This window comes from Nostoc spongiaeforme FACHB-130, from assembly GCF_014698475.1.
Lineage (GTDB): Bacteria > Cyanobacteriota > Cyanobacteriia > Cyanobacteriales > Nostocaceae > Nostoc_B > Nostoc_B spongiaeforme.
The window spans coordinates 1-57,671 of sequence record NZ_JACJTB010000018.1 but is presented as its reverse complement, the minus strand read 5'-3'; the positions used below and the strand labels follow the sequence as shown (position 1 = coordinate 57,671).

49 protein-coding genes and 1 tRNA gene (1 of these 50 running past the window's edge) are annotated in these 57,671 nt (G+C 41.1%); 25 read left to right on the top strand and 25 right to left on the bottom strand.

The annotated features are described in order from the left end of the window. Together H6G74_RS15120 and H6G74_RS30945 are read right to left on the bottom strand one after the other, a co-directional pair. Positions 1-303: the 5' end (the start) of a hypothetical protein gene (locus H6G74_RS15120; RefSeq protein ID WP_190968454.1), read on the bottom strand. The gene continues 702 nt to the left of window position 1, outside the view; only the first 303 of its 1,005 coding nucleotides appear in the window; it begins with the start codon at positions 301-303; its stop codon lies off the left edge, out of view. 11 nt (positions 304-314) lie between these two features. Continuing rightward, positions 315-560: a hypothetical protein gene (locus H6G74_RS30945; protein ID WP_206756988.1), complete on the bottom strand. Its 246-nt coding sequence runs from the start codon at positions 558-560 to the stop codon at positions 315-317. A 287-nt stretch (positions 561-847) separates the two neighbouring features. Between H6G74_RS30945 and H6G74_RS15115 the strand changes: the two genes are divergently transcribed. Then, positions 848-1,054: a hypothetical protein gene (locus H6G74_RS15115; protein ID WP_062297813.1), complete on the top strand. Its 207-nt coding sequence runs from the start codon at positions 848-850 to the stop codon at positions 1,052-1,054. A 241-nt stretch (positions 1,055-1,295) separates the two neighbouring features. Here the strand turns inward: H6G74_RS15115 and H6G74_RS15110 are convergent, their stop codons facing one another. After that, positions 1,296-1,937, bottom strand: coding sequence for a transaldolase family protein (locus tag H6G74_RS15110; RefSeq protein WP_190968453.1), 642 nt, complete (start codon positions 1,935-1,937; stop codon positions 1,296-1,298). Positions 1,938-2,437: 500 nt separating this feature from the next. On the opposite strand from H6G74_RS15110, the gene H6G74_RS15105 reads away from it, so the two are divergent. Beyond that, a complete protein-coding gene (locus H6G74_RS15105; RefSeq protein WP_190968452.1) occupies positions 2,438-3,073 on the top strand; it encodes a carbonic anhydrase in 636 nt (211 codons plus the stop codon). A 77-nt stretch (positions 3,074-3,150) separates the two neighbouring features. Here H6G74_RS15105 and H6G74_RS15100 read toward each other — a convergent pair whose 3' ends face one another. Further along, positions 3,151-4,230 (bottom strand): WD40 repeat domain-containing protein, encoded by a 1,080-nt coding sequence (locus H6G74_RS15100; protein WP_190968451.1) that lies wholly within the window; start codon positions 4,228-4,230, stop codon positions 3,151-3,153. Positions 4,231-4,457: 227 nt separating this feature from the next. Here H6G74_RS15100 and H6G74_RS15095 point away from each other — a divergent pair, with 227 nt between their 5' ends. Further along, the gene (locus H6G74_RS15095; RefSeq protein ID WP_190968450.1) at positions 4,458-4,868 is read left to right on the top strand and encodes a hypothetical protein; all 411 of its coding nucleotides are present in this window, start codon (positions 4,458-4,460) and stop codon (positions 4,866-4,868) included. Between the two features lie 241 nt (positions 4,869-5,109). Here H6G74_RS15095 and H6G74_RS15090 read toward each other — a convergent pair whose 3' ends face one another. The 3 genes from H6G74_RS15090 to H6G74_RS15080 form a co-directional block, all read right to left on the bottom strand. Further along, the gene (locus H6G74_RS15090) at positions 5,110-6,846 is read right to left on the bottom strand and encodes a diflavin flavoprotein (protein ID WP_190968449.1); all 1,737 of its coding nucleotides are present in this window, start codon (positions 6,844-6,846) and stop codon (positions 5,110-5,112) included. A 118-nt stretch (positions 6,847-6,964) separates the two neighbouring features. Continuing rightward, the gene (locus tag H6G74_RS15085) at positions 6,965-7,459 is read right to left on the bottom strand and encodes a phosphate-starvation-inducible PsiE family protein (RefSeq protein WP_190968448.1); all 495 of its coding nucleotides are present in this window, start codon (positions 7,457-7,459) and stop codon (positions 6,965-6,967) included. Positions 7,460-7,576: 117 nt separating this feature from the next. Further along, positions 7,577-9,307 carry a diflavin flavoprotein gene (locus tag H6G74_RS15080; protein ID WP_190968447.1) on the bottom strand — a complete coding sequence of 577 codons (1,731 nt, stop codon included), beginning with the start codon at positions 9,305-9,307 and terminating at the stop codon, positions 7,577-7,579. A 411-nt stretch (positions 9,308-9,718) separates the two neighbouring features. Between H6G74_RS15080 and H6G74_RS15075 the strand changes: the two genes are divergently transcribed. Next, positions 9,719-10,645: a 1-aminocyclopropane-1-carboxylate deaminase/D-cysteine desulfhydrase gene (locus H6G74_RS15075; protein ID WP_190968446.1), complete on the top strand. Its 927-nt coding sequence runs from the start codon at positions 9,719-9,721 to the stop codon at positions 10,643-10,645. 30 nt (positions 10,646-10,675) lie between these two features. Here H6G74_RS15075 and H6G74_RS15070 read toward each other — a convergent pair whose 3' ends face one another. After that, a complete protein-coding gene (locus H6G74_RS15070) occupies positions 10,676-11,221 on the bottom strand; it encodes an NADPH-dependent FMN reductase (RefSeq protein WP_190968445.1) in 546 nt (181 codons plus the stop codon). A 261-nt stretch (positions 11,222-11,482) separates the two neighbouring features. Beyond that, the gene (locus tag H6G74_RS15065) at positions 11,483-11,758 is read right to left on the bottom strand and encodes a hypothetical protein (RefSeq protein WP_190968444.1); all 276 of its coding nucleotides are present in this window, start codon (positions 11,756-11,758) and stop codon (positions 11,483-11,485) included. Between the two features lie 141 nt (positions 11,759-11,899). On the opposite strand from H6G74_RS15065, the gene ftsH reads away from it, so the two are divergent. Next, positions 11,900-13,861: an ATP-dependent zinc metalloprotease FtsH gene (gene ftsH, locus H6G74_RS15060; protein ID WP_390849951.1), complete on the top strand. Its 1,962-nt coding sequence runs from the start codon at positions 11,900-11,902 to the stop codon at positions 13,859-13,861. A gap of 103 nt (positions 13,862-13,964) precedes the next feature. Further along, positions 13,965-14,531, top strand: coding sequence for a Uma2 family endonuclease (locus H6G74_RS15055; RefSeq protein ID WP_190968443.1), 567 nt, complete (start codon positions 13,965-13,967; stop codon positions 14,529-14,531). A gap of 601 nt (positions 14,532-15,132) precedes the next feature. Here the strand turns inward: H6G74_RS15055 and H6G74_RS15050 are convergent. Further along, complete coding sequence (locus H6G74_RS15050) at positions 15,133-16,164, bottom strand: VOC family protein (RefSeq protein ID WP_190968442.1); 1,032 nt, start codon at positions 16,162-16,164, stop codon at positions 15,133-15,135. 242 nt (positions 16,165-16,406) lie between these two features. After that, positions 16,407-18,629 (bottom strand): CHASE2 domain-containing protein, encoded by a 2,223-nt coding sequence (locus H6G74_RS15045; RefSeq protein ID WP_190968441.1) that lies wholly within the window; start codon positions 18,627-18,629, stop codon positions 16,407-16,409. Positions 18,630-18,840: 211 nt separating this feature from the next. Here H6G74_RS15045 and H6G74_RS15040 point away from each other — a divergent pair, with 211 nt between their 5' ends. Both H6G74_RS15040 and H6G74_RS15035 read left to right on the top strand, forming a co-directional pair. Continuing rightward, positions 18,841-19,227 (top strand): nuclear transport factor 2 family protein, encoded by a 387-nt coding sequence (locus H6G74_RS15040; protein WP_190968440.1) that lies wholly within the window; start codon positions 18,841-18,843, stop codon positions 19,225-19,227. A 78-nt stretch (positions 19,228-19,305) separates the two neighbouring features. Further along, positions 19,306-20,331 carry a S66 peptidase family protein gene (locus H6G74_RS15035; RefSeq protein ID WP_190968439.1) on the top strand — a complete coding sequence of 342 codons (1,026 nt, stop codon included), beginning with the start codon at positions 19,306-19,308 and terminating at the stop codon, positions 20,329-20,331. A 161-nt stretch (positions 20,332-20,492) separates the two neighbouring features. Here the strand turns inward: H6G74_RS15035 and H6G74_RS15030 are convergent, their stop codons facing one another. Further along, entirely contained in the window at positions 20,493-21,821 is a 1,329-nt protein-coding gene (locus H6G74_RS15030) for a GTPase family protein (RefSeq protein WP_190968438.1), read from the bottom strand. 485 nt (positions 21,822-22,306) lie between these two features. On the opposite strand from H6G74_RS15030, the gene H6G74_RS15025 reads away from it, so the two are divergent. The 4 genes from H6G74_RS15025 to H6G74_RS15010 all read left to right on the top strand — a co-directional run bounded on the left by H6G74_RS15025 (position 22,307) and on the right by H6G74_RS15010 (position 24,728). Beyond that, on the top strand, positions 22,307-23,164 hold the full coding sequence (locus H6G74_RS15025; protein ID WP_190968481.1) for a metal ABC transporter permease: 858 nt from the start codon (positions 22,307-22,309) through the stop codon (positions 23,162-23,164). 77 nt (positions 23,165-23,241) lie between these two features. Then, a tRNA-Phe gene (locus H6G74_RS15020) sits at positions 23,242-23,314 on the top strand. Between the two features lie 220 nt (positions 23,315-23,534). Continuing rightward, complete coding sequence (locus H6G74_RS31210) at positions 23,535-23,684, top strand: hypothetical protein (protein WP_242051237.1); 150 nt, start codon at positions 23,535-23,537, stop codon at positions 23,682-23,684. Positions 23,685-24,203: 519 nt separating this feature from the next. After that, on the top strand, positions 24,204-24,728 hold the full coding sequence (locus H6G74_RS15010) for a DUF2808 domain-containing protein (protein ID WP_190968437.1): 525 nt from the start codon (positions 24,204-24,206) through the stop codon (positions 24,726-24,728). 67 nt (positions 24,729-24,795) lie between these two features. On the opposite strand, the gene H6G74_RS15005 is transcribed toward H6G74_RS15010, so the two are convergent. Beyond that, positions 24,796-25,746 (bottom strand): D-2-hydroxyacid dehydrogenase, encoded by a 951-nt coding sequence (locus tag H6G74_RS15005; protein WP_190968436.1) that lies wholly within the window; start codon positions 25,744-25,746, stop codon positions 24,796-24,798. A gap of 549 nt (positions 25,747-26,295) precedes the next feature. Between H6G74_RS15005 and H6G74_RS15000 the strand changes: the two genes are divergently transcribed. The 6 genes from H6G74_RS15000 to H6G74_RS14975 all read left to right on the top strand — a co-directional run bounded on the left by H6G74_RS15000 (position 26,296) and on the right by H6G74_RS14975 (position 31,935). Next, entirely contained in the window at positions 26,296-27,405 is a 1,110-nt protein-coding gene (locus H6G74_RS15000; protein WP_190968435.1) for a sulfonate ABC transporter substrate-binding protein, read from the top strand. 11 nt (positions 27,406-27,416) lie between these two features. Further along, on the top strand, positions 27,417-28,238 hold the full coding sequence (locus tag H6G74_RS14995) for an NADPH-dependent oxidoreductase (RefSeq protein ID WP_190968434.1): 822 nt from the start codon (positions 27,417-27,419) through the stop codon (positions 28,236-28,238). Between the two features lie 83 nt (positions 28,239-28,321). Next, positions 28,322-28,744: a beta-lactamase hydrolase domain-containing protein gene (locus tag H6G74_RS14990; protein ID WP_190968433.1), complete on the top strand. Its 423-nt coding sequence runs from the start codon at positions 28,322-28,324 to the stop codon at positions 28,742-28,744. A gap of 198 nt (positions 28,745-28,942) precedes the next feature. After that, on the top strand, positions 28,943-29,797 hold the full coding sequence (locus H6G74_RS14985) for an ABC transporter ATP-binding protein (RefSeq protein ID WP_190968432.1): 855 nt from the start codon (positions 28,943-28,945) through the stop codon (positions 29,795-29,797). After that, positions 29,754-30,608 carry an ABC transporter permease gene (locus H6G74_RS14980; RefSeq protein ID WP_190968431.1) on the top strand — a complete coding sequence of 285 codons (855 nt, stop codon included), beginning with the start codon at positions 29,754-29,756 and terminating at the stop codon, positions 30,606-30,608. The genes H6G74_RS14985 and H6G74_RS14980 overlap by 44 nt, the downstream gene beginning before the upstream one ends. Before the next feature lie 49 nt (positions 30,609-30,657). Continuing rightward, a complete protein-coding gene (locus H6G74_RS14975; protein WP_190968430.1) occupies positions 30,658-31,935 on the top strand; it encodes an MFS transporter in 1,278 nt (425 codons plus the stop codon). Positions 31,936-31,996: 61 nt separating this feature from the next. Here the strand turns inward: H6G74_RS14975 and H6G74_RS14970 are convergent, their stop codons facing one another. The 6 genes from H6G74_RS14970 to H6G74_RS14945 all read right to left on the bottom strand — a co-directional run bounded on the left by H6G74_RS14970 (position 31,997) and on the right by H6G74_RS14945 (position 39,867). Then, positions 31,997-33,064, bottom strand: a complete 1,068-nt coding sequence (locus H6G74_RS14970) for an aliphatic sulfonate ABC transporter substrate-binding protein (protein ID WP_190968429.1) — start codon at positions 33,062-33,064, stop codon at positions 31,997-31,999. A gap of 109 nt (positions 33,065-33,173) precedes the next feature. Further along, positions 33,174-34,997 (bottom strand): ABC transporter ATP-binding protein, encoded by a 1,824-nt coding sequence (locus tag H6G74_RS14965; RefSeq protein WP_190968428.1) that lies wholly within the window; start codon positions 34,995-34,997, stop codon positions 33,174-33,176. A gap of 23 nt (positions 34,998-35,020) precedes the next feature. Next, positions 35,021-36,019: an aldo/keto reductase gene (locus tag H6G74_RS14960; RefSeq protein WP_190968427.1), complete on the bottom strand. Its 999-nt coding sequence runs from the start codon at positions 36,017-36,019 to the stop codon at positions 35,021-35,023. Positions 36,020-36,098: 79 nt separating this feature from the next. Continuing rightward, positions 36,099-36,752 (bottom strand): carboxylesterase family protein, encoded by a 654-nt coding sequence (locus tag H6G74_RS14955; RefSeq protein WP_190968426.1) that lies wholly within the window; start codon positions 36,750-36,752, stop codon positions 36,099-36,101. Between the two features lie 86 nt (positions 36,753-36,838). Continuing rightward, positions 36,839-38,377: an amidohydrolase family protein gene (locus H6G74_RS14950; RefSeq protein ID WP_190968425.1), complete on the bottom strand. Its 1,539-nt coding sequence runs from the start codon at positions 38,375-38,377 to the stop codon at positions 36,839-36,841. 125 nt (positions 38,378-38,502) lie between these two features. Then, positions 38,503-39,867 (bottom strand): LLM class flavin-dependent oxidoreductase, encoded by a 1,365-nt coding sequence (locus H6G74_RS14945; RefSeq protein ID WP_190968424.1) that lies wholly within the window; start codon positions 39,865-39,867, stop codon positions 38,503-38,505. A gap of 1,062 nt (positions 39,868-40,929) precedes the next feature. On the opposite strand from H6G74_RS14945, the gene H6G74_RS14940 reads away from it, so the two are divergent. The 6 genes from H6G74_RS14940 to H6G74_RS14915 all read left to right on the top strand — a co-directional run bounded on the left by H6G74_RS14940 (position 40,930) and on the right by H6G74_RS14915 (position 47,447). Then, a complete protein-coding gene (locus H6G74_RS14940; protein ID WP_190968423.1) occupies positions 40,930-42,528 on the top strand; it encodes an iron uptake porin in 1,599 nt (532 codons plus the stop codon). 286 nt (positions 42,529-42,814) lie between these two features. Beyond that, positions 42,815-43,639 carry an ABC transporter permease subunit gene (locus H6G74_RS14935; protein ID WP_190968422.1) on the top strand — a complete coding sequence of 275 codons (825 nt, stop codon included), beginning with the start codon at positions 42,815-42,817 and terminating at the stop codon, positions 43,637-43,639. A gap of 121 nt (positions 43,640-43,760) precedes the next feature. Beyond that, positions 43,761-44,528, top strand: a complete 768-nt coding sequence (locus H6G74_RS14930; RefSeq protein ID WP_190968421.1) for an ATP-binding cassette domain-containing protein — start codon at positions 43,761-43,763, stop codon at positions 44,526-44,528. 150 nt (positions 44,529-44,678) lie between these two features. Then, positions 44,679-45,593: a TauD/TfdA dioxygenase family protein gene (locus H6G74_RS14925; protein ID WP_190968420.1), complete on the top strand. Its 915-nt coding sequence runs from the start codon at positions 44,679-44,681 to the stop codon at positions 45,591-45,593. Between the two features lie 215 nt (positions 45,594-45,808). Beyond that, on the top strand, positions 45,809-46,417 hold the full coding sequence (locus H6G74_RS14920; RefSeq protein ID WP_190968419.1) for a thioredoxin family protein: 609 nt from the start codon (positions 45,809-45,811) through the stop codon (positions 46,415-46,417). A 280-nt stretch (positions 46,418-46,697) separates the two neighbouring features. Continuing rightward, positions 46,698-47,447: an SDR family oxidoreductase gene (locus tag H6G74_RS14915; RefSeq protein WP_190968418.1), complete on the top strand. Its 750-nt coding sequence runs from the start codon at positions 46,698-46,700 to the stop codon at positions 47,445-47,447. A gap of 81 nt (positions 47,448-47,528) precedes the next feature. Here the strand turns inward: H6G74_RS14915 and H6G74_RS14910 are convergent, their stop codons facing one another. The 6 genes from H6G74_RS14910 to H6G74_RS14885 all read right to left on the bottom strand — a co-directional run bounded on the left by H6G74_RS14910 (position 47,529) and on the right by H6G74_RS14885 (position 54,659). Next, positions 47,529-48,200 (bottom strand): glutathione S-transferase family protein, encoded by a 672-nt coding sequence (locus tag H6G74_RS14910; RefSeq protein WP_190968417.1) that lies wholly within the window; start codon positions 48,198-48,200, stop codon positions 47,529-47,531. Positions 48,201-48,445: 245 nt separating this feature from the next. Continuing rightward, positions 48,446-49,711 (bottom strand): MFS transporter, encoded by a 1,266-nt coding sequence (locus H6G74_RS14905; RefSeq protein WP_190968416.1) that lies wholly within the window; start codon positions 49,709-49,711, stop codon positions 48,446-48,448. Positions 49,712-49,887: 176 nt separating this feature from the next. Beyond that, on the bottom strand, positions 49,888-51,501 hold the full coding sequence (locus H6G74_RS14900; protein WP_190968415.1) for an FAD-dependent oxidoreductase: 1,614 nt from the start codon (positions 51,499-51,501) through the stop codon (positions 49,888-49,890). Positions 51,502-51,578: 77 nt separating this feature from the next. Continuing rightward, positions 51,579-52,685, bottom strand: coding sequence for an ABC transporter substrate-binding protein (locus H6G74_RS14895; protein ID WP_242051236.1), 1,107 nt, complete (start codon positions 52,683-52,685; stop codon positions 51,579-51,581). Next, positions 52,636-53,034, bottom strand: coding sequence for a 4Fe-4S binding protein (locus H6G74_RS14890; protein WP_190968414.1), 399 nt, complete (start codon positions 53,032-53,034; stop codon positions 52,636-52,638). Before H6G74_RS14890 ends, H6G74_RS14895 begins: the two co-directional genes overlap by 50 nt. Next, positions 53,031-54,659 carry an FAD-dependent oxidoreductase gene (locus H6G74_RS14885; protein ID WP_190968413.1) on the bottom strand — a complete coding sequence of 543 codons (1,629 nt, stop codon included), beginning with the start codon at positions 54,657-54,659 and terminating at the stop codon, positions 53,031-53,033. The genes H6G74_RS14890 and H6G74_RS14885 overlap by 4 nt, the downstream gene beginning before the upstream one ends. A gap of 959 nt (positions 54,660-55,618) precedes the next feature. On the opposite strand from H6G74_RS14885, the gene H6G74_RS14880 reads away from it, so the two are divergent. After that, positions 55,619-57,451 carry a vanadium-dependent haloperoxidase gene (locus H6G74_RS14880; protein ID WP_190968412.1) on the top strand — a complete coding sequence of 611 codons (1,833 nt, stop codon included), beginning with the start codon at positions 55,619-55,621 and terminating at the stop codon, positions 57,449-57,451. Positions 57,452-57,671 lie beyond the last annotated feature (220 nt).

Sequence of the window (57,671 nt, the reverse complement as noted above, 5' to 3'; positions counted from 1 at the left end):
TTGTGGTGAATCTGGATGCGCCTCTAATTCGCCATTAGATTTCTGCGCCGAAGGAGATAAAAGTAAATCTTCTTTAGAGGCCGAAAGCATTTCGTTCACAACTTCAACTGTCAGTAGCTTGTTGTTAGCTTCTGAGAGTGAAGACCAGCTAGATAACAAACCTTCGACATTATCAAGTTGCGATCGCGCCTGATTGTATAAAGTGCCATATTCTTCAACCAATCGCGCATAGTAGTCTCGTAACTCTAACAAAGGCGTGATTAATGATTGTGGGGGTGGTTCCAATTGCAATTGCGGTTTCATAAAGCGTTACATCAACCCAGAGTGGTGTCACTTGTGTAAGTCATTGGCCTTGGTTTGGCTTTTTGAGATGGCTGCGGAGATTTGCGTGGCGCTTGTGGGGGACGGCAGCTTTCGCAATATAAAGGACGAGGGCCATAAGTCTCGCGTTTAGTTGTCTGATTACATTCTTTGCAGACAAAGTGAAAGACTCTGGTGTGAATTAGTCTTTTATGCGCTCTAACAGTGTATTCCTGCACGTCTATATATTTACTTGCCATAGTCCAGAAGCATGAATTTCAATTCTATCAATATAGCTATTCAAGCAAATGAAATTGAATCAGTGTGTGTTGATTTGTAAGTTTTATTCAAATCAATGATTAATTGTCAAACCTGAAGTTGCAAATATTGCATCAAGGTAACTCAACACTCACCAATTTACTCTCTTCAGACAGAGACATCCGTATTCATCTAACTTCGATTTAAGTCTTCTGATAGTGTTTGATGTCTAGTTAGTCAGTTTAGGTTGGGAGTGTGAATCTAGAATATCACTGTGGAGAAAATAGTTATGCCTAGCGGTCATGCAAGTCATAAAGGCACTGGAGATAAACCCAATACTAATGCTGAAGGCCGTATGGATATGGCTGCTGATAAAACTGTAAATCCAGAAGATGAGTTATTAGAAGGAGCAACCACAAATACCACCAGAACCCAAGAATTTGTGGATTATCCTCCAGCTATTCAACGTCCAGATGAGGAAACACAAAAGGAATAGAAATTACATCTGTTAAGGCTGGGTGTAGGGGTGTAAATGTCAGGACTTCTGCACAAAGGTTGTTTGTTAAGAATGGGTGTAGGGGTTTAAGGGTATAGGGGTGTAAATGTCAGGACTGACGCACCAAGCTTGTCTGTTAAGAATGGGTGTGAGGGTTTTTTCACACCTACACCCTACTTATATCTCTACTACCTTTTCCCCCTTGCCTCATTTCCAGCAAGTTCGTAAAACACCTACACTTTTACGCCTGCAAAATCCCCCGTCCATTTTCGGCAAATTCATCAATGGTTTGCACTGACAGTTCGTGATTTGTCATCGACTGCAACATTGCTAAGGGTAAGGTGAGATGGTGAGCGCCAGCTTGTAGGGATGCGACGGCTTCTTGGGGAGATTTGATGCTGGCTGCCATAATTTCCGTGCTGCTTCCCTTTAAAACACTGGCCATTTCCTGGACTAATGCGACTCCATCACCTAATAGTCTAGTCGCTCGATTGACGTAGGCGATCGCATATTTTGCCCCAGCTTCTTGAGAGACTGCGGCTTGTGCTGCACTGTATATAGCTGTGACTGCACAGGGAATTTCTGGTGCTAATTCCGCCACGACCTGAAAGCCAACTAACGACGCAGGAATTTTTAAGACTGTTTGCTGTCCAATTAACTTAAAGGCGGCTCTGCCTTCTGCTACCATTTCTTCAAATTCAGCAGCCATCAATTGATAAAATACTGGCCCTGTGGTTAATTCTGCCAGTTGTTTTAACGTCGTCTCAACAGGTAACGGGCTTTTGGCTAATAATGTTGGGTTAGTAGTGATGCCTTTTACCCAACCTAACTTTTTAGCAGCTTGTGCTTCTGCTGCGATCGCTGAGTCCAAAAATAAGGTCACTGAATTTATTTTCCTTAAAGTCCCATCGCTGGCATCATACCAATTTTAGCTTTATAATTTCAGTCTTTTTGGGATGATTATAATTCCAAAGTCATAATTCTGGAAAAATCAACCTAAATTAACTGATTTATGACTGCTAATTTTATATAAATTATAGATTTATTACCATTTTATCAAATTTTGTATATTAAATACAAAAAATCTTAAAAATCAGAATGTTTTTATGTTTTGTTAATTGATTATTTACCTTGATATTGCTATTTAAGAAATATAGCAGTCTGTTTGGGAGATAAAAACAAACCTACTCTCTATTCCCTAGCTTTCATCAGTAGTTGATAAATCAAACAGGATTGCTATGTCATTGATGAATAAGGAAATGCGATCGCTACACCTCAAATTACAATCTGTTGAGAGAGTGAAATCGTATTAGTTGGCACAAAACTAATAGAAATTACGCAATGAGACGACAAATCAAAAACCTAATCTTCGAGGTTTAGAAGATGATTCCTCACACCATTGAAGAAATATTGCGAAACAATCGAATTTGGGCTGCCCAAAAAAAAGCTCAAGATGGTACTTACTTTGAAGAATTAGCATCGGGACAAAAACCACCTTATCTCTACATTGGGTGTTCCGACAGTCGTATAGCCTTAACTAAATTTACCGGCACAGAGCCAGGAGAATTGTTTGTCCATCGTAACATTGCCAATCAAGTTTGCCTCACAGATATGAACTTCTTGTCAATTTTAGACTACGCAATTTCTCATCTTGAGGTGAAATATATTATCGTGGCTGGTCACTATGGATGCGGAGGTATTAAAGCCGCATTAGAAGGTAGAACAACTGGAATAATTGATAATTGGGTAAATCCAATTCGAGAGATTTATTTGCAGAAACAAGAAGAAATTGATGCGTTACCCACACAACAAGAACGCTGGAATCGTTTAGCAGAATTAAATGTAGCAATGCAAATTAAAAATCTCTACCAAACTTCGATTATGCGTCAGGCTTTGCAACAAGGCAAAGCACCAGAAGTCCACGGATGGGTAATAGATATCAGCACAGGTTTAATCAAAGATTTGCATGTTTTCACCAAACAATGGCACATACGCAAATTAGCTTTGATGGGAATTTGAATAGAACATAGCAGAAGGCAGGAGGCAGGAGGAAAAGTTTTACTATTCCTGGCACTCAAGCTTTGAAATTGTCCAGATTAAGGTTTGATTTGCCAAACTTTAACAGATTTATCACCACTACCACTATATAAAGTTTGACCATCACTATTCAAGGCAAGTCCATAAATGCCACCGCCATGTCCAATCAACTCCAAGACTGATTTTCCAGTGATGATATCACGCACTATAACTGATCTACCTAAACCGCCAGTAATAAATGTCTTGCTATCGGGACTGATAACTAAGGCATCAATACTTGTACCCAGAGAAAAATTATGAATTAACTTTCCTGTGTTCAAGTTCCAAGCTTTGAAACTTTTACCATCTGTAGTCCTAACTCCAGCAGATTGAAAACTATCGTCATAGCCACCACTCAGCAGCATTTTTCCATCATTACTAACAGCAAGAGTAATTGGAGATGATGCTTTTTCCGAACCAGTAATCAGGTCTTCTTTTTTTGGTAGTGGTGGAGTAAAACTGCGTAGTTGTTTACCTGTTAGCATATTCCAAACTCGAATTTTACCACCGTTTTCACCGCCACTATAGAGAGTTTTACCGTCACGACTAATTGCAAGTGCTGTTGTTTCTACTTTCAAGATGCGATCAATTTTGCGAGTTTTGAGATTCCGAAATTTGATGGTTGTATCACCACTACCACTAATTAAAGTTTGTCCATCTGGGGTCAATAACATTGCTCTCACCCCTGTTTTTTCGCCAATTGTGCGAATTTGCTCGCCTGTTTGCGTATTCCAAAATTTGATAGTGTTATCGAAACTAGTACTAATCACAGTTTGAGCGTCTGGAGTAATTACTATTGATTTAATCCGCTCTTTATGTCCAGTTAAAGTCCGAAGCAATACACCTGTATTTGGATTCCAAAGCTTGATTGTTTTATCATCACTACCACTAGCAAGAAGTTGACCATTGGGTGCAAGAGCTAATGCACGAACAGGTTCAGTGTGTCCTGATAAAGTTAATTTCAAACGCTGCGGTTTATCAGCCTTTGTAGCAACAGAAGGTGTATCTGCTACAACTTGCAGGCTTGGAAGCATACTCAAGGGTATAGGTAAGTAAAAGCCAAGTAATGTTAAAGTTTTAAATACAAAAGGCAGTCGCATAGTGATACAGTAATCCTATTCGATTATTACTTTAATATTTAAAGTATAGGAAAATACCTGTATTTATATGAATCATTTCATATTTATGTAACACTTATTTTTCACAAAATTTGGGGGTTTAAATCCCCGGCTTCTATCAAGCTGCAAGTGTTGTGGCGGGGTTTAAATCCTCGTTACAACAAGTAATTGCGAATTGGTTTAACATTACTGTCTTCAATTTCTATACTATGAAAAACGATCAATGGCAGACACTCAAACAAAAACTGACTGATGAAGCCGACTTATCCGATATCTGGGTATTTTATATGGATAATTTTGCCGATCATCCAGAATTTACTGACTTGGGTGAGCCTGCTTATAATCAATACCTCGATAATGTTATTAGCAAAACTTGTCAGCAAATGTTTGGCAGAGAAATTAAGATTACTGACCTTTTCTTAATTTATATTGCTGAACATCATTTATTTCATGGAGCTTTCTTTGTGGAACGGCGAATTGGAGGTGTGATTTATTTCGAGGATATCAAAGTAGGGTTAATTGCAGTATCGGCAGATTATCCGCCTACTGATATGGTTAAATATTCTCGTTTTTCTGAAGTACTGCAATTGCCAAAACCTAATCGTAATGATCTCAATTAAATAGAACCCTCAGACTAAAAGTCTGGGGCTAAATAAACAAAGCCTAGCACTTCGACCCTTCGACAAGCTTAGGGACAACTTGCATAGACTAATACCAATTCTATGTGAGGCTGCATTTAATTTATCTTGTCTTTCTTTGTGTTCTTTGCGACCTACCCTGCGGGAAGCCGCTACCGCGTCTATGTGGTTCGTTCTTTAATTCAGTGCATCTTCATACAGAATTGGTATAGTTAGGTTTTGATTAATAAAAACTACCAGATTTGCGATGTTCAATTGCGGTCATGCCATCATTGGTTAACATTTCGCCTTTATCTACAACAGCATAAATCAACCATCGATCGCCGCATTCTATTTGATTTTGGACTGTGCATTCTAAATAGGCTAATGCGTCATCAAGAATCAAACAACCATTAGTAGCAGTTTGGGTAGAAAGATTCGCAAATGGGTTATCACCGGAAGTACTTTGGCGGGAAAAATAGCGGCGCACATTTCTACCTTCTTTGAGAATATTCAACACAAATTTATCACCGGGATGACGCATTAAATCAGCATTTTGTTCTGGAGAAATTGCAATCATAATTCCAGGTGGATTAAAGGTGGCTTGTGATACCCAAGAAGTTAAAATTCCTTTGTGACTGTTTTGGTCACGAGTTGTTACCACACACAAAGACCCAACTATTCTCCCGACGGCTTGTTCTGTGCGGTCTACTTGTGCTTCTGTAACGGCTTGGCGGGGAACACGCAGTTTTTTGGTTTTTTTCAAGGTTTGAGCAAAGGTAGCACCTGCATCTTTACACTGTTGCAGAGTCTCAACTGTGGGACTAAAGCGCACTCTAATGGTTTCAAAACCTAAGCGATAATTTGCATCTGTGAGTTTGCTTTCTAGTAAATCAATGGCTTCACCACTCCAGCCGTAGGAACCAAAGACACCTGCTAACTTGGTTTTAGCGGCTGTTGATAAAATTATCCCCAAGGCTGTTTGAATTTGGGTGGGTGCATGACCGCCTAAAGTGGGGGAACCGATAATAAAGCCGTCGCAGGCTTCGATAATGCGAGTAATTTCGGCTGTGTCTACTAGTTCGCAGTCAATTGATTCTACATTAATGCCGTTTTGAATTAATCCTTGAGCGATCGCATTCGCTACAATTGCCGTATTACCATAAGCGGAAGCATATAATAAGGCGACGCTAAATTCCTGGGATTTCTGCCCTTGACACCATTGGCGATAATCATAAGTAAACCGACTCAAACTATAACGCACAACCGGGCCATGTGCTGGTGCATAATATCTTGCACCTAATGTTGCCAATTTATCTAAAGCAACTTCGACTTGTTTAGCTTGGGGTGCATGAAGACATTCAAAATAATAACGTCGTTCTGCGTCTAATTTTTTCCAGTCTTCGTCAAAAAGCTTATCTTCGCAGATATGTGCGCCAAAAAATTTGTCTGTATATAGAATTTTACTTGCAGAATCATAAGTACAGAGTCCATCTGCCCAACGGGGAGTGGGTACAGTCACGAATGACAACAAATGGCCTTGTCCCAAATCTAAAGTATCTTCTGAACGTACTGCTTGAATGTGTGACTCTAATTCGGGAAAGGTGGATTTTAAAGCATTAACCGCCGGACGAGAACAAATTATTGTCGCTTGTGGTGCATGAGACAGTAAGACTTTCAGTGTGGTGCGGCGGTTGGGGTTGACGTGGTTAAGAATGATGTAATCTAGGGTTGCTAAATCTAGATGTTGTGTTAATTCGTGAATGTAGATTTCAGTAAACGATTCACCAGGCGGGTCAATTACAGCTTTTTTATCAGCTTGAATTAAATAAGAGTTGGCTGTAGTGCCTTTTTGGCGGGAATATTCAACCTCAAATTTTAGTCTGTCCCATGTGCGCGATCGCAAAATAATTGTATTTTGTCCAATTTCAGCAACCTGGACATCTCTCGGACGGCTGGGTGTGATAGTAGCAATAGACATAGTAACCTCTTAAATAAGTCTGAAGTGTGAAGTTTTAAAAGTATAAAGTGTGAGGTATGAAGCAAAAATTTTTATGCTTTAGTTTTCATTTCATACTTCATACTTCATACTTCCTAATTCATTGTTGATTTTGACGATTTTTTCTGTAGCGTTGGGATATTTGTTGTTCTGGGTCAATACCTTCAAAAGTTGGTGGTAGCCAAACTCTTAAAATCAAGAGAATTCCTAGCACTAATAAAAATGCACAAGCTGCTAAAACCTGAGTCCAATTAGTTTCCAGTACACCTTTAACAATTACTTCGCGTAAAGCAGAAACAATCGAAACTTCTACCGCCACACCAATAGATATGCGTTGTTCTTGTAAGTAAATAATCAGCAGTCGGAACAACTCAACTAAAATCAACAAAAACAAAATATCAGCAGTCACAACTTGGAAATTTAGCGGAGGAAGTAGGGAGAGAAACATATCTCTCACCTGAATTGCCATGAAGCTAAATAAGCCAATACATAATGAAATTACAATCACATCTTGAATCATTTCCAAGCTGCGAACAACACGAACTCTATTAATTTCGTAGGCGGTAATTGGACTATCATCAACAGGCTTATACATGGCTTTTTATGTGAATATAGACTGCGTAATTAATTAAGTAAAAAGGTAAAATTAAGTCTTTTGTTTTGACTCATTACTATTCGCTTTTGACTTTTACCTTTTTACTTGTGACTTGATTTAGTAGTGATTACCAACTTTGCGGTGATGAACGGCGGTGAGTCCGTTGATGTTTGCGACTCTTCCAGTTTGGACGGTGCTATAAATCACCCAATGATCGCCACAATCCATGCGACTGGTGATTTCACATTCTATGTAAGCTAAAGCGTCAGCCAGAATTGGACAACCATTAGCAGCAGCATAGGTTTTCACGCCAGCAAAGCGATCGCCACCAGGAGGGAAACGCTTGAGGAAGTGTTTCATATAGCCTTGGTACTTCCCTTCTTCCAGGACGTTTAACACAAAGCGATCGCCTACGTGCATTAATGATTCAATGGCGCGTTCTTTCGCCACAGCAATGGCTACACCAAACGGACTGGCGCTGGCTTGTGTCACCCAAGAAGCAAACATGGCGCTTTGAATTTCTGCTTTTTTAGCGGTGATGATATATAAGCCTGTGCTAATGCGCCCAAGAGCTTTTTCTAAATCAGTGTTGATGGATTTGATTTGTTTGATGGCGCGATCGCGGTTTAACCAAAGTCCGATATCTGTTCCCGCTTCATCACACAATTGTTCTGTCACTCTGGTGGGAGTTTCTTTAATTAAAATTGGTGGAAAAGCTTCCGTTAAACCAATTTCTTGAAACTTATTCCGCAACGGATACACTGGTTCATCTTCTCCACCACCCGACTCAAATAAACCAATTGCTTGTTTATAATGAGCCGCAGCTAATATCGTACTCAATGCTGTTTGAGCAAGCGTAGCAGATTGGGGTGGCATTCCGATGACTAAACCCGCAGCTTGTGAGACTAATTCCCGAATTTCTTGCGGTTCAGTACTATTCAGAGGAATTAATTCTACGACTACTCCAGTTCTGGTAATGCCATGTGCAATGTAACGTGCGATCGTCTCACTGTAACCGTAATCTTCTGTGTAGAATATAGCAACAAATTGCTCAGTTTTAGTTTGTTCTAAACTCCAATTTTGATAGCGGTCTAGCCATTCAGTAATGTGATGCTTTAATAATGGCCCATGTCCTGTGGCGACTGTGGCTATTTCTAATTTTTCAATACGTTTTAATGCTGCCAAAACTGAGCGAGCATTTGGCCCCATTAAGCAATCATAGTAATAATGAAAATCTTCTTCAATGATGGCTAAATTTTCATCAAAGGTATGGTCATCACAGTAGTGCATTCCAAACACATCACAGGTAAAGAGAGTACCTGTTTTGTGGTCGTAAGTAAATATTGTATCTGGCCAATGCAGGTTAGGCGCTGAAATAAATTCTAATTCATGACCATTACCTAAATCTAAGCGATCGCCACTTTTTACCGTAATCGATTTAAATGGCTGGTGAACCATATTTTCTAAAAATTGAATCGCCACCTTGGCACCCACAACAGTAATATCTGGTACTAATTGCAAGATATCTTTAACTAGTCCACTATGATCGGGTTCTGTGTGACTGATAACTAAATAATCTATTTTTGTTGGCTCAATTAATCCTGTTAATATGTCTAGATACAGTTCCTCAAATTTGCGATGAGAAGTATCAACTAAAGCAATTTTTTCACCTTGAATTAAAAAAGAATTATATGTCGTTCCGTTGCGTAAACCAAACTCAACATCAAAACGCTCTCTGTCCCAATCAAGGCAACGAATTGCAGTAGTTTGAGTGGCTATTTTAATAGTTTGGATAGTTAAACGTGATGGATTAGCAAGAATTGAAGTATTTTCTGTAAGTGCAACCATTGGGTTTCTCCAAAAATCAATTTATCTGGAGTGAATCTGCTTACTATTATGTTGGACTGTTATCTTCAATTAGTAAAATGCCAATTTCTAAAGACACTCATTAGTAAGTTTTATTCATGACTCAATTTGGTTTACCATTGATTTATATCAATGTGTACCATTAGTTTTGAATGATAAAATACCCGACTTCTGATAGAAGTAAGGTATTTAATATAGGAATCCGATTCGATTTATGAAAAAATCTCAGTATGTGTAGTGGACTATCTAGACTAAAATATTACATTATAAAGTATAAAATTAACCGCAGATGGACGCGGATGAACGCGGATAAAATAGGTTTTTAATGCAACATTTTAGCCTTGCCACGCCAGTACATTTCAGAAATCAAATATTAGTCCTATAGCATTAAAAATGACCTCAATATTTCTGCCTCCACCGACACAACAAATTCATAGCGACATCATCGAAAGTGCTGGTGTGGAAATATCGGTACTGCGTCTTGATATGATGCACCCTTGGGTTAACGGTAATAAGTGGTATAAGCTGAAATACAATTTGTTAGAAGCAAAAAAAAGAAATTTCACCACATTGTTAACATTTGGCGGTGCTTATTCTAATCACATTTTTGCCACCGCCGCCGCAGGTAAGTTATTTGGTTTGCAGACCATCGGTGTAATTCGTGGTGAAGAAACGCTACCACTAAATCCGACGTTGAGTTTTGCGGTAGAACAGGGGATGCAGCTTGTCTACATAAGTCGCACTGTTTACAAACAACGCAATTCTCCAGAATTACAAGCAGAACTTCAAGAACGTTACGGTGAGGTGTTTATTATTCCTGAAGGTGGATGTAATTTAAATGGTGTGCTGGGCTGTACAGAAATTCTCCAACAAGCAGAAAATTTTGATATTATTTGCGTTGCTTGTGGAACGGGTACTACTTTTGCGGGGATTTTACTTTCTCTCACTCCACAGCAAAAAGGAATTGCTTTTCCGGTTCTCAAAAATGGTGGATTTCTGCAACAAGAAATCGAAACGCTATTGCAGAATTATCTGGCGGCTGATTTACCTATATCAAATAAATCTTTGTGTGCGCGGGAATTAATTTGTCATTATCACTTTGGTGGTTATGCCAAAGTTAACGATGAATTACTAAAGTTTAGCCAGCACTTTCAGCAAATCTACGGTATACCTTTAGATTATGTATACACCGCCAAGATGTTTTATGGGGTGATGGATTTATTACAGCAGGGTTTTTTTAGTAAGGGCGATCGCATTTTACTAATTCACACTGGCGGTTTACAAGGCAATTTAGGTATACAAAAAAGATTGAGCCAGTAGGGTGGGCAAATTTTTGCCCACCCGACAAATTTAATTGATGCCTTTGAGTTTGCGAGTGCTATCAACTAAACTTTGAGCAAATTCGTCAAATCTTTGGGAAAGTTTTTCATCTAATAATTTACCTTCTGGGTTAAAAGCACCCCAGGCTTGGCCGATGGCGATTTGTTCTGGAATCACCCAACCATGTACCCAGCGCACAATTAAGCGTAAATCATTGAGGGCGTTGCTATTAGATTGACCTCCCAAAACGCTAATAAGTCCTGTGACTTTCCCCGATAGTTCTTCAAAACTCATTAAATCGAGGGCGTTTTTTAATACGCCACTCACGCCGCCGTGATACTCTGGTGTTGCCAAAATCAATCCATCGGCACCACTGACAGTATCACGCAAGCGTTTAACATCAGGATAACCGGGATATTCTTTTTCACCGTTGCAAAATGGTAGCTGTAGTTGCCGTATATCCAAAATTTCTACATCTGCACCTATGGCTTGTAATCTTTGGGCTGCAACTTCTAAAGCCAACTGTGTGTAAGAGTTAGGTCTTAAACTACCACCAATGCCAACAATTTTCACCATAATTTCCTCATCCATTACAAATTAAGAAGTCTGAAGTCTGAAATGAAGAAAGAGTTATAGGCTTTCAGCAATTTATATAGGCTGCTATATTCCCGACTTCTTTAAGAAGAGTCGGGGATCTGACCACTCCCACTTCTTTCAATTAATGAGATGAACTACTTGTACAAAATTACGATTGCAACTCATAGTCATTACGACTATGCTTATCTTAGCGAGTTATGGTTTTGTAGTCAAATTTGTCGCAGCAGTAGAGATGAGAAGTCACAAAAAACTGTACTCAAGCAAATAGTCAGTCAAGCTTGCTTCACCCCCCACACCTCCCACACCCCCCACACTCCCCACACCTCCCACACTCCCCACACCTCCCACACCCCCCACACCTCCCACACCTCCCACACCTCCCACACCTCCCACACTCCCCACACCTCCCACACCTCCCACACCCCCCACACCTCCCCACACCTCCCACACTCCCCACACTCCCCACAGACCAGGAGTATAATTTCTCCCACTAAAATAAAATTCCTTGAGTAGCATAGGTAAAGAGAGTAGGGAATAGTTTGGTGTAGAAGTTAGACTAGATAAAAAACCGTGATTTCCAGTTATTACAATTTTTGCTAGAAAAAGAGGCATAAAATCAGCGCGAAGCTCATGCCAGCAAAAAAAGGGTTAAATGATATGAAAAATTTTAGGAGACAGGCATTGATGCAACAGCGATCGCCCATAATCAAACCAACTAAGGCCAACTCAGAGTTAGGCAAAACCCGCCAAAAGCGAACAAAAAAATCTGTGGCTTGGTCTGGGGCGTTAATCGCCAGTTTAATGATGTTGCCAAATATTGTGGGCGGTACGCCAGCCCTGGCACAAAGAGCTGATCGCGAAATTAGTTATGGCGAGTTGATTAAAAGAACCGAAAAAGGCGAAGTTAGAAAAGTTGAGTTAGATGAAACCGAACAAACCGCCAAAGTATATTTACAAGGGCAGAAGCCAGATACACCACCGCTACAAGTCAGACTTTTAAATCAAAATACAGAGTTAATTAATAAACTCAAAGCCAAAAACGTCGAGTTTGGGGAAGTTTCTTCTGCTAACAGTCGGGCTGCTGTTGGGTTGTTAATCAATTTGATGTGGATTTTGCCACTGGTAGCATTAATGTTACTGTTTTTGCGTCGCTCCACCAATGCTTCTAACCAAGCGATGAACTTTGGCAAATCCAGAGCGCGGTTCCAAATGGAAGCCAAAACAGGGGTAAAATTTGACGATGTGGCAGGTGTAGAAGAAGCCAAAGAAGAATTACAAGAAGTTGTCACCTTTTTGAAGCAGCCAGAAAGATTTACGGCTGTCGGCGCACGGATTCCCAAAGGTGTGTTGTTAGTCGGGCCGCCAGGTACAGGTAAAACATTACTGGCAAAAGCGATCGCTGGTGAAGCAGGCGTGCCATTTTTTAGCATTTCCGGTTCGGAATTTGTGGAAATGTTTGTTGGTGTCGGTGCTTCTCGTGTGCGTGACTTGTTTAAAAAAGCCAAGGAAAATGCCCCTTGTTTGATATTTATTGATGAAATTGACGCGGTAGGTAGACAACGGGGTGCGGGTATTGGCGGTGGGAACGATGAGAGGGAACAAACCCTCAACCAATTACTGACCGAAATGGATGGTTTTGAAGGTAATACAGGCATCATTATTATTGCTGCTACCAACCGTCCCGATGTTTTAGACGCAGCCTTATTACGTCCCGGACGCTTTGACAGACAAGTAATTGTCGATGCGCCAGATTTAAAAGGGCGATTGGAAATCTTGCAAGTTCATGCTCGAAATAAGAAAATTGATGAGAGTGTATCATTAGAAGCGATCGCACGGCGGACACCAGGTTTTACAGGTGCAGATTTAGCCAACTTACTCAACGAAGCCGCCATTTTCACCGCCAGAAGACGCAAAGATGCCATCACCATCTTAGAAATTAATGATGCAGTTGACCGCGTAGTAGCGGGGATGGAAGGTACACCCTTAGTAGATAGCAAAGTCAAACGCTTAATTGCTTATCACGAAATTGGTTACGCCATCGTCGGAACCTTGCTCAAAGACCATGACCCAGTACAAAAAGTCTCTTTGATTCCGCGCGGACAGTCACGGGGTTTAACTTGGTTCACCCCCGACGAAGAACATTTTCTCATGTCGCGATCGCAGCTATTAGCCAGAATTACCGCCAGATTGGCAGGAAGAGCCGCCGAAGAAGTAATTTTTGGTTTACCAGAAGTTACTGGTGGAATGCGCGAAAACCGCAAATTAGAATTAGCCACAGCCATAGCGCGGCAGATGGTCACACAGTATGGTATGTCCGAAATTGGGCAATTTTGCTTAGAAGCGCCCAATAGTGAGGTATTTTTAGGGCGTGATTGGATGAACAAATCCGAATATTCCGAAGAAATTGCCTCCCAAATTGATCGCAAAGTACGGGAAATTGTCAATCAATCCTATGACACCGCAAAACGCCTGATTCAAGAAAACCGCACATTAGTTGACCATTTAGTAGAGATTTTGATTGAACAAGAGACCATTGAAGGAGAACAATTCCGTCAAATTGTCGCTGAATATCAAAGTCAACCAGTAGCTGATGGGGCGACAGTGGCTGTACCTAATTAACATTTTGCGGCAGAATGCACCAATTTGTAGAGATGTTGTGATGCAACGTCTCTACATTGTTATTTTGATTATGATTTAAATAATTATCTGCTGGAAAATTTTGATGAACAGCACACCAGCCAGTCAAGTGCGATGGACAATAGCAGATTTAGCACTCTTTGAGAGCGATCGCAATCATCGCTATGAAATCATTGATGGGGAATTATTTGTGACAAGAGCGCCGCACTGGAAGCATCAAGCAATTTGTATTAACATCGGCACAGTGCTGAAGCTTTGGTCAGAGGAGAGTGGACTGGGAGAAGTAGCAATTACTCCAGGGATTATTTTTGCAGATGCAGATAATGTGATTCCTGATGTAGTTTGGGCAAGTCATGAGCGCCTAGCGACAGTTTTAGATGAAGCTGGACATTTGACAGGCGCACCAGAATTGGTAGTGGAGGTGTTGTCTGATGGCGACAAGAATGAGAAACGCGATCGCCAAGCAAAACTCAAATTATATTCAGTACAGGGAGTCTTAGAATATTGGATTTTTGACCGGCGGGAGCAGAAAGTGGAAGTATACCGACGAGAACAGGGAGTTTTAAAACTTGTTGCCACTTTATACAGTCAAGATGAATTAACTAGTCCTTTGTTACCAGGATTTAGCTGTATTATCAGTAAACTGTTTTAGCTTTGAGAGGCTACTTGTAAAATAAACATTAAATAAGTAGAAAGACGTAAATAAATATAATATTTTCCGTCATTGCAAGCGGCGCAATCCCATAATATCGTGTCCGGTAAAAGACTTATCATAAAGACCGCAGGGGGCAGGGAGCAGGGAGAAGGGGGAGAAAGAGTTTTGTCCTTCTGCACAGATGTGTTGAATCATAACTGATTTGCCGGACATGATATCAACTGTCACCCGCTATAAAAAATCCCCTGGTTTTTACTGTTGTCACCAGAGGAAGAATTAATATTGCTCTAATTTAGGATGTTTTTCTTGTTATTAGCATAGCAATATTGCCTAGTTTTAAGTTGCCAAAATGGCAGAAAAAAACACTTTTTTTACAAAGCATACTTTAGAATTCATCGTAATTTTAAAAACCATCTAAAACTCATATTTGATTTATAAAAAAATCAGTACACCCAAATCAGCCGTCTTTCCTACTCCCTACTCCCCATTCCCTACTCCCTGCTTACACAACTAGATTCAGGAATCAAACCGTATTCCTATATTTGATTTATAAAAAAAATCAGTACACTTAAGATAAGGCTTCTTTCCTACTTCCTGTCTACACAGTCTCTACTAAATTCCAGAAATAGCCATCTGGTGCGGTGAACGAAAAACTTTTTTCTCGAAACTCATTTTCGATGATGTTCGTAAAATTTAGCACTTGACTGGATTTGATGCGATCGCAATATTCCTCGATGCACTGCACACGGTAAGTATACAATGACATCCCTAAACTTCCTGGTTGGGCGGCTTCAAACCTTGATTCTACGTTCATCGCTTCGGGAAAGCGAATTATGTAAAGTCTTCCACTCCGCGCCGCCATTAAGTCAGTTTGGGAAGAACGAGGATCATCAAAGGTTGTGACGATAAATTTTTCCCCCGGCTTGAGGTCAAATAAATCTCGACCTGCGGGTGAAGAATCATAGCTAGTTTCCACATCATCTCGCACACGCAACAAACCTAAAACTTCCTCATAAAACTTCAGGCTAGTTTTGCTATCGTCTTGAACAATAATCCCTATATGGGTAAATTGACTGGTTTTAAATACCGATGCTTCGTTGATATGTCCGTAATTTGGGATGGTGTAACCAAATCGTTGAAACAAAACTTGTCGAGTTAAGGGTTGCAGTAGTAACATTTCTCGCACCCCAACAGTTTGGTCGATAAAAGGGCGGCTTTTGCGTTCCTTGTTGTAAATTACTTCCCAGTAGGGAATGCTATAGCGCACTGAAAAACCAGCAGCTTTGGCTTCTTCGGCATGATTTAAAATTGTTAAAATATCAGAAGTGAGGGTAGTTGCCCAACGATTTCCCTTAGTTTTCATGGATGCTAACCCCAAACCTTGATTAGTGGGATTTTGCCAAACCATCAACCGAATTAACCCATGATCTGCATTTTGATGATATAGGCGAATGGAACGCAAAGCAGAATTTACACCATATAATTGATAAGCTATCGCCGCAGGTAATTGACCAACTTGCCCAATCCGATAACCAAATTGTTCCCAATATTGAATGGCAAAAATTGGGTCGGGAACACCAATACATACTTCATAAATACCTGTTATTTTAGGTTCTTTTTCTAGAGTCATAGTGAATTTAATTTAGATATAACCAAATAATATTAATTCAAAAATAAGGTGGTGGAACAGGATTTTTTTATTTCGCGCAGAGACGCAGAGGCGCAAAGGCACAAAGAGAGTTATAAGTTAATCGTCATTTAAATTGCACCATGTTAATGGTAATAAAAGCTGCAAAACCTCTCCCTTGCACCCTGCTCCCTGCACCCCTGCGGCCTCAATGTGCAAATTAAATGTTTAACAGCTGACAAGGTTTATTTGTCGGTAATTTGATTTAAGTCTTGGAGGACTGCGGCGGCTGATTGGTAGCGATCGCTAAAATGATAGCGTACCATTTTATCTAAAATTATTCTGAGTTCGGCACTGATTTGGGCTGTGGGTTGCCACATAATATTACCTGTGTCTGGGTCTGGTTGTAATTCTTGGGGCAGAATACCAGTAATCGCCTGAATTGCCATCATTCCCAAAGCATAAATATCACTCGATAAGCGCGGATGTCCGGCAAATTGTTCTGGTGGTGCATAGCCCCTTGTGCCGATAGCAACTGTGGGTAATTCTGTTTGTTCACTAGTTGGTGGTTGCATTAATTTCACTGCACCAAAATCAATTAAAACTAAGCGGTTATCTTGATTACTTCTAATAATATTGTGGGGTTTAATATCTCGGTGAATTACTCGATGTTCATGGACAAATGCTAAAACTTCTAATACACCTTTGAGCATTTCAATCACAAAAATTTCGGTTTTTGCGCCATGTACAGGTGCTAATTCTTCGTGGAGTGTATGTCCAGCAATGTATTCTTCGACTAAATAAAATTCCTGTTGGTCTTCAAAATAAGCCAGCAAGGCGGGGATTTGGGGATGTTTCCCTAAAGCTTCTAAGATTTCGGCTTCGGTATTAAATAATCTGCGGGCGACTTCTAAAAATTTTGGGTCTCGACGTGCCGGCATTAATTGTTTGACAACACAAGTAGGACTCCCAGGACGTTGAGTATCTTTGGCTAAATAAGTACGTCCAAATCCACCAGCGCCCAACACTCTGGAAATTTGGTAGCGTCCACCCAACAGTAAATCACCAGTTCTTTTTTCGGGTTGTGTAATTGTGGCTGCTGTGTGGGTATGTTGGTCAATAATTTTAGTCGCTTCTGTGGCAGAGGTAGTTTCTTTTAAGAGAATATTTAATTGAGCGATCGCTTCTTGTTGTTGTTCGACTTGCTGAATAATTAATTTAGTTTGCTTTTGGGTGTTATACGCTGTATAAACTAACATCCCCACACTACTAAACACAAAGGCCGTCGCTGGGGGAATTAAGGGTATCCAAGCCGCAAGTAAAAATAAACCAGCACAAATTCCGACTAAACTAGCGAGGACTACACCTCCCACAACCAACAGCATTAGGGGATGTCCCCACCGCCAGCCTAGAAAGCTACCTAGCAAAGACCAAGCCAACACCCAGATTATTTCCAGCCACTCAGGCCAATACCAAATTAATGGTCTACCATCTAACACTGTACTGAGAATCTGGCTGGTTATCTGGGCATGAATAAATAAATTTGATGTTCTAGTGGGATGGTTTGGTAAAGCACTGTAGGGAGTATATACCCCCGGATAAATACTAGTAGCGGTTGTACCAATAATGACTAACTTATCTTTGACCCAGTTGGGATTAACTTGATTGTTGAAAACTTGAGAAAGAGTAACTGTTTGCGCCAGGCGATCGGGATGGCGATAATTTAATAATGTTTGATAACCTGCGGCATCCATCCCTACATAACTACCAGAATTAGCAGTGAGGATAGGGAAAGTGGTTTTACCAAGATGGACATATTTTTTGGTAAAATCTACGTTTATCCCTTGTTTTTCTAAATAAATAATTGCCATTAAACCAGCAAAGGAAAATGGTGTTGCACATTTATTGCTATTAGTTGGTTCGGCAAATAATAAACTCCGGCGAACAATTTGGTCTTCCTGAATATCAGAGAGTACATCGCCATAACCAACATTATCAAGAGGAAAATTGGGCGGCGGCGAAATTTCTGATCTACCTTGACTGCTTAATAAACAAGTAGCGATAATATTATTTTGATTAGCAATTCTAGCCGCAAGATTTTTTTGAGATGGACGATAAATATTTAGACCAATAAGGCGGGGTTGATAAGACTCAAGTTTGGTTAATAACTGATTGATTGTGGCATCAGATAATGGCCATTTGAATTTTGCCAAATCTTCTTCAGTAATTGTAACTATTAATAGTCGCTGATCTGGTGGTTCTGGAGGGCGCGATCGCAACATTTGGTCATAAGCTTTTAATTCCCAAGGTTGTAACCACTTCAGTTCCCGCATTCCCCACACCAAAGCAGTAACTCCCACACCAGTGATGACAACCATCCGCCACCAGTGAATCTTCGTCACGGTGTCACGGTAATCTTGATTTTGGTTTAACGCAGTTCGCAGGTATTGTAATATTCCACTAATCACAGAGTTGTAGTAGAAGGCAGGAGGCAGGAGAATTTTAGATTTTAGATTTTAGATTTTGGATTGAATAGCAGAAGAATGAAATTTTACATTTCATACTTCATACTTTAATTTAGCAACTTACTTACCTCAAGGTTACTGTTTAATTTCTCTCTAGAAATGATAGCTTGTATAAGCTATGTTAATTTTCTCTTTCCAACCAGCAAACTCAGTCATGTCAAGCACCGCCATTGAAACCATAATTGCAGCCTACTTTAGCAACATTACCGCTATGAATCCAGAAGGCTGGATAGAGAACTTTGCTGAAGATGCAGTGAGTCATGATCCAGTCGGTGAACCTCCAGTCAAGATTCGGGAAGATTATCACCGATTTATCGGGCAATTGCAAGCTGTATTTGAAAAACTAGCCGCCACAACTGAACATATTTTTGTCGCTGCTAATGAAGCAGCCGTCAAGTGGACAATGCAGGGAGTAAGTAAAACTGGTAAATCAGTCAGCTTTGAAGGAATCACCATTTTCGAGATTAACCAAGATGGCAAAATTCAAACAACCCGCGCCTACTGGAACCCCAAACAATTGGTATCACAGTTGCGGGGGTAAGATGAAGTATGAAGTTTGAAGTTTGAAGTCTGAAATAAAGGAAGCAGTATAATCAAGTTTCTTTCCCACTCCCCAATTTTGAAACGACGCAAATTTATTACCACCTGTGGTTTAACCACCTTAGCTACACAGATACCTCTAGCTAAAGTTCAAGGTAAACTATCGCCAAGCACCATCATTAAGCCACCCCGCCTCCAACCAGGAAATACAGTAGGATTAATTTCTCCGGCTGGTGTCATTGATGCGGAAGATTTAGCCAATGCCAAGCGATCGCTCACCGAGTTAGGATTAAAAATTAAATTAGGCGACCATATTTTAGATAGGTATGGCTATTTAGCTGGTACAGATGCTAACCGCGCTGATGATGTAAACGCTATGTTTGCAGATAATTCCGTCAACGCCATTATGACTATGCGCGGCGGTTGGGGTTGTAATCGCATTTTACCTTTACTGAACTATCCCCAGATTCGCGCCCATCCTAAAATTATTATGGGGTTTAGTGATATTACTGCTTTGGTGTTGGCTATTTATGCCCGTAGTCGAGTCCTGACTTTTCACGGGCCGAATGCCACATCTACTTGGAATGAGTTTACAGTAGATTATGCCAAACGCATCTTATTTGATGGCGAAGCAGTCACAATGCAAAATCTTAAAACTGAAGATATACAATTTGAGACGATTGCATCAGGAAAAGCCACAGGCAAACTCATAGGTGGTAACTTATCAGTGATAGCAGCAATGGTAGGTTCACCTTATCTACCTGCTTGGTACAAAAGCATTTTATTTGTGGAAGATGTCAGAGAAGATGTTTATCGCATCGACCGAATGTTAACTCAGCTAAAAAACGCTGGAATTCTCAATCAAATTGCTGGTTTTATTTTTGGTAGATGCACCGACTGTAGTATCGGCGATGAACCAGCTTTTAAATTGAATCAAGTCTTACGCGAACATATCATTCCCTTAAAAATTCCCGCTTGGTATGGTTCAATGATTGGACATATCAAAGATAAATTTACATTACCAATTGGTTTAAATGTCGAAATAGATGCCGATGCTGGAACTATTAAAATGTTGGAATCGGCTGTGGTGAGAGGGGACAGGTGACAGGTGATAGGGGATAGGTGACAGGTGATAGAGTTCAAATTCTCATAGCAATTCTCTAAAATAAGACAACCGAATAAAATCAATTTGTAGCGATCGCAAAACCAAACAAAGTCTACATCCCCTTTTCTACCTTGTCTCCCTTGTCCCCCTTGTCTCCCAAATCACCGCTTAATTCCCTTAAACCGTTCTTTCGCGGCTTGAAACTCGGCTTGCATCACAGATTGGATTTTTTGCGGATCAGGTTTTTTCCCACCCATAACATCGCCAAAATAAACACAAGCTGCTTCACCTAAAGACCAAGTATAAGCCGCCGCCCAAGAAGCCGCGATCGCACTGCCAAAACCAGGGATAATTTTGACTAACTCCCTTCCTATAGCTTGGGCAAAAAATCCGCCGGCGATCGCACTTACAATCCCGCCTGCTTGCGATGGTGTGATGGTTTGACCGTATAATTTACCTAACAGTCCTACCATCGATACTTGCAATGCTGTTAACACAGGCATGGTTGCAAATGGTAAAGGTATGGCTGCTAAGGTTGCTGCCATCACTGAAAAAGTCAACATATACCGCCTTCCCGCATCACGGTAGATATTACCAATTTGTTGACCTACTCCCTGTGATAATAACTGATTAATCGCGCGGGCTTCGGCTTCTGGCAATAATTCTGCTAAAGCATCTCGAAACTCTTCTAAGCCATAAAATACCGGGTTGTAACCATCTTCTTCTAAAGTAAAGTCTATCAGCACGGCGCGATCGCACAATCCACTAAAAGCTTGCTGAATTTCCCCAAAAGCCCGTTGAACTTCATCATACTGTGGTGGATAAGCTGGATGATCTGCCACATCCACAGGATAAACTTCGTGTAAGCAAGTCACCGCCAGTAAACAAGGAATATCAGGATATTGTTGACGCAGGTTTTGGGCAATTTTTCGCAGTGTATCCGTGGCAAAATCGTTAATCTTCACGGTGAGAATTAACACCCTCGCACCGCGACTAGACTTTTGCAAATCACCCAACAACTCTTGAATAATGATTTGAGTTTCTTGATTAACATCTCCTAACCCCACCGTATCGGTAAAAATCAGCAAGGGTAAATCACCAGAAGGATAGGCGTAACGTTCAGTATGTTGGGTATGGGGACGAAAACCTTGTCCGATAATTTCTGCTGAAACTCCAGTCAATCCCCGCACAATCGAACTTTTACCAGCTTGGGGTTTACCAATTAATAAAGCTTCTGTAGTTGGCAGTTCAGCGCGGACAGCTTCTAAAATCTCTGCTACCTGAGCTTCGCTGACACTATACCATTCAACCACAGTCTGCGATACTTGTTCCACAGGTAGCAACTGCATCAAACTAGATGTAGCTTTTTGCCAGATTCCTGTAATGCGGTTTTTCCAATCATTATTAGCCGACTGCGTTTGACCTCCAGGCGGTTCATTGGTAGATTGAGAATCTGCTGATGGCAAATTAGTATTAGGTTGCTCAGTCATGGTAATCAAAACAGCAGATAGATGGCAGTTTGAGTTGATTCACATTATGCACCAAGTGACTGAAGTCGCGGCTACACAGACAAAACCCTTGATTTTATGTTAGTCCGCGTAGGCGGACTTTGCTTGTGTAGCCGCGAATTCCATTCGTCGGGGCTAGGTGCTTGAAATACTCACTGGCCATTTTAGATGATTCAACCGTCACCTAACCTGCACCTTTATAGCAATCTTCCAATCAACAAAAATCACACCGGAGATTATATAGGACTCATATTTAGATTTATGAAAAAAATCAGTACACCCAGATAAACCTGGATTTCTCACAAGAGAGAAATCTAGGAGTGTGGGAGGATAGTAAAGAAATCTTTCCCCCCACACTCCCCACACTCCCCACACTCCCCACACTCCCCACACTCCCCACACTCCCCACACTCCCACTCCCCACACTGTCTACACAAATAGATTCAACAATCACACCGGATTATTATATGAATTACCCCATTGCAGAGTTAGCCATTGCCAGCAGTCAAGATTTGGTGAGTTTATTACAATTTCCCTTTATGCAACGGGCGCTGATTGGTGCGGTGTTGATGGGCATACTGGGAGGGTTACTCGGCTGCTTTGTCACTTTACGACAATTATCGTTTTTTAGTCATGCGGTTGGTCATGCGGCTTTAGTTGGTGTAGCCTTGGGTGTGCTGCTACAGTTAAATCCTACTTGGATGCTACTGCCCTTTACCTTGGTTTTTGGTGTTGTTGTCCTTTACTTTGTCGATAAAACCGATTTAGGCAGTGATAGCGTACTGAGTATAGTTCTTTCTGGTGCATTGGCGATCGGTGTCATTCTTTCTAGCTTGATTCAGGGGTATCGGGGTAACTTGATGGGCGTGCTGTTTGGCGATATTCTCGCTATTGATGCCACCGATTTGGTTTTAACCCTACTCATCCTTGTAGGCGGTGCTATATTTTTATTCTCGACTTTGCGCCAGCAAATTTTACTCACCCTCAATCCTGATGTTGCCAAAGTCCAAGGTATTCCCGTGGAATTATATCGTTACGCCTTTGTGGTGCTGCTGTCACTAGCCGTTGCTGTGGCGATTAAAGCCGTGGGAGTTTTACTAGTTAACGCCTTTTTGGTGATACCCGCCGCGACAGCCAAGCTGATGAGTCAGCAGTTTAGCCGTTTTTTGTGGATGTCGGTCATAGTTGGTTCAATTAGCAGCATTGCTGGTATTCTCGTTTCCGGGATTTTTAACCTTGCTTCTGGCCCTAGTATTGTACTGGTTCAGTTTTTGCTATTCATCGCTGTGTTCGTTGTCATCAAGCTGGGTTGGCAAACTGCATAACTTTTTTTTAGATGACCCTTGCAGAATCATTTTTCGTTTGCTAAGATTATAAATCGTGGCGCAAAAACAAAGCAACCGCCGGGATAGCTCAGTTGGTAGAGCAGAGGACTGAAAATCCTCGTGTCACGAGTTCAAGTCTCGTTCCTGGCATCGCTAAAAACCCCTTGAAATCGTTGAATTTCAGAGGGTTTTTGATTTATTTGTAAGTTTTGTTGTCATTTAGTTTTCTTATCGGAACCGTATTGCCTTATAAAGTTAAAGCATCGAAACCACACCGCTAAGTTACCGACATGATCGCTACTACAGCCATTACACCCATTATGTACGCTTCCTGTTTTTTACTGGATGTAGACCATCTGAGGCAATTGCTTTGAAGTGGAAACATATTACTAACAGTGTGATTCAGTTTCGGGAATCGGTTGTGGTGTATGAAGATGGCTTGGTCTTGAAAGAAGGACTGAAAACCCAAATAAAGCGGGATTTCCCAATTAACTCGGAAGTAACAGCGATTTTGGCATAGTGATGTACTTATTCAAAATCCTTACACCCAATCTCCACAGATAATTTTTGTGCGTAATTCCTGTTCAAAAGCAAACCACAAAATATTTTTTATTTAAGTATTTACAATATAATTTTATACCCTTATATTAGGGTAAGAAAGGCGACCGCCCCAAAAGCATCACAGGCAAAGCTTCTAGAAATTGCGCGGAACTCCATATTGTAGTCACAAACCTCAAAGCCATTTATACCCGGACTTGTAAGTTATGGAGTTACAGCATAATAAAGATTATTCAAAACTTTTATTTATGATTTTAAGAATAAATAATATTTGCTTTTATTATTTGCCCTGTCTTATCTTGGAACTAAGAACAATTAATACCAATTCTATGTGAGGTTGCATTTAATCTTTTATCTCTTCTTTCTTTGTGTCCTTTGCGCCCTTTGTGGTTCGTTCTTTAATTCAGTGCATCTTCATACAGAATTGGTATAAATACATAAATGAAAATTTATCCAGGTTGATTTTAGAAAAAATTTACCTATGAACTATATTAGTAATGCCATGAAAAATACTTCTATATTATCTAAAGCTTTGTTGGTTGCTAGTTTTGGAATATGTATGCTACCTGTTTCCAAAACCTATGCCCTTGATGCCAGCACTACATATAATCAAACGAGTGCAGCAGCAGCAACTTATTACTTCACTGTTACCATACCTGCTTCTGGGGCAGAACCTTTACAACAAGTGACGCTGACGCAGATTCAAGGCAGCGAAGATATTGAGTATGATATCAAACAGAGTAGAGCTTTTGTGGAAAGGAGCGATCGCACAAGCCAAAATCTGCCTATTTCTTCGATAAGTAACTCAACTGAAAACGGTTCAGTAACAATTCAATTCGCACAGCCTTTACCAACAGGCACAACAGTAAAAATTGCTCTCAAACCGTACCGTAATCCTATTTATGAGGGAGTTTATTTATTTGATCTCAAGGCTGCTCCTGCAAATCAGAATACAGAAAGTCAATCTCTTGGTGTAGCTCGCTTACAATTTTACCCAAATGACTAAACAGCAGCACCAAAAATTTTAAACTGTTGTAAGGTGGGCATTGCTCACCTTATAAATTTATTATTTATTAGTAACCAGCGTCTTTATCTACAATATTCCGCATAGGTTTGCCGTTATAGTAGCGTGTAAAATTATCAAGAAATAGTGAAATTGCTCGCTGTTTGGTTTGCGGAGAATGCCCAGAACAGTGGGGTGTAATAAAAATATTTGGTTGAGTCCACAAAGGGCTTTCTGGAGATAGCGGTTCTGTAAATACTGTATCTAAAGCTGCACCAGCAATTTTACCTGTCTGTAATGCTTTGATAAGTTCAGCTTCATCAACAATTGCACCACGCGCAATATTAATTAGATAAGCATCGGGACGCATGAGGCTGAATACTTCTGCATCAATTAGTCCTTTAGTTTCTTTAGTCAGAGGTGTAGCAATCACCACATAGTGAGCTTCCGCTAAGAGTGATTTCCATTCATTTGTACCTACCACTTTATCAAAGTTAGGTAATGGTTGCGGATTACGGCGACTACCAAAAATTTTTAAACCAAAAGCTTTCGCACGCTTGGCAATTTCTTGTCCAATTCCACCTGCACCGATAATTAACAATGTTTTGTCTAGCAATTCTTCATTTCTAAAACTTCTTTGCCAACTTTTTTGAGTTTGTAATTCATGCAACTTCAGAAAATTTTTGGAGTAAGACAACATATAAGCTAGAACAAATTCAGCTATAGGAATAGCATGAAGCCCCGCACCGTTAGTTAGGATAATTTCACGTTCTAAATACTGTGGTGTCAGAATGTTATTGACACCTGCATTTGTGGCTTGATGCCAACGTAATTTAGGTGCTGAATCTAAAACCTTCTGTAAAGTTGTAGGTTTAATATAATACAACCAACTGAAATATACTTCCGCATCTGTCGCATCACCATCAATATTGCCATCAACATCTGCTCGGACAATTTGTGTATTTTTAGGTAGATGCGGCTGAATCTCATCAGCAACTTCTATCGGTAGAATGAGCTTCACAATACTCTACTCCTTTCACTTTTTGAGTATAGCTGAGTAATATGCGATCGCAATTACAGCAATTTTCTCTTACACCATAATCTTTAGTAACGAAACAACATTGGTGTATATCTACCAAGTGCTAAATTCAATAAAGATTTTTTATGATTTTTGCTGTCTCACAATCCTATAATATAACGCTTAATTTAAGTATAAAAAACCCATCCATTTACCGTATTTAATATTAAAAATCTAAAATTTACCATAACCTTATCAATTAATCAAGTTTGTTTTTTAGCTTTCAAATACTGAGATTAACGTAGCAATAAACACTTTTTAACCACAGTTTTTCTGAAACAATACAATCTTATAAGATTATACTACTAAAATTTGGTCAACTTAGTGTATTATTGAATTCATGTCAGTTAATCACTGTTTTAGACTGATTTATTTATGTATGTGAAAACCTAAATATATGTTGATGCAAATGCTTCAATCTAGATTGGCGTTCTCTGCATCAAATTTACTGTTCATATTTCTCTATTCAATTTAAATCCTACTGGAGATTAAATGATTAATTTTATCTTTTACAAATTTTTTACCGTATTAAAGAGGTTTTTGTTTTCTCATGTTGTACGTCAACATAAATTCTTCTCTGTCATCCCTTTTTCTGTAGCTGGTGCTTTTATTGCTGGCTTATGTCTGAGCTTGTTATTTGCCGCTTGTACAACACAGAATACAAGTAATCCTACTAATGTATCTGCCAATAACTCTACTCAAAATAAAGTATCAGTAGTTAGATTTGGCTATCAAAAATCTGCAATTCTGTTAAAAAGTAAAGGACTTTTAGAAAAGCGACTACAACCTGAAGGCGTATCTGTTGAATGGATTGAATTTCCGGCTGGGCCACAACTTTTAGAAGCGATGAATGTTGGTAGTATCGATATAGGTCATACAGGAGAATCACCACCAATTTTTGCTCAAGCTGCTGGTGCTGCCATTACATATATAGCAGGAATTAACCCTAGCCCTGCGAATTCGGCAATTCTTGTTCCGCAAAATTCTGCCATCAAAACAGTCAATGACCTCAAAGGAAAAAAGATTGCTTTTCAAAAAGGTTCTAGCGCACATTATCTGCTGGTACAAATATTAGAAAAATATGGTCTGAAATATAGTGATATTCAGCCTATATATTTACCTCCAGCCGATGCGCGTGCTGCCTTTGTCAAAGGTAGTATTGATGCTTGGTCAATTTGGGACCCCTTTTATGCAGCAGCAGAAGAATCAGCTAATGCTCGTGTGTTAATTGATGGTAAAGGAATTAATAAGCAAGGAGGATATTACCTTGCTAGTCAAAAGTTTGCCAACCAGCAACCAGAGATTATTAAAGCTATCTTAGAAGAAATTCAAAATTTGGAAGCATGGTCTGCTCAAAATCGAGATGAAATGGCGACGACTCTCGCTCCTATTTTGGGTATTGATTTGGAAACTATGAAGAAAAGTACAAATAGAAGAAACTTTGGAATTAGACCAATTACCCAGGAATTAATCACTCTCCAGCAGCAAGTCGCTGATAAATTCTATGAACTAAAATTAATTCCCAAACAAATTGATGTGAAACAAGCCATGCTGACACCTGAGCAATATGCAGCTTTTTCACCTAAAACACTCAATAATTAGTATTCGTCATTATGAGCGATCGCACTGAGTTACTCAACCGTCGTTATGGTGTAGATGTTTTCCACACAGATATTCGTTGGAATGAGACTATAACTAACTTACTATCTCATCGTTCGATTCGTGCTTATCTGAGTGAACCATTACCACCAAACACTCTAGAAACTTTAGTAGCAGCAGCGCAGTCTGCATCTACTTCTTCAAATCTCCAAACTTGGAGTGTAGTTGCTGTTGAAGATGCACAACGTAAAGAAAAGTTATCGCAATTAGCGAATAACCAAGCGCACATTCGCCAATGTCCTTTGTTTCTGGTGTGGTTGGCAGATTTGGCGAGATTAACATACATTGCCGACAGTCAAGGATTACCCCATGAGGGTTTAAATTATCTAGAAATGTTTCTGGTGGCGGCTATAGATGCAGCATTAGCAGCCCAAAATGCGGTTGTCGCCGCAGAATCATTGGGTTTGGGAACAGTTTATATCGGTGCGTTGCGGAATCATCCAGAAGCAGTCGCAGAGGTGTTGAATTTACCGCCTCACATTGTTACCGTGTTTGGGTTGTGTGTTGGTTATGCAGATTCATCAGTAAATGTGGAAATTAAACCCCGTTTACCTCAAGCGGCTGTATTGCATCGGGAGACTTATCAATTAGAAAAACAAGACCAGGAAATTGAGCTTTATAACCAAATTATGAAACAATTTTACGATTCGCAACAGATGAATGTTCCTGGTGATTGGTCAGAACACTCAGCTAAACGAGTTGCGTTTCCTGAGTCTTTATCTGGACGCGATAAGTTGCGGCAAGTTTTGAACCATTTGGGGTTTGAGTTGCGTTAGAAAAGTCCTAGGTCTTGAGTAAAAGAACTACTACCCACTGTAGAAAGACCAAAACTACAACACCATAAATTTTACGTATTAATATGACCAATACTAAAAAGATTAGTGATGATTTGAGTGCGGCTGGACAACTCACACCAGAGCAATTACAACAAGCTGCATCTGAGGGTTTTAAATCTGTGATAAATTTGCGATCGCCTGATGAGCAAGGTTTTTTGAGTGACGAACAGCAGCAAGCAGAAGCAGCTGGACTAAAATATGCCAATATCCCTTTAAAACCTACAGAACCAAATCACGAGTTAACCAAAACAGCACTTACGGAAATTGCTGATTTACCCAAGCCGATATTAATTCACTGTGCAGCTGGTGCTAGAGCATCAGGAATTGCCTTGATTGCCAATGCAATTCAAGAAGGTTTGACGAATGAGCAAATCACTCAAAAAGCTGCTGATTTAGAAATTAGTCTAGAACAACCACACCTGAAGCAATTCTTATTAGGCAAATAAGTTGCAATAACTGAGAAGGATTTGTCTAATATCTGCAAGCATATCAGGCATAAATAAGCGATCGCACCTACGTAAATGCGATCGCTTATTTATGCGTTAAAAATTACAGAATTCGCCCAACACAAATTAGACTCTTGACTTATAAAATACGTAAAGCTAATATTTAGCTAAACTAAATATTAGGACTGCATCAAACTCGTGACCAGACTTACGGGAAACATTGATTTGTCAGAATCACTTGCTAGTCGCCCTAAAGCGGTGATTTTAGAAACACAAGGACTAACGCGTTACTTCGGTAAAGCTGTTGCTGTCAATGATTTGAGTATCACAGTAGAACAAGGCGAGGTATTTGGCTTACTCGGCCCAAATGGCGCGGGTAAAAGCACAGCCATCAAGATGTTGACTACGCTATTGCCTCTGAGTGCAGGCAGCGCAACTATAGCTGGCTATGATGTAACTAATCAGGCTGCTGCTGTTAGAAGGCTATTTGGCTATGTACCACAAGCTCTTTCGGCTGATGGGAGTCTGACAGGATACGAAAACCTCTTAATCTTCGCCAAGCTATACGATATTCCTGTTAAATATAGGCAAAGGCGTATCCGAGAAGTGCTAGATTTCATGGGTTTGCAAGCAGCCGCCCATCGTTTAGTACGTAATTATTCTGGGGGCATGATTCGCAAGCTAGAAATTGCCCAATCTATCATGCACCAACCCAAGATTTTGTTTTTAGATGAACCAACTGTAGGGCTAGATCCCATTGCCCGGACTCAAGTATGGCAACTTGTACAACAACTACGTACAGATTACGGTACAACCATATTTTTAACTACTCACTTTTTAGAAGAAGCCGATAGTCTGTGTAGCAAAGTGACGATTATGCAGCAAGGCCGAGTTGTGATTACAGGCACACCCAGCGATTTAAAAGCTTCTTTGGGTAAGCCAAATACAACCTTAGATGATGTCTTTATTCATTACACAGGCGATCAATTAACATCAGGAGTTAACTATAGTGATACAGTCAGAACCAGACGGACGGCTCAACGGTTGGGTTAAGACAAAACTTTCTTACCGCGACAATGTGATTTCTACAACTATTCAAATATTGACAAAAACTCTCGTGATTGCAGAGATGGAAGTGCGGAAACTCCGGCATGATCCTACTGATTTAGTAATTCGAGCCGTGCAACCATCACTGTGGTTGTTGATTTTTGGGCAAGTCTTTACCAAAATTCGGGCAATTCCCACAGGTGATTTACCTTATCTAGATTTCATGGCTGCGGGTATTTTAGCGCAGAGTGTGCTATTTGTAGCAATATTTACTGGTGGAATGACACTAATTTGGGAAAGAGACTTAGGAGTTGTACATAAATTTCTTGCCAGTCCGACACCAAGAGTGGCAATGGTGTTAGGTAAGTCTTTAGCCTGCGGAGTGCGCTGTTTATCTCAAATATTTATTATTTACGTATTAGCACTAATATTAGGTGTCAAACTTAATCTTTACCCCTTGGCTATTATCCAGGTGCTATTAATTGTCCTGTTGGGGGCGGCTTGTTTTTGCGCCTTTTCCTTAATCATTGGCTGTTTGGTGAAAACTAGAGAACGGATGACAGGAATTGGACAGTTATTAACGATGCCGTTGTTTTTTGCTAGTAATGCCATCTATCCCATTTCTATGATGCCCAACTGGTTAAAGTTTTTGTCTCATATTAATCCTTTAACTTACCAAGTTGATGCACTACGTGGCACGATGTTAGCGAATGGAAGTAGTATATATGGCTTTGGTTGGGACTGTACAATTCTCTTGCTAACATTAGTCGGCTTGACCTTAATTTGTGGACGACTTTATCCACGGGTAGCAATGTAATCAGGAGAATATGTTTTTCAGATTGAACAAGGGTTAGCTTTACTAAAAAATGTCTTCGAGCAAACAGAAAATAAACCTCTTTAAAATTAAGTCTGCACAACACGATCCTTTTGCAGCATTGAGGTTTCGAGATTATCGACTATTTACGATTGGGCGTTTACTTTTGTTTATTGGTTCACAAATGCAGACTGTGGCCATTGGTTGGGAATTGTACGATCGCACAAATTCAGCTTTAGCATTAGGTGGGGTTGGGTTAGCCCAAGTCTTGCCCATGATTGCCCTTACCTTGATTACTGGACATATAGCAGATCGCCACGATCGCAAACTGACAATGTTGCTGTCAGTAATACTATTAGCTTTATGTTCCCTAGCCTTGGCTGTACTTTCTTGGACTAAAGGCGCAGTAATTTTATTTTATGTCTGCTTGGTATTCACAGGGATTGCTAGAGCATTCTTAAAGCCTGCCAGTGATGCCTTGATGTGGCAATTGATACCTGTTAGTGCCTTTACCAATGCAGCCACTTGGAATAGTAGTAGCTTTCAGTTAGCTTCAGTCATCGGCCCAGCCTTGGGTGGATTTGGCATTGCCTTCTTAGGAGGTGCGACAGGGGTATATGTGCTGGCAGCAGTTGCTGGATTAATGTGTTTTATCTTAACTGCGGCAATCTCAAAACAACAAACTATTCGTTCTACAGAACCAATCTCACTCAAAGCTCTTTGGGCTGGGGCTAAGTTTGTCTGGGAGAACCAGATGATTTTAGCAGCCATTACCTTGGATATGTTTGCAGTGTTGTTGGGAGGTGCGATCGCGCTACTACCTATCTTCGCCAAAGATATTTTACGGGTAGGGCCGTTAGAGTTAGGCTACCTGCAAGCAGCCCCCTCTATTGGTGCATTATTTATGGCAGTTGTACTGGCATATTTACCACCTTTACGCAAAGCTGGGCCTGCTTTACTTTGGTCAGTAGTTGGCTTTGGTGTTGTGACAATTATCTTTGGGCTATCGCGTTGGTTTTGGCTGTCATTATTGATGCTAATGCTGAGTGGCGCACTAGACACAATTAGCGTTGTGATTCGTCATACCTTAGTGCAAATTAGAACACCAGATCATTTACGCGGTCGCGTTGCTGCGATTAATAGTGTATTTATTAGTGCCTCAAACGAGTTAGGAGGGTTTGAATCAGGACTAGCTGCGGCTTTATTTGGCCCTATCATTTCTGTAGTTAGTGGTGGAATTGGCACAATTTTTGTTGTGATTGCTGTAGCTACAATTTGGCCAGGAATTGCCAAATTAGGAGCATTACAAGAGTATGAAAAAAAGGAGTAAGAAGGTTGGTGTAAACTCAAGAAACACTATTTCTTATCCTATACTTCTGTTCCCTGTTCCTTTATTTCTGGCTAATTGTCGTAGGAGTAATAGCTGCATATTGTTCAGATGTCAGCACAGCTTCTTGAATATTAACAGGTTTAGGAAGCAAGCCATTTTTATAGAAGTAATCAGCAACTCTTTGTTGTTCTTCGATTAACTCAGGAGAAATAGCTCTTAGCCCATAGCTACGACGACTAAGTACCAAATCCATCACTGCTGGATCTAGTCTTTGATGAGGCATAATTAATTTTGCTGTTTCTTCGGGATTAGCTTCTGCCCAGCGTTGAATTTTATCAATTTCCTCAATTACAATTCGCAGTAATTCTGGATTATCAATAGCAAACTGTCTTCTACCAATGTAATATCCCCCCGGAGTGTCAAGCCCTTGGGCAGTTTTGATAATCCGCACCTTACCTAATTTTTCAGCCCTCGCTAAATGAGGATCACCAGTTACCCAAACAGGAATTTTCCCTTCTAGAAATGCACTACTAGCTTCTACATTAGGTATACTTAGGACTTGTATATCTTCAGGTTTTAAACCTACATCTTCTAAAGCTCTAATAATGAAATAGTGAGAAGCAGAAGCTTTTTGAAAAACTACTTTTTGCCCCTTAATATCTTTGACACTCTTAATAGATGAATCTGGGGGAACAGCGATCGCACTTCCTCTACCACTTTTTTCGGTGCGTCGTGAACCAACCACATAAACAATATCAGCACCAGCAGCTTGGGCAAAGATTGGCGGTGTTTCTCCTACAGAACCCAAATCGATTTTATCTACATTCATCGCTTCCATAAGCTGTGGCCCTTGAGCAAATTGCGCCCATTCGACTTTGATACCCAAAGGTTCTAGACGTTTTTCTAATACTCCTGTCACCCTCACCAAATCGCCAGCTTGTTGATACCCCATACGCAGAACTTTCGTTTTGATGCCACTGGTAGCTGATACATTCGTTGTAGTATTAGATGTTTCCAATGTTGAGGTTGTGGGGTTGCAACTACTGATAACCAAGGCAGTTGATAAACCCAATAAACTTGCTGTACCAAACCGGATAAAACGGCGGCGAGTGTTGAATATTTTAGTCATATGTGCAGTGAAATAAATAATTCCTGAGAGAAGGTGTTGAAAGTCAAGTTAGGAGTATAGGGATATACAAAACATTGGATGTTTTGTTAGTCATGAGTAAGTCCTAATTCTAGTTATTAACTCCTACAGGTAAAAATCCACCTGCCTGCATTTTCCATAACTTGTAGTAAGCACCACGGCGTGTTAGCAGTGTAGTATGAGTGCCATCTTCGATAATGCGACCTTGGTCAAATACCAAAATGCGGTCTAGATGGGCAATAGTAGATAGTCTATGCGCCACTACAATCACGGTTTTTCCATCCATCAATGAATCTAAAGTATCTTGGATCGCTTTTTCAGTGATGGAATCGAGGCTGGAGGTGGCTTCATCTAGAATTAGGATCGGCGCATCTTTGAGGATAACTCGTGCGATCGCAATCCTTTGTCTTTGCCCTCCAGAAAGTTTGACACCACGTTCACCTACCAAAGAATCATACCCTTCCTTAATCTGAGCGATAAAATCGTGAGCATAGGCTTGACGTGCTGCCTCAATCACTGCCTCGTCGGTCGCATCTATTCGCCCATAACGAATATTTTCTATTAATGTCCGATGGAACAGAGATGGATCTTGGGGAATCAAGCTAATTTGGGAGTGTAGGGCATCTTGCGTCATATCTTGAATATCAACCCCATCAATCAGAATCTGTCCAGATTGGGGGTCAAATTGACGCAAAATCAGATTGACGAAGGTGGATTTTCCAGAGCCAGAGAAGCCAACCAGCCCGACACGCTGGCCTGGTTGGATGATGATAGAAAGGTTGTCAAATACTTTTTTCCCAAGTGAGTAACTAAAATTCACTTGGCGAAACTCAATCTGTCCCTGAGTAATTGAATGGGCGATCGCATGATCTCCATCAATAAGTTCATGGGGTTGAACAATAGTCAGAACGCCATTAGCAATATTACCGATATGTTCAAAAAATTCGAGAAACCGTTTGCTTAAATTTCGGGCTTCGCTGATGATTAACAGTGACAAACTGGTGGCGACAACAAAATCAGCGGCAGCAATTTTACCCTGACTCCAGAGTAAGAGAGAGTAATACAAAGTGCCAATTTTCAGGATTGCTGCTGAGATATACTGAAACCAGCGAATTCGCTCCGAGTACCAGTTGGACTTTCTCACCTCTTTAAGTTCGTGCTTTAACCGCTCATTCAAATAACGTCGTTCAAAACCCAGACGAGCAAATAGTTTGCTACTAGTAAGATTTGTTACCGCATCTACGATGATGCCAGTTGTCTCACTTCTGGCTGCTGCGGCTTTGCGGGAATAAATTCGGCAGCGAGTTGCCAACCAGAACGAAATACTGATGAACAGAACTGCCCACGCTCCCACGAGTGCAGCTAGAGGAGGATAGGCGCGATACAGTAAAATCGTGGCGACGATATACACGATAATTACTGCCATAAATTCACTAATCAGCATTTGCATCGTCTGTGTGACACCCAGAGAAGTTTCGCTGATCCGATGTGCCAATGACCCTGCAAAACTGCTGCTGAGGTAGCGATGAGAATGATGCTGCAAGTAAGCATAGAGCGATCGGACGATGTGCTGTCGGTGGATCGGATGGAGGATAGTCTGCAAAAGTCCAGCTGATCGCCCAAATACCACTTCACCCAAACTCAAGGCGGTGAACAACATCAGAGGTTGGCTGACAGCATGAAAAATCTCCTTACTGTCCCCTGGCGATCGCGTCACACTCCGGATGATTTCGCCAATGGCATAAGGTAACATGATTCCACAAGTTGCGTGTATTACCTCCAAAATCACCATTGCCACATACCACCAGCGGAACTGGTTCACGAAATAGCAAATGAACTTAAAGGTCGTCTCCGGCAAGGGTGGCGCATCGGCAGCACGTTGAAAGGATTTAAATTTTCTGGACTTTTTGGGCATGAATGCTGAATTAATTTTCATTCCTAACGCAGAGAATCACCCTTGCGGTATTCGGCGGTGATGTCGTCTAGCTTTTGTTTCAAATTGTCGTCGAGTTTTACTTCTGTGGCTTTGAGGCTGTCAGCGAGTTGTTCTGGACGGCTAGCACCAATAATGGGAGCCGTAATAATCGGATTAGCCAAAACCCAAGCTACTGCTAAAGTAGTGAGTGGCAATCCAGCGAATTCTGCAACTGTACGTAATTCCTCAACAGTATTAAACTCGCGATCGCGCCAATAACGTTCTTGATAACGTTCCGCCGCAGTCCCCAGAGTAAAACGTGTACCTTCCGTAGGGCCTTGAGCAAGGTTATGCTTCCCAGTCAGTAAACCACCTGCCAAAGGATTGTAAGGAATTACACCTAATCCTTCTTCTTGCGCCAGTGGTAAAAGTTCTCGCTCAATCTCGCGGAACAACAAATTGTAGCGGGGTTGAATTGACACAAAACGGGTCAAATTTCTCACCTCGGCACGACCCAAAGCGCGAGCCAGTCGGTAAGCTAAGAAGTTAGAAACCCCGATATAGCGTACTTTTCCAGCACGAACTATAGTATCCAATGCTTCTAGAGTTTCATCAAGAGGAGTTGAAGCATCATCAGAATGTAATTGGTACAAGTCAACATAATCAGTTCTCAATCTTCTGAGGGAAGCATCGATCGCATCTAATATATGTTTGCGAGAAGCACCTTGATCCCAAGGCGCAGTGCCAACCCGGCCAACAGCCTTTGTCGCTAAGATAAAATGTTCGCGTTTACCTTTGAGCCAACGCCCAATAATTTCTTCGGTACTTCCAGCTGTAGTTAATCCTCCGCCAAGCGGATAAACATCAGCTGTATCAAGAAAATTGATACCAGCTTCAGCCGCAGTATCGAGGATACGTCTGGAAGTTTCTTCATCTGTCTGCAAGCCGAAAGTCATTGTACCCAGACAGAGACGGGAAACAGTCAATCCCGTTTTACCGAGTTTAGTTGTTGATAATGTCATTTCTTTGCGTCTTTGCGTGAGACAAAAAAATTTATGCAAGAGGTCTAAAATCTAGCAGTTAGTTTCTCGATATTCCGCCTCAGACAACTACAGAAGCTTGACGACGACTCTGAGAAACAAACCACTGTTGCAATTTCAAATCAGTGTAAACTTCATCGGCAATAAAATGATCGCCTTCAGGCAGTACAGTAAAATCTACTGTTCCCCCCAATCCGCGCAAGGTATCGACAATCTGCTGCGTATCTTCAACTGAGAGCTTTTCGTCCTTAGCACCTTGGAATATTTGGATCGGAATTTCCTTGAGTGCATCTAATTGACTGGCTTCTAAAGTTTTGGGAACACGACCAGATACCGCTACCAGTCCAGCAAAGCGACCAGGATGAGAAGCAGCGATGTGCCATGCCCCAGCCGTACCTAAGCTGAACCCAGATATAATGACACGAGACGGATCGATAGGCCGGGAGGCGATAAAATTATCCAACAAAGCGATTACATCTGATTCTCGCTCCACCCAAGTCTGCCCTTCAGGAAGTTGGGGTGCTAAAAAGAAGTAAGGTAAGGGGCTGGATTCATTCACAAAACGAGGTAAACCCCATTTCAGCAGCACATCTAAATCATTACCGCGATCGCGTGCGCCATGTAAAAACACAACCAGAGGCGCGGGTTTGTTGGCATCTTCAGCAACAGCAGAGAACAGATAAGGCAATAAACCAGAGCGACGTTCGATAGCCATAGTTGTAATTCCTCAAGTGTATGTTTGGTGGTCAGATCCCCGACTTCTTTAAGAAGTCGGGGATCTTGTAGTCTCACAGCAAAGATTTAAGCGACTACAAGGTTTTTATCAGCTTGTGGAGACGCAAGGTTGTTTACCTTGGATTCAATCGCTGTACCCTTGAAGAAGTCAGGGTTAGCTTGGGTGTAGAACTTATAAGGATTACCGAAGACATAAGCTTTAAAGTCAGCTTCAGAAATCACCCCTTCTTGCACTAAATCCCAGCTTTCTGCTAGAGGATCTGTCAAGTCGGGTACATCCCAGTGACCAACATCAGAGGAATAGATGGCGTTGATTTTCACACCCAAGGGATTGGCTTTATCGTTGAATGCTGCGCCAATGGTGCGATCGTCAGATTCAGAACCAAAGAAGAAAGTATTCACCCAGCGATCGCGAATATCTTCAATGCTTTCAATCCCAGCCGCAGCAAAGTCTTCTAATTCGCTACCAACTGGTGAACGGCTATGGCGGTTAAAGGAAGAACCTAAAACACTCTTTGTCAATTCTTCTTTACTCAGCGCATGGGCTTCTAGGAATTCACTACCAAAACGCTCAAACAATGCGAATAACTCATCAGAATTTGTTAGTTCTGGGTTGTAATTTTGCAGTCCTTTGAGGCTGCGCTTGGAGAAACGGTCTACTAAATGAATGTAGACGTGTGCGCCCCAATCTGCACCACCTTCAAGCATAGCTACGCGCAATTGTGGGAAACGCTTGGTAACACCACCAAAGAACAGTGCTTTGGCGAATGCTTGTGAACCATCGGCAAAGTGACCGATGTGGTTGTTCATGTAGTTGCTGATAGAAGAGCGTCCAGTCCAACCTTGACTGCCGTAATGGGTAGTAATGGGTACACCTAATTCAACGGCTTTTGCCCAGAATGGATCGTAGTCGTATTCACTATCTAAGCCGTAGAAGTCGATGTAAGAGGCATATTTAGCGATTTCCGGGAATTGGTCAGATGGATATTTATCTGCGATCGCCTTAATTGGCCGTTTCACACCACCAGGAATATTTGCTACTTTTAACCCTAGTGTTTCTACAGCAAACTCTAACTCTTCAACTGCTTCTTGAGGAGTAGTCATCGGGATGCCAGCTACCACCGTCAGGCGATCGCTATATTTCCGATACAAGTCTGCATGATAATGATTTACAGCCCGTTGCAGTGCTTGGCGATGTTCTGGTTTAGCTCCCGCAGGTGCAAGAACGTTATTAGGAAACAATACAGAATAATCTGATCCCTGTTCTGCCTGACGCTGATAGAAGAGTTCGGGCAAAGTATAAGTAGCTAAATCTAGAGTATTGCGGGTAACTCTTGCCCACCAAGGAGAACGAATTGTGCGGTTGTATTGACGTTCTTCTGGGGTTTGTTGATACCAGTCTTTACCGTTGACTTTGGAATTAAGACGAGAAGATTCAGCTTTGCGTAATTCGTCTACGAGTTTAGAACCACCGTAATTAGCAATGTAATCCTCAAGTGCCGGAGTGAAATCATTAGTGTGAACGTCGGTGTCAATGATTGGGTAATCTAAAGTTGCTCTAATTGCTGCGGAGCGCGAAGTTTTTAATCTGCTATATTCAGTCATGTTTTTGTCCTGGAAAAAATTACAAATCAAGTCAGCTATCTACGAGGAAATGTGCAGCACCTAGGCGGTGATCTGCAAAAGAGGCGTTTTAAAAAATATGGCTTAACCATCCGTGAGAAATTAACTTACGCCAGCACCAATCTTTCATCCACTTGTTGAACAGCAAATTGATTAACAGGACGACGCAGCCCCAAGTTTTCCCGCAAGGTATGACCTTCGTATTCGGTACGGAATAGACCGCGTTTTTGAAGAATAGGAACGACTAAATTAACGAAGTCATCCAACCCTGTAGGCAAGATGGGCGGCATAATGTTAAAACCATCTGCTGCACCATTGTTGAACCATTCTTCTAGTTGGTCGGCAATACTTTCGGGTGTACCAATTATCGTGCGATGACCTCTTGCAGTAGCCAGAGCTAGATATAACTGGCGCAGTGTAAGAGTGCCACGAGTAGCCAAATCTTTTACTAGTTTTAGACGGCTCTTGTTGTTGTTAGTCTCACTAGGCAATTCAGGTGCTAGGTCATCTAGAGAATATTTCGACAAATCAACACCTTTGTAATAGTTTCGCAAAATACCCCAAGCTACATCGGGATGAATTAACGATTGAATGAATTCGTATTTTTCTTGAGCTTCTTCTTCAGTCCGGCCAATGATCGGAAAAGCCCCAGGCATAATTTTTAGATCCTCTGGAGAACGCCCATATTTTGTGAGCCTACCTTTGATATCAGCGTAAAATTCTTGGGCATCGGCTAGGGTTTGATTCGCAGTAAAAATCACCTCAGCAGTCTGTGCTGCTAATTCTCGCCCTGCTTCCGAAGCTCCTGCTTGCACAATTACTGGATAGCCTTGGGGCGGACGAGCAACGTTCAAGGGGCCTTTGACAGAAAAATATTTACCTTTGTGATTGAGGATATGCAGTTTTTTGGGGTCGAAATAAACACCAGATTCTCTATCACGGATAAAGGCATCATCTTCCCAACTATCCCACAAACCTTTCACTACTTCTACAAACTCTTGGGCGCGTTCGTAGCGTTGGCTATGTTCTGGATGATGCTCAAGTCCAAAATTAGCAGCCGCATTTTCATTACCTGTGGTGACTACATTCCACCCTGTCCGGCCTTCACTTAAATAATCTAAAGAGGCAAATTTACGAGCCAAGGTATAGGGTTGTTCGTAGGTAGTTGAGGCGGTAGCAATAAAGCCGATGTTTTTGGTAACAGTAGACAAGGCCGAAAAAAGTGTTACAGGCTCAAAATGAACAAGCTTACCATTGCGTTTTTGAGTTTCTGGTGCGCCACCCCAAACCCCTGGACTGTCCGCCAAAAACACTGCATCGAATAAGCCACGTTCGGCAGTCTGGGTAATTTCTTTGTAATGCTCGAAATTTAACCCAGCGTCTATTTGTGCATCTGGATGTCGCCAAGCCGAAACATGATGTCCAGTGGCTTGAATAAATGCACCTAAACGAAACTGGCGTTTTTTGCTCATCTGCTTTTTTCTCTGTTCGATAGCTAAATTAGTTGATGTGGACGTATTAGATTAAAGGCGCGATCGCATGGCGTTGATTGTTAACACTAACGCCTTGAGTCAAATAAACCATTTTCCCCCTTTGCACCCGTATTTTTAAGTATCCAGAAGGCTTAACTGCTAGTAATGCTTCTTCGGTATTTACTTCACTTGGGCTTACCCGCCATAAACAATGTTCAAACAGAAGCCTGTGGAGTGGAGAAGTTTAAACAGGGGTGCTTTATATCTGTTGAACTCACTTTATCTGTTGTCTATTAATCTTAAAATACTTTAAATCGATTGATTTACCGTATTTTATTCATAAGCAAGCTTTTCACACTTACAAGAAAAATGCAAGTAGTGCTTAACACAAGTTTGCTCAAAGTTCTAAGACAAGTTCTAAAACAATATATAGCAAGGGTATTGTTTTTTTTGAAAAATTATGCAAATATCCTGAATTAATAGCAAACTACTAAAACTCGATATTCTTAAAGTAGTATGCTAACGGTCACTAGTTAGTAGTTCGCTAATCCAACTTGAAAGGGTCAAGCATAAAGGGGAAAGGAAAAAATTTTTGTCCCTGCCCCTTAAACCTTCTTCCTTTGCCTAGGTCGTGTTTTCAAACTATTCATGTTGCCTCCTAACTTTTTAGCTCCCCCTAAATCCCCCTTCAAAAGGGGGGACAGTGCTGTGGGCGGGTTTCCCGACTTGAAGCGACTGTCGTGGACTTTAAGAGTTTCTTAGCCTCCCTTTTGAAGGGTGTTGGAGGATCACAGAGTTTGAAAACAGTCCCTAGCCTTAACTCAGCATAGTTAACTTGCAAGGATATCAAGCTAATTCAGCTTTTCAAATCAATACCTCATGTTCTCTATTGCTTGGTGCATGATTTTTTAAGACCATAGAGCTTTTGCCAAAGGTTTTTATTAATAACCCTCTTTTAAGATAATCTTTCTCCGAAATATATATCTAATTTGGGATATCAAAATCATCTAGGGTGCTGGCAATCAAAGATTTGTTAATTCTCTGTGCATAACTCAATCACCAATGTTGAAAGTTTTGTGGAATTATGGGCTAGTTATCCCAGCCCTTGTTAATGGATTTTTCATCCTGACTTCAGATGCAAGTGCAGCCGAAATACTAAATGTATCTGATCAAAACGAACCTCTAGCACAAGTGACATCTGTTTCTGAGTTATCTGATGTTCAGCCTACAGATTGGGCATTTCAAGCTTTACAATCTTTAGTTGAACGCTACGGTGTCATTGCAGGTTATCCAGATGGCACATTTAAAGGTAATCGTGCTTTAACACGTTATGAATTTGCGGCTGGTTTAAATGCTGCTTTAAGCCGACTCAATGAACTAATTGCTACAAATACGGCAGATTTGGTACGTCAGGAAGATTTAGCTACTTTGCAAAAGTTGCAAGCAGAATTTGCTTCGGAATTAGTAGCTTTACGAGGTAAGCTGGATACTTTAGAAGCACGCACTGCCCAGGTAGAAGCCAATCAGTTTTCTACAACTACCAAATTGGTGGGTGATGCAACATTTGTGGTAGCTGATACATTTGGCGATCGCGTTAATAATACTCCAGCTGATGATACTGAAGATAGTACCAATGCTGTTTTTGCCTACCGCACTAGACTTTTCTTCCAAACTAGCTTTACTGGCAGAGATCAACTAACAGCAATTCTGACACAGAACACTATCCCTAACTTAACCAGCACTACGGGAACCTCAATGACCCGTTTTACTTTTGATGCTGAAGGTAGAGAAGGAATATATCTTAGTCAGTTAGTCTATCGTTTCCCAGTAGGAAAACAAGGAACTATCTGGATAGGACCTAGGGCTTTGCAACCAGCTATCTTTACACCAACCTTAAATGCCTCAGTGGGTGGACTAAATGGTGCAGCTTCCCGCTTTGCTGCTTTTAACCCTACTATCTATCGACCAGGTTTTGATGGTGCTGGCGCAGCCTTTGCCTATAAGTTCAACAATCAGTTGCAATTAAACGCAGGTTACATCACCTTTGATCAGCAAGCCAATCTACCAGACGAAGGTAATGGATTCTTCAATGGCAACAATACTGCATTAGCTCAATTGACCATATCACCTAATCGTCAGCTAGATATTGGTCTAACCTACGTACATAAATACTTTGGTAACGGATCTTTTAATCTTACTGGTGGGACAGGTAGTGCCTTTGCTAGAAATCCTTTTGGGCAAAATGCTACCTCGACTGATAACTTCGGACTTCAATTTAACTGGAGAGCTAATACGCGCTTTCATTTAGGTGGTTGGTTCGGTTATACCCTGGCTAATCAACTAAGCAATGGAGATAATGATGCAACTATAATCAATGCTGCGCTTACATTTGGCTTTCCAGATTTGTTTAAAGAAGGCAACCTTGCTGGATTCATTATTGGTGTGCCACCCAAAGTGACTAGCAATGATTATCGTCCAACGCCCACAGCCGCCCGTCGAGAAGATCCAGATACTTCTTTACATTTAGAAGCTTTTTACACATTCCGAGTCAATGACAATATCAGAATTACCCCAAGTTGTTACCTAATTACCAAGCCCGAACATAACGATGCTAACGATCCCATCTGGGTAGGGACTCTCCGCACTACTTTTACTTTCTAACAAACCCGCAATGTCCTCTTCCTTTCCAGTCCTGTTTTGCCTCTGTGATTTACTTGTGGTTGCTTTTTATATAATTTCGTGTAAAATCTTTATTACAAACTACGGTAAATTGGTCGATTTGCAGTATTTTATAGAAACTACTCTAGCAACAAAGCAACGATTTTGGCTAATTCTACGCTATTTCCTGCGTCTGCTTGTTTAGAACAAACATACATAACGGCATCAGTAATTAGCTCTGTTAACAAAATAGTCTGCAAGAAAAACTTCGACAAAAATTAAGCATCTTATGACTATTACCTTCAAAAAGACTAAAAGCAGGGAAGCTTCACTAGAAGCGATATTTAATAACAAATACGCCGATAAAATCGTTCCCTGGATAGTACCTTTTATCGTGTTACTAATCTGGGAAGTTTCTTCTAGAATTGGATTATTATCCAGCAGAATTCTACCAGCACCAAGTAGCGTAGTTTTTACAGCATTTAGGCTAGCTTCAACTGGAGAAATTTTTCAACACATGGGAATCAGTGCTGCACGCGCTGTATCTGGTTTTATTGTTGGCGGTGGAATTGGCTTTATTTTGGGCTTACTTACTGGGTTTTCTCGCATTGCAGAACAACTGTTAGATAGTTCCTTACAAATGCTGCGTACTATTCCCAACTTGGCATTAATTCCTCTAGTAATTTTATGGTTTGGTATTGGCGATCAAGCTAGATTATTTCTAGTTTCTATAGGTGTATTTTTCCCAATTTATCTAAATACTTATCACGGAATCCGTAGCGTAGATCCAGGACTTATTGAAATGGGCAGAGTTTATGGTTTAAAGACACCCCAACTTTTGTGGGAAATTGTATTTCCAGGAGCTTTGCCTTCGATTTTGATTGGTGTTCGCTTTTCTTTAGGTATTATGTGGCTATCGTTGATTGTAGCCGAACAAATTGCCGCAGATTCTGGCATTGGTTATATGGCGATGAATGCCCGTGAATTTATGCAAACAGATGTTGTTGTGTTAAGTATTGTGATTTATGCACTGCTAGGTAAATTAGCAAATTCCATAGCAAAAGCTCTAGAAACCAAATTCTTATCTTGGAATCCCAACTACAAAGCTGGGTAAAAGCTTTCAAGAAACATTAAATATTTTTCACCTCTACTTCAGTCTCTCTATTTCCACTTTCAGCCTAAATTACTATCTTTGATAGCAACTTGCTCATCTACTCTACAAAGGAGAAAATTATATGGTTTCCTACATACAAGGAACACAGCTACAAATTCTAAATTTAACTAAAGTTTTTGGTAATAAAACTGTTTTGAAGTCATTAAATTTAGAAGTAGCACCAGGAGAGTTTATTGCAATTGTGGGACGCAGTGGTTGTGGTAAAAGTACTTTACTACGCCTTGTATCAGGGTTAGATAAACCCACGACAGGCGGCATCTTGTTAGATGGAGAACCGCTACGTAAACTCAGTCACTCTGTAAGAGTAATGTTTCAAGATTCCCGCTTGTTACCTTGGAAACGAGTGATTGAAAATGTAGGTTTGGGTTTGCAAGAAAATTGGCGTACAAGAGCAGCTTGGGTATTAGAACAAGTCGGACTTAAAGATAGAGCTAGTGAATGGCCTCATGTATTATCTGGAGGACAAAGACAACGAGTAGCATTAGCCAGAGCATTAGTCAGCCAACCACATTTATTACTACTTGATGAACCTTTAGGAGCATTAGATGCGTTAACTCGCTTAGAGATGCAACATTTAATCGAAGATTTGTGGCAACAAAGAGGCTTTACAGCATTTTTAGTCACCCATGATGTAGAGGAAGCTGTGGCTTTAGCAGACAGGGTGATAGTCATTGAAGAAGGACGGGTTGCGTTAGATGTATCTGTAAAATTATCTCGTCCACGAGATAGGGCTAGTGAGGTATTCGTCAATATCAGAGAGACAGTCTTAGAAAAAGTGATGAACTATGAAAGTAATCATGCAAATCAATTATTGCAAATGAGTCATTAGTAATTTACTTATTCACTCTTTAGAGTTATACAACAGTTTCAATTGCGATCGCTTCAAATTCCAACAATTGAACAAAAATCTGATTTTTGTACCTGATGCTGTAATTTTCCGCTCAATTTACACCTTTACCTCTACTCATTGGAGAACAAAATGACTTATCAACATTTAGAAATCAAACCAGTTGCTGGACGTATTGGTGCGAAGATTTTAGGAATTGATTTGAGTGCTAATCTCAGTGACGATATTATCAGCGAGATTCGTCAGGCTCTCATCCAATACAAAGTAATTTTCTTCCGTAATCAAAATCTGGATGCGAACGGACAAGTTGCTTTTGCTCGCCGTTTTGGAGAAATTACTACCGCCCATCCTACAGTCCCATCTCTGGCTGGACATCCAGAAGTTTTGGATTTGAATTATGGAAAAACTGCTAGCCGTGCGAATAATTGGCATACTGATGTGACTTTTGTAGATCGTCCTCCGTTAGGTTCTATCTTAAGGGCATTGGTGATTCCTCCTTATGGGGGTGACACTATTTGGGCAAACTCTGTGACTGCATATCAAGATTTACCAGATGATTTACGTAATCTTGCTAACGAACTCTGGGCTGTCCATAGTAACGCCTATGACTATGCAGAAGCCGCAGTTAATCTTCCTGAAGATGTCAAAGCTTACCGCGCTATTTTTACATCGACTGTGTATGAAACTCTACATCCAGTAGTGCGCGTTCATCCTGAGTCTGGCGAACGAGGACTGTTCATAGGTGGTTTTGTACGCCAGATTCGTGGATTATCACCAACTGAATCTGCTGATATTATCCGACTGTTGCAGTCATATGTAACACGTCCTGAAAATACAGTCCGTTGGCGTTGGCAAGTAGGCGATGTGGCGTTTTGGGATAACCGCGCTACTCAACATTATGCAGTCGCAGATTATGGCAATCAACCCCGCCATGTCCAACGAGTCACTATTGTAGGAGATACCCCAGTTGGTGTGAATGGTCAGCAGAGTCAGGCTGTGAAGGGAGATGCTTCTGCTTACAACAAACGTGTAGCTGTAGCTATTTAAGAGGATGTTTGAAAAATCGTGAAAGATACTAAAAACCCCTCTCCAAACCTCTTCCCTGCAAGGAGAAGCCACTGCGTTGCGCGGGTTCCCCGCGTTGTAGCAAGTGGCGTAGAGGCTTTGAAACCCACTTTTACTAGAAGAGTTAGGTTTTTAATGTTTTGGTGTTAACAGCAATAATTTTACTTCGACACGCTCTTACAAGAAAATTCAGAATTATGGCAAAGACTTTTTCTACAATGTTACCTTTAGGTACATTAGCACCTGATTTTCATTTACCAGATGTGGTTTCTGGTAAGACAGTTTCTCTAGCTGATTTTGCTAATAAAAAAGCTTTGCTAGTAATATTTTTGAGCCGTCATTGTCCTTATGTGCAGCACATAAAATATGAATTAGCACAACTGGGTAAAGACTACGCACAAAGCACCCAGAGCAATCTAGGAATTGTGGCAATTAGTGCTAATGATGTTAACACTCACCCCGATGACTCACCCTTATATTTGAAAGCTTTTGCACAAGAGTTAGATTTAACTTATCCTCTGTTATTTGACGAAACTCAAGCAACTGCTAAAAGCTTTTTTGCAGCTTGTACTCCTGACTTTTTCTTGTTTGATTCTACCCAGCGACTTGTATATCGTGGACAATTAGATGATAGCCGTCCACAGAACGGTATACCAGTAACTGGAAAAGATTTGCGGGCTGCTATTGATGCAGTATTGGCAGGTCGGGCTGTAACTTTGGAACAAAAACCTAGTATTGGTTGTAATATCAAATGGAAGCCAGAAAATGAACCTGCTTATTACAAAAATCCCGCGATCGCAGTTTGATAAATACCTGAGAGTTGCTTGTTTATCAAGCATAAAACTTCTTTGATTTCCGCCGTCCTCAACTATGATGAAATATAGGTATTATGGAGGATGTTTTACTATTTTCTCTATCTACCTATATTTTTTATTAAGCTAAAAAACATAAAATCAATATTGTATTTTGATAAATTAAACCAATTTTTATATAAAACTGGTTTTTGATATGAAGTATTTTTAGAATTTACAAATCAATAATAAATTATCCCTAAGTATGGAATTGTGAATCATTTTGGAGTAAATTATGACAAGAAAATTAAACAGTAAAGTAGCTATTATCACAGGAGCTTCTTCAGGTATTGGTGAAGCTACAGCTATTGCCTTAGCAGCAGAAGGAGCAACAGTAGCGATCGCAGCTAGAAGAGGCGATCGCTTAGAAGCACTAGCAAAGCGCATTGCAGACAGAGGTGGAAAAGCATTACCCATCGTGACTGATATCACTGATGAAACACAAGCTAACAACCTGATACACAAAACAAACGCTCAGTTGGGACAAGTGGATATTCTGGTTAATAACGCAGGTGTGGCATTGACTGGTAATATTGATGGCGGCAACACTTCAGACTGGCGGCGAATGTTTGAGGTCAATGTCTTTGGTGTACTTTATACTACCCATGCCGTTTTACCAATATTCAAAGCCCAAGGTAGCGGTCATATTGTCAATATCTCATCAGTAGCAGGGCGCATTGCTCGCGCAGGTGTAGGTATATACAACGCCACTAAATGGGGTGTTAATGCTTTCTCAGAATCCTTACGCCAGGAAGTTTTAAAAGATAACATTCGCGTCACTATTATCGAGCCTGGTTTAGTGGAAACAGAAATTAATAATCATGTCACCGATCCTGTAGCTAAGAAAAATGTTGAAGAACGATTAAAAGCAATCACACCACTACAAAGTGAAGATATTGCGGCTGCTATCACTTACGCTGTAACTCAGCCGCACCATGTTAATGTGAATGAAATTCTCATTCGACCAACTCAGCAAGAACGGTAATGAAAGAAAATAGCATCATCACGCTTATTAAGAAACCCCTACACTTCGCCAAGTGCAAGGGGTTAACTTTGTTTGTGTTGGCTATTTTTGCGCTGCACCAACGGGAATAGGTTCACCAAGAATTTTGGCGAATCTTTGTAAATAGAAATCTACAGGATTTGCTACTGTTTTAATTGAAGAGCGATCGCTTACCAAATTCCACCATGTCTGCAAACGAGGTGTTTCTGCTGTTAGTGTGAACTTACGGAAGTGTTCTAACAGTGGTAAACGTTCAAACCAAGGATAAAAACTGATATCCACAAGGCTAAACTGATTTCCTAACAAATAATCACTTTTGCCTAATCCTTCTTGTTCAATATATAAAAGTGCTTCAGTGAACTCTCTTCTTCCTTGTTCCTGTTCTTGGATATCTTTACCACGGAGAAATTTGTTAAAAGCTGGGACAAACCTAGTATTAGCATAGTCTATCCAGATGCGAGCCTGTGCTTTTTTTGCCGGATCACGCGGTAATAAGGGTGGTTCGGGAAAAACTTCATCTAGATATTCATTGATAATCGCAGACTCGTAAATTACGACATCACCATGTTTAATAGCTGGAACTTTACCATAGCGTGAAATCTGCGTGTACCCATCTGGTTTGTTCTGTAAGTCAACTTCTAACGGCGTAAAGTCAATATTTTTTTCTAGTAATACTACACGGGTGCGTTGAGAGAAAGTAGATGCTTTAGCAAAGTAAAGTTGTATGTCACTCATGAAATTTTTTCCTTGTAATTATTGTGAATGCAGACTATTTGAGATTGCACAACTCAAACCAGAGCAATAAGACAGAAGCGAGAAGTGTTGATGTGTGCAGTTAATTAATAGGATGGCAAATATCTGCTTTGTTGTTTATTATACTACTTTTTGTCGACCAAGTTATAGTAGCTTTTATTAGAATTTTCACAAATTAGAGTCACTTCATATCAAGAACAAGAACTATTCCCGACAGATTATGTAATTTAATTTACTATCTGTTTTGTTTTCAAATGAATTAAATTCACCATTTGCGGCAGATATTGCCAGAACAGCAGCGAACCTAAGATGCAAACGATACCGCCTAAAATCAGTGTGTTTGAAGCTTGAAAGTAATGTGCCAGAGTTCCTAGCAGCAAATTACCGAAAGGAGCCATACCCATAAAACACATAGCATAGAAGCTCATTACCCTACCTCGTTTGCTATCTTCGACAATCAATTGCAGCACTGTATTACTAGCAGCTACTTGAAGCGTAGAACTCCAGCCAATTAATACCAAAGCTAACTGAGAAACCCAGAAAACTTGAGACACAGAGAAAAATATGAAGCCAATTCCCATTATGGCTGGGCAAAAAGCGATTAGACGCTCTAAACCTGCTACATTTTGCCGAAAGCAGAGATAAACACAAGCGAAAACTGATCCCATCGCTGCTGCGGCTGTGAGAAAACCCAAGGTTTCCGAATCTCCGCGCAGAATTTCTACTGCAAAAATGGGTAGAAGTGTCGTGTAAGACATATTTACTAAGCTGGCTACTGCTAGTAACAGCAAAATTGAACGCACAGGCAGGAATTGATAAGCATATTGAAATCCTTCTTTCAACTTCTGCCATGTATTACTACTGTGTATTTCTACTGGCTTATGTGTAATCTGCATTGCAGAGATTGCCCAAATAGCCACCAGATAGCTGAGACTATCGTATAGAAAGCAATATCCTGCACCAAACTGAGCAATAAAAATGCCACCAACAGCAGGGCCAATCAGACGCGCACCATTGAGAAAAGCGGCATTTAAAGCAATGGCATTTCCCATAAGTTTACGACTGACCATATCACTAACAAATGCTTGGCGTACAGGAACATCTAAACCCTTCAGTAAACCCAACAATGCACTCAGAGTTAACAATGTTGAAAAATTTGCCCAACCCAAAAATGTGATGATTGTCAGAATTGTAGATAGAGATATACCTACAATTTGAAGTAGCAGCAACAGGTGATGACGGTTGTAGCGATCGGCTAAAATGCCTGAAATTGGGGCTAATGCAAACACTGGTAATTGACCAAAAAATCCTGCTAATCCCAACAGTAAGGCTGAATCAGTTAATTGATAAATCAGCCAAAGAATCGCTACTTGTGTCATGAAATTACCTGTCATTGACAAGGCTTGCCCAGCAAAGTAGAGGCGATAATTGCGGGATCTAAAGGCAGGTAAATCAATATTCAAGTTGAATCCGAACTGAGATAGTAATTTCATTAATTAAGTACAAAATTTCACACTCTGCGTCCCTCCGCTTAACGCAAAAGTACGCAGAGGTTTTCTTAAGATTAGGACTTACGCAAAAGAATGAAAAAACAAACCACAAAGGGCGCAAAGGTCACGAAGTTATAAGAGTTTGAGAGAGTTATTGCGTAAGTCCTAAAGATAATTAATTACACTGTCACTAATTCTCGGTTAGCAACTACTGACTCAGGTTTGACCCAAATCTTATCCAAACCACCACTCAACAATCGATATTGCTGATGAGGATCTTGTTGTGGATAATCCATGCGCTTGTGCATACCTCTAGTTTCTTGACGTTGCAAACCACTGTTGTACATCCACCGCGCCGTAGCAATCATCGCAGCAGCTTCGCGCGATCGCAATATTTGGCTATCATCTGGTGTTTGGCTATGGCGGATTTCTTGCCAGAGGTTATCTAGTCTTTCTAGAGATGCACTTAACCCTGTAGCACTGCGGAAAAGGTTGCGATCGTAAGGGAAAACTTCAGCTTGAGTTGCGGCGATCGCTTCATCTGGGGAAAATTTATGATGACCATCTCCATGCAATCCTGCTTCCCCAACTGGGTGTATACTGCGCTGGCTGGCTTTTTCACCCAAACTCAGCGCATAGTTAGCAGCAGATTGTCCAGACCAGTACCCAGAAGACATTGCCCAAGCTGCATTATGGCTACCACCGCCTGTGAAACCACCACAGATTAACTCTCTAGTTGCTGCATCTCCCGCCGCATAAAGTCCATTAACGGAGGTAGCACAGGTATAATCTGCAATCCGAATTCCACCAGTACCGCGTACAGTTCCTTCCAAACGTAAGGTTACTGGAAATCTTTGCGTGAAAGGATCAATACCAGCGCGATCGAAAGGTACAAAGAAGTTAGGCTGAGATGATCGCATCCAGGCTTTTGTCTCTTCATCCATGTTTTGGTCAAGACGAGCATACACTGGCTGAGTCAGTAATGTTTGGGCAATCACTGAACGACCGCGCTTTGAACCTGCACCTTCAATGATTGTGCCATCTTCATAGGTGAAAGAAGCCCAATCGTAATACCGAGTCTTGGTGACAGAAGAAAATGCCGGAGAGATTGCATAGGCATTAGAAAATTCCATCCCAGAGAAGTCAGCACCCGCCTCGGCTGCCATCAATAGACCGTCTCCTGTTAAGACATTACAACCAAGAGCCTTACTCAAGAAAGCACAGCCACCTGTAGCAATCACAACTGCTGCGGCCTTCACTTTCCAAGGTTCCCCAGTTTGACGATTAATCCCTTTTGCTCCAGCTACAGCACCTTCTGCATCTACTAACAACTCTAAAGCTGGGCTGTGGTCTAAAATTTTTACTCCTGCTTGCTTAATTTTTCGCCGCATGAAGCGCATATAATCTGGCCCTTGTAAGGAGCGACGGATAACTTTGCCATCAGCATCAACACTAAAAGGATAGCCTTCATCTGCTAAGGAGTTAATGTTATCGTAGGTGCGATCTAATACCCTCTTCATCCAGTACCGATCTGCCAAAAAGCCTCCCATCGCTTCTCGACTGGCCATTGCTGCTTCTCGTTGTTCTGGGTCTGGTGGAACATACCATACACCATTCCCAGAAGCGGCGGCTGCACCACTTGTACCGCAGTAACCTTTGTCTACTAAAACGACTTTTGCACCACTGGTAGCTGCACTCCAAGCTGCCCAAGTACCAGCAGGGCCACCACCAATAATTAAGACATCGGTGGTTAAGTTAACACCAGAAGCATCTTGACGAGTATAAGTATTCATGAAATTTACTCCTTTAATAGTCAGAAAAGGGGAAGTTCCGCCCTTCCCCAAGAGCGAGGCAAAACATACAAACACTTTTAAGGATTGGAGATTTGCCAATCTTTGATATCAAAATCTGATTTCAACAATTTCTGCTCGGCGAGAAACTGCTTTGTAGAATTTAAGAGTTTTAATCCTTCGGGTGTAAAAGGTTCTGTGGGATAAAGGTTGATTGGGTAGGATTCTTGAGCGATCGCTAACGGCACATTTCCACTTGCCTGTGCCGCAAACTGATAAAATTCCTCTGGATTAGCTTTGATTTCCTGCAAAGCTTGTAGTCTCATTTGATTCCACTTTTGCGGTAGTTCTGGGTGACGAGAAAGAAAATTCTCTGTCACCACACTTACCCCTGTCCCAACTAATCCTTGATGATCTTTAGCTTGATCAAGCACAGGAAATCCCTGAGAAGCTAATGTTGGCCCAGCCCCCATTGCAAATGGATAGGCGGAAATATCTCCTCTTTCCAATGCTGCTTTAGCATCAGCAGAAGGGATTTGCACTACTTTTACATCCTTGGTAAGCCCTTCTTTATCTAACAAACCCATCAAATACCGATGCGGATAAGTACCCTTAGCAACCCCGATTTTTGTACCTTTTAGTTGTGCAACTGAGCCTACAGCATTTTTATTGGTAATTAGCCAAGCATTCTGACCAACTCTTGTCTGATTAATCAATCGGGTTGGTAAACCTGCGGCTCGACCAACTAAAGCTGGTGTATCTCCATACAAACCCATATCTAATTGACCGCTAACTAAGGCTTCGTTGAGTGCTGGGCCGCCTACAAAGGGAATAAATTTTACTTCAGTCACACCTAAGCTTTTGAGTGCAGGTGTTAACTTCCCTTTTTGCAACGCCCAACCCTCTGGGCCAATTGGTAATTTACTTTCAGAACTAATAAAGCCAACTCGCAAAACCTGGGTTTTCGCTTTTGTCGAATTAGCATCTGTATTAGATGAAGCAACAGCTGAGTTATTAGACTGGCCTTGTTGGGAAGTACAACCAGTCAGAGTAAATAAAAAGGCAACAGTTGTGATGGAAACTAAAAGACGATGAAGAAAACTGCACTCAATTACTTGGGAATTCATAGAGTGGAAATTACGAATTATTTTGTTGCGATCGCCAAGGTAAGATTCTGCCTTGAGCATCTGTAGGTAAATTGCTGCTACTTTGCATAACTGGATAGTAGTAAGCCGACTTCTCAGTTTTGGCTGCTGGTGTGCGTCCCTTTCCCCAGCCGACGTTTTTGCGATAGCTACCAAGTAAGCCAGATGCTATCAAAGTTTCTTCATCCACTGGGACTGACTCATCAGCGTTGGGATCAACATACAGCGCATCTACAGGACAATATAGTTCGCACATATAACAGGTTTGACAATCGCTCTGACGAGCAATTTTCGGCGCACGTCCTGGTACTGCATCAAATACATTGGTAGGACAAGCTGTGACGCAAAGATTACATTTAACACACCTAGATTCACTGACTAATTCAATCACAGTGCAACTAACTCCTTATTGACGATTTCTTGTTCAGATTTTGCCCAAACTGTATCTAATCCGCCACTAATTAACCGATATTGCTGGTTAGCATCTTGTTGCGGATAATCCTGATGTTTGTGCATTCCACGAGTTTCTTTTCTAGCTTGTGCTGAAGTATACATCCAACGAGCAGTAGCAACCATTGCCGCCGCTTCTCTGGCTGGTAATGCTTGGCTATCAGATGGTGCAGCACTATAACGAATTTCTCGCCATAAACTATGCAATCTTTCTAAGGAATCGCTTAAGCCTTGTTCAGTACGGAAGAGGTTGCGATCGTATGGTAAAACTTCGGCTTGAGTAGCTTGAATAACTTCTTGCGGATTAAAAGTATGACTACTCTCAGAACTAATTGCCGCCTGTCCAATTGGATGCACTCGTCGTTGATTTGCCTTGTCTCCTAATTGACGAGCATAGTTAGCCGCAGCTTGTCCAGACCAATAGCCGGAAGACATTGCCCAAGCTGCATTGTAACTACCCCCACCTGTAAAACCACCACAGATTAATTCCCGTGTGGCAGCATCTCCAGCCGCATATAGTCCAGGTATTGAGGTTGCACAGGAATTATCAACAATCCGAATCCCACCAGTACCTCGTACTGTGCCTTCCAAACGCAGAGTGACTGGAAAGCGTTGGGTAAAGGGGTCAATTCCTTTACGGTCAAATGGTAAAAAGAAATTGTGCTGGATAGTTCGCATCCAAGTGCGGACTTCTTCGGGAGTTTCATGGAGGCTACAGTACACAGGCTGAGTCAGCAAAGTTTTCGCAATTACAGAACGTCCTCGTTGCGAACCAGCACCTTCGATGACTGTGCCATCTTCGTAAGTGAATCTTGCCCAACGATAAAAAGCTCCTTTAGTTACAGAAGCAAAGGCAGGCGTGAGAGCATAGGAATTAGAGAATTCCATCCCAGACATTTCCGCCCCAGCTTCAGCAGCCATTAAATAACCATCGCCAGTCAGGACATTGCAACCGAGGGCTTTACTCAAGAATGCACATCCACCCGTCGCAATAATTACTGCTCCTGCTCTGACTGTCCAGCGTCCACCGGCTTGACGACGAATACCTTTCGCTCCGGCTACTGCGCCTGTTTGATCTACTAGCAATTCTAAGGCGGGGCTATGGTCAAGAATCTGTACTCCAGCTTTCTTGATTTGCTTACGCATCAGACGCATATACTCTGCGCCTTGCTGGAGGGAACGATAATAAGGTTGTCCTTGCTGGTCATAGGGAAAAGGATAACCCCAATCACCTAACTGATGCAGATTTGCATGAGTCCGGTCTAATACTCGCTCCATCCAGTCTCGCTCTGCTAAAAACCCTCCCAAAGCTTCCCGACTCGCCATAGCGGTTTCTCGTTGGTCGGGGTTTGCTACGTACCACACACTGGTTCCACCAGATGCAGTTGCACCACTAGAGCCACAATAGCCTTTATCTACTAAAATAACCCTAGCTCCACTAGCCGCAGCATTATAAGCGGCCCAAGCACCAGCCGGGCCACCGCCAATTACTAAAACATCAGCCTCTAAATCTAGATTGGAGTCAGTCGTAAATGATGGCTCAGACGCTAATTGATTTGCGCTCACTAGCTCTCACTCCTTAATTCATAAACAGTCATATTTTTAAAATCACAGACATAACTAGCTAATTTCATCTGTGCATAACTTAGAGAAGGACTGGAAGACTTATTTGTAAGGTAATACAGATGATTGTCAATAAAATACCAATCATCGACCGATTTAACGGGGATTAATTGAGCAGTATTGCATAGCATTAGATAAAATTCAAGTTATTCGCAATTAAAATATATGTAAATCTAAATTTATTAAATGCGAATAGTTAGAATAACTAAGTATAATACTACTTCGGTTTATACTTAACTAAATAGGACTGACGCACGGGTAAGGAAGAACGAACCGCATAGGCGCATCAGCGGCTACTCTTCCGAGTTCTCCGAAGGAGTACCCGCAGAGTAGGACACAAATTACACGAAGACGTAAGAGTTTGAGAGAGTTTTTGCGTAAGTCCTATTCTCATAAAAATGCTTAGTGACTTTTTTGAAAAAGACATCTTGCTTTTTTCAGATGTTTGTGGGAAATTTTATTTTATCACTAAGAACGGTAAGTCTATCTACTTACAGTATATTATCTATTGATGATAAACAACTTGGTTGTCAATCTTGAACTGCATAAGCCAGTATCTATAGATAGTTGAAAAGCTCTAGGAAAAGCTTCCTCAAAGGCTGTTGATTATTGATTCTAGACTGCAAAATTTCAGTTAAAGAGTCTGGGATTTCTAAGAATAAATTATCCCCAATTATGGGGTGAGCATACTTCGGCAAGCTCAGTACAAGTCCTACCTGTCCTTGAGATAGGGTTTGCTTCGCGTGCCTGTTTGTAGCTGTTTTCTACTAACAATACTTAATGTTGGAACTACCCTTGCTTGGTGTTGCTTTGCGTCTCTGCTAAGAGATTAGTTTGACAGAGCTTACTTTTTGATAGTGCAATCTTAAAATTTTATACTCTAACAACGAAGATTCATCATTATGGAACCCGATCGCAATTCTCATCAACTTCCTCAAGAAAATACACAATCGCAAACCGAAACGGCAAGTCCTCACTTTCGTAATAGTAGAAAAGGACTTGGCAGATTTTTTTTACGAGACGGTGTAAATAGACGTTCATTTCTCAGTCACGCTAGTTTATTTACTGCTACTAGCGTTATCGCTGGGATGATTGGTTCGCCTTTCGGATCTTCCAAGAAGGGAGATATTGTACAAGCTAAGGAAATTCCTTGGGGTAAAAACCGTGCTAAAGATTTTGAGTGTATCAAGTTTCGCCAACGAGCCTTTCAAGTACGTGTTCAAGCAGCGCAAAATAATCAGCAGATTGAGATTCCACCGCATCCCACGAACGGTGATGAGGAACGCTATGCTAACAAAATCGCTACTGACACTAGAGGATTGCCACACAATCAACGAGGCGAAGTTGATCTGAAGGCTTACGAATCTTTGGCTAAGGCTTTAAAAACACAAAATCCCGATGACTACGAAAGGATTATCTTAGGTGGTGCGAGGAAATTAGTTAACCCTCAAGGGCCTTTGGCAGTTAGCCTAGAAGGAATCAATGCCTCTCAAATATCAGTTCCGCCACCACCAACTCTAGATAGTGCAGAACAAGCGGCGGAGGCAGTGGAACTCTACTGGCAAGCGTTATTAAGAGATGTACCTTTTCATCGGTTTGATAGAGATGAAAATGTCTTAGCTGCGATCGCGGAACTAAATAGCCTTTCCTCATTCCGAGGGCCAAAACAAAATGGTATTGTTACTCCTCAAACCTTATTTCGTGGCAGCGTTATTTATGTTGATGAACGCGATCGCTCTGGTAGAACAGCAAAATACGTAACGCCTCCAGGGGTGACAGATGGCCCTTATATTTCCCAATTTCTGCTGCGGGAAATTCCTTACAACACTCAGGTTATTTCACCACTGATTCGTACTGCCCTTGCTGGTAAGGAAAATGACTTCCTCACTAATTACAATGAATGGCTAACTGTTCAAAATGGGGGTAGTTCTGGCAAGTCCATTAAGTACGATCCGACACGTCGTTTTGTATTTACTGTTCGGGATTTAGGCGAATTAGCTCATATCGGTGGGGCTTTGTTCTTCGGAGCGTTATTAATTTTGAGCAGTAGTAACGCGCCTTTGAATCCCGGTAATCCCTATATCAACTCCAAGACTCAACAAGGTTCTGCGGCTACATTTGCACCAGCACATTTTCAAGCCTTACTCAACTTGGCTCCCTCGCGGGCAATCAGAGCTTCATATTGGCAAAAGTATTATGTCCATCGGCGTTTAAGACCAGAAGCTTATGGTGGACTGATTTACAACAACATTGTCAATAGAACTAACTACCCAATTAATTCTGAGGTCTTAAAGTCCACAGCTTTAGCTCGAACCTTCAGCACATTTGGCACTTATCTATTGCCCCATGCTTACCCAGAAGGCGCACCATTCCATCCTTCTTATACTGGTGGTGCTGCCTCCATTGCTGGTGTGCAAGCTACATTATTGAAAGCCTTTTTTGACGAGAACTTTATCCTTCCCAATCCTGTAGAGCCTGATCCCAGCGACCCAACCAAACTAATTCCCTATAGCGGGCCACCTTTGACAGTCGGTGGAGAGTTGAATAAATTAGCCACAAACTATTACATTGGTCGTGGTCACGGTGGTATCCATTGGCGTTCAGATGGTGCAGCTGGCTTGGCTTTGGGTGAAGAAATTGCAATCAGTATACTCAGGGATGAAAGACTAGGATACAACGAGAAATTTAACGGTTTTACTTTCACCAAATTTGACGGTACAAAAGTTACAGTCTAAATTGATTGGGCATAGAGAAAGCAGTTGCTTCACTTGAAAATTCACAAGTGGAGTAACTGTTGTCATAGGGCAATACAGTTCAGTTAAGGCTAAAAACTTAGATTGGTGTAGCGACTGTCTTAAAAGTCAAGCGATCGGGAGCAAAAAATGAAGCAGAGGAAGTAAAGAAAAAAGAAACAAGAGAAAAAAACATACATTCCAAAGTGAGCCAGTCATGCTG

Coding starts and splice junctions, on each gene's coding strand:
- H6G74_RS30945 (WP_206756988.1), bottom strand. CDS start 560: ATGGCAAGTAAATATATAGACGTGCAGGAATACACTGTTAGAGCGCAT.
- H6G74_RS15115 (WP_062297813.1), top strand. CDS start 848: ATGCCTAGCGGTCATGCAAGTCATAAAGGCACTGGAGATAAACCCAAT.
- H6G74_RS15105 (WP_190968452.1), top strand. CDS start 2,438: ATGATTCCTCACACCATTGAAGAAATATTGCGAAACAATCGAATTTGG.
- H6G74_RS15100 (WP_190968451.1), bottom strand. CDS start 4,230: ATGCGACTGCCTTTTGTATTTAAAACTTTAACATTACTTGGCTTTTAC.
- H6G74_RS15095 (WP_190968450.1), top strand. CDS start 4,458: ATGAAAAACGATCAATGGCAGACACTCAAACAAAAACTGACTGATGAA.
- H6G74_RS15090 (WP_190968449.1), bottom strand. CDS start 6,846: ATGTCTATTGCTACTATCACACCCAGCCGTCCGAGAGATGTCCAGGTT.
- H6G74_RS15085 (WP_190968448.1), bottom strand. CDS start 7,459: ATGTATAAGCCTGTTGATGATAGTCCAATTACCGCCTACGAAATTAAT.
- H6G74_RS15080 (WP_190968447.1), bottom strand. CDS start 9,307: ATGGTTGCACTTACAGAAAATACTTCAATTCTTGCTAATCCATCACGT.
- H6G74_RS15075 (WP_190968446.1), top strand. CDS start 9,719: ATGACCTCAATATTTCTGCCTCCACCGACACAACAAATTCATAGCGAC.
- H6G74_RS15070 (WP_190968445.1), bottom strand. CDS start 11,221: ATGGTGAAAATTGTTGGCATTGGTGGTAGTTTAAGACCTAACTCTTAC.
- H6G74_RS15065 (WP_190968444.1), bottom strand. CDS start 11,758: ATGCTACTCAAGGAATTTTATTTTAGTGGGAGAAATTATACTCCTGGT.
- ftsH (WP_390849951.1), top strand. CDS start 11,900: ATGAAAAATTTTAGGAGACAGGCATTGATGCAACAGCGATCGCCCATA.
- H6G74_RS15055 (WP_190968443.1), top strand. CDS start 13,965: ATGAACAGCACACCAGCCAGTCAAGTGCGATGGACAATAGCAGATTTA.
- H6G74_RS15050 (WP_190968442.1), bottom strand. CDS start 16,164: ATGACTCTAGAAAAAGAACCTAAAATAACAGGTATTTATGAAGTATGT.
- H6G74_RS15040 (WP_190968440.1), top strand. CDS start 18,841: ATGTCAAGCACCGCCATTGAAACCATAATTGCAGCCTACTTTAGCAAC.
- H6G74_RS15030 (WP_190968438.1), bottom strand. CDS start 21,821: ATGACTGAGCAACCTAATACTAATTTGCCATCAGCAGATTCTCAATCT.
- H6G74_RS15025 (WP_190968481.1), top strand. CDS start 22,307: ATGAATTACCCCATTGCAGAGTTAGCCATTGCCAGCAGTCAAGATTTG.
- H6G74_RS15010 (WP_190968437.1), top strand. CDS start 24,204: ATGAACTATATTAGTAATGCCATGAAAAATACTTCTATATTATCTAAA.
- H6G74_RS15000 (WP_190968435.1), top strand. CDS start 26,296: ATGATTAATTTTATCTTTTACAAATTTTTTACCGTATTAAAGAGGTTT.
- H6G74_RS14995 (WP_190968434.1), top strand. CDS start 27,417: ATGAGCGATCGCACTGAGTTACTCAACCGTCGTTATGGTGTAGATGTT.
- H6G74_RS14990 (WP_190968433.1), top strand. CDS start 28,322: ATGACCAATACTAAAAAGATTAGTGATGATTTGAGTGCGGCTGGACAA.
- H6G74_RS14975 (WP_190968430.1), top strand. CDS start 30,658: ATGTCTTCGAGCAAACAGAAAATAAACCTCTTTAAAATTAAGTCTGCA.
- H6G74_RS14970 (WP_190968429.1), bottom strand. CDS start 33,064: ATGACTAAAATATTCAACACTCGCCGCCGTTTTATCCGGTTTGGTACA.
- H6G74_RS14965 (WP_190968428.1), bottom strand. CDS start 34,997: ATGCCCAAAAAGTCCAGAAAATTTAAATCCTTTCAACGTGCTGCCGAT.
- H6G74_RS14960 (WP_190968427.1), bottom strand. CDS start 36,019: ATGACATTATCAACAACTAAACTCGGTAAAACGGGATTGACTGTTTCC.
- H6G74_RS14955 (WP_190968426.1), bottom strand. CDS start 36,752: ATGGCTATCGAACGTCGCTCTGGTTTATTGCCTTATCTGTTCTCTGCT.
- H6G74_RS14950 (WP_190968425.1), bottom strand. CDS start 38,377: ATGACTGAATATAGCAGATTAAAAACTTCGCGCTCCGCAGCAATTAGA.
- H6G74_RS14945 (WP_190968424.1), bottom strand. CDS start 39,867: ATGAGCAAAAAACGCCAGTTTCGTTTAGGTGCATTTATTCAAGCCACT.
- H6G74_RS14940 (WP_190968423.1), top strand. CDS start 40,930: ATGTTGAAAGTTTTGTGGAATTATGGGCTAGTTATCCCAGCCCTTGTT.
- H6G74_RS14935 (WP_190968422.1), top strand. CDS start 42,815: ATGACTATTACCTTCAAAAAGACTAAAAGCAGGGAAGCTTCACTAGAA.
- H6G74_RS14930 (WP_190968421.1), top strand. CDS start 43,761: ATGGTTTCCTACATACAAGGAACACAGCTACAAATTCTAAATTTAACT.
- H6G74_RS14925 (WP_190968420.1), top strand. CDS start 44,679: ATGACTTATCAACATTTAGAAATCAAACCAGTTGCTGGACGTATTGGT.
- H6G74_RS14920 (WP_190968419.1), top strand. CDS start 45,809: ATGGCAAAGACTTTTTCTACAATGTTACCTTTAGGTACATTAGCACCT.
- H6G74_RS14915 (WP_190968418.1), top strand. CDS start 46,698: ATGACAAGAAAATTAAACAGTAAAGTAGCTATTATCACAGGAGCTTCT.
- H6G74_RS14910 (WP_190968417.1), bottom strand. CDS start 48,200: ATGAGTGACATACAACTTTACTTTGCTAAAGCATCTACTTTCTCTCAA.
- H6G74_RS14905 (WP_190968416.1), bottom strand. CDS start 49,711: ATGAAATTACTATCTCAGTTCGGATTCAACTTGAATATTGATTTACCT.
- H6G74_RS14900 (WP_190968415.1), bottom strand. CDS start 51,501: ATGAATACTTATACTCGTCAAGATGCTTCTGGTGTTAACTTAACCACC.
- H6G74_RS14895 (WP_242051236.1), bottom strand. CDS start 52,685: ATGCTCAAGGCAGAATCTTACCTTGGCGATCGCAACAAAATAATTCGT.
- H6G74_RS14880 (WP_190968412.1), top strand. CDS start 55,619: ATGGAACCCGATCGCAATTCTCATCAACTTCCTCAAGAAAATACACAA.